This is a genomic window from Algoriphagus marinus (assembly GCF_001936475.1).
GTDB classification, from domain to species: domain Bacteria; phylum Bacteroidota; class Bacteroidia; order Cytophagales; family Cyclobacteriaceae; genus Algoriphagus; species Algoriphagus marinus.
Genome location: NZ_MSPQ01000007.1, coordinates 1 through 57,671 on the forward strand (window position 1 = coordinate 1; position 57,671 = coordinate 57,671).

46 protein-coding genes (1 of these 46 running past the window's edge) are annotated in these 57,671 nt (G+C 39.6%); 24 read left to right on the plus strand and 22 right to left on the minus strand.

Annotated features, from left to right (window positions below; all coding sequences use genetic code 11):
• The first annotated feature begins 170 nt into the window (after positions 1-170).
• The 10 genes from BVC88_RS12100 (at position 171) to BVC88_RS12145 (ending at position 11,117) form a co-directional block, all read left to right on the plus strand.
• Positions 171-602: an RrF2 family transcriptional regulator gene (locus BVC88_RS12100; RefSeq protein ID WP_075350965.1), complete on the plus strand. Its 432-nt coding sequence runs from the start codon at positions 171-173 to the stop codon at positions 600-602.
• 11 nt (positions 603-613) lie between these two features.
• Positions 614-1,330 (plus strand): iron-sulfur cluster repair di-iron protein, encoded by a 717-nt coding sequence (ric, locus tag BVC88_RS12105; protein ID WP_075350966.1) that lies wholly within the window; start codon positions 614-616, stop codon positions 1,328-1,330.
• Between the two features lie 8 nt (positions 1,331-1,338).
• Complete coding sequence (locus BVC88_RS12110; RefSeq protein WP_075350967.1) at positions 1,339-3,117, plus strand: c-type cytochrome; 1,779 nt, start codon at positions 1,339-1,341, stop codon at positions 3,115-3,117.
• 12 nt (positions 3,118-3,129) lie between these two features.
• Positions 3,130-5,088 carry a Sec-dependent nitrous-oxide reductase gene (nosZ, locus tag BVC88_RS12115; RefSeq protein WP_075350968.1) on the plus strand — a complete coding sequence of 653 codons (1,959 nt, stop codon included), beginning with the start codon at positions 3,130-3,132 and terminating at the stop codon, positions 5,086-5,088.
• Between the two features lie 56 nt (positions 5,089-5,144).
• Positions 5,145-5,735 (plus strand): hypothetical protein, encoded by a 591-nt coding sequence (locus tag BVC88_RS12120; protein WP_075350969.1) that lies wholly within the window; start codon positions 5,145-5,147, stop codon positions 5,733-5,735.
• Positions 5,736-5,746: 11 nt separating this feature from the next.
• Positions 5,747-6,187, plus strand: coding sequence for a nitrous oxide reductase accessory protein NosL (locus BVC88_RS12125; protein ID WP_089153084.1), 441 nt, complete (start codon positions 5,747-5,749; stop codon positions 6,185-6,187).
• 75 nt (positions 6,188-6,262) lie between these two features.
• The gene (locus tag BVC88_RS12130; RefSeq protein ID WP_075350970.1) at positions 6,263-7,513 is read left to right on the plus strand and encodes a nitrous oxide reductase family maturation protein NosD; all 1,251 of its coding nucleotides are present in this window, start codon (positions 6,263-6,265) and stop codon (positions 7,511-7,513) included.
• Entirely contained in the window at positions 7,488-8,231 is a 744-nt protein-coding gene (locus BVC88_RS12135; protein WP_075350971.1) for an ABC transporter ATP-binding protein, read from the plus strand. Before BVC88_RS12130 ends, BVC88_RS12135 begins: the two co-directional genes overlap by 26 nt.
• A complete protein-coding gene (locus BVC88_RS12140; protein ID WP_075350972.1) occupies positions 8,224-8,991 on the plus strand; it encodes an ABC transporter permease subunit in 768 nt (255 codons plus the stop codon). The genes BVC88_RS12135 and BVC88_RS12140 overlap by 8 nt, the downstream gene beginning before the upstream one ends.
• A gap of 524 nt (positions 8,992-9,515) precedes the next feature.
• Positions 9,516-11,117 (plus strand): amidohydrolase family protein, encoded by a 1,602-nt coding sequence (locus tag BVC88_RS12145; protein WP_139316566.1) that lies wholly within the window; start codon positions 9,516-9,518, stop codon positions 11,115-11,117.
• A 19-nt stretch (positions 11,118-11,136) separates the two neighbouring features.
• Here BVC88_RS12145 and BVC88_RS12150 read toward each other — a convergent pair whose 3' ends face one another.
• Entirely contained in the window at positions 11,137-12,096 is a 960-nt protein-coding gene (locus BVC88_RS12150; RefSeq protein ID WP_075350974.1) for a tryptophan 2,3-dioxygenase family protein, read from the minus strand.
• 119 nt (positions 12,097-12,215) lie between these two features.
• On the opposite strand from BVC88_RS12150, the gene BVC88_RS12155 reads away from it, so the two are divergent.
• Positions 12,216-13,421: an acyl-CoA dehydrogenase family protein gene (locus BVC88_RS12155; RefSeq protein ID WP_075350975.1), complete on the plus strand. Its 1,206-nt coding sequence runs from the start codon at positions 12,216-12,218 to the stop codon at positions 13,419-13,421.
• Between the two features lie 69 nt (positions 13,422-13,490).
• Here BVC88_RS12155 and BVC88_RS12160 read toward each other — a convergent pair whose 3' ends face one another.
• Both BVC88_RS12160 and BVC88_RS12165 read right to left on the minus strand, forming a co-directional pair.
• Positions 13,491-18,902 (minus strand): T9SS type A sorting domain-containing protein, encoded by a 5,412-nt coding sequence (locus BVC88_RS12160; RefSeq protein ID WP_075350976.1) that lies wholly within the window; start codon positions 18,900-18,902, stop codon positions 13,491-13,493.
• Positions 18,903-18,948: 46 nt separating this feature from the next.
• Positions 18,949-20,040, minus strand: coding sequence for a DUF1573 domain-containing protein (locus BVC88_RS12165; protein WP_075350977.1), 1,092 nt, complete (start codon positions 20,038-20,040; stop codon positions 18,949-18,951).
• A gap of 70 nt (positions 20,041-20,110) precedes the next feature.
• Here BVC88_RS12165 and trpS point away from each other — a divergent pair, with 70 nt between their 5' ends.
• Positions 20,111-21,085 carry a tryptophan--tRNA ligase gene (gene trpS / locus BVC88_RS12170; protein WP_075350978.1) on the plus strand — a complete coding sequence of 325 codons (975 nt, stop codon included), beginning with the start codon at positions 20,111-20,113 and terminating at the stop codon, positions 21,083-21,085.
• Positions 21,086-21,214: 129 nt separating this feature from the next.
• Here trpS and BVC88_RS12175 read toward each other — a convergent pair whose 3' ends face one another.
• Entirely contained in the window at positions 21,215-21,637 is a 423-nt protein-coding gene (locus BVC88_RS12175) for a hypothetical protein (protein ID WP_075350979.1), read from the minus strand.
• A gap of 141 nt (positions 21,638-21,778) precedes the next feature.
• Positions 21,779-22,747: a zinc-dependent alcohol dehydrogenase family protein gene (locus BVC88_RS12180; protein ID WP_075350980.1), complete on the minus strand. Its 969-nt coding sequence runs from the start codon at positions 22,745-22,747 to the stop codon at positions 21,779-21,781.
• 213 nt (positions 22,748-22,960) lie between these two features.
• Between BVC88_RS12180 and BVC88_RS12185 the strand changes: the two genes are divergently transcribed.
• From BVC88_RS12185 to BVC88_RS12200, 4 genes are read left to right on the plus strand one after another with little or no spacing between them, the layout of a single operon-like run.
• The gene (locus tag BVC88_RS12185; RefSeq protein WP_075350981.1) at positions 22,961-23,728 is read left to right on the plus strand and encodes an SDR family NAD(P)-dependent oxidoreductase; all 768 of its coding nucleotides are present in this window, start codon (positions 22,961-22,963) and stop codon (positions 23,726-23,728) included.
• 4 nt (positions 23,729-23,732) lie between these two features.
• Complete coding sequence (locus BVC88_RS12190) at positions 23,733-24,944, plus strand: acyl-CoA dehydrogenase family protein (protein ID WP_075350982.1); 1,212 nt, start codon at positions 23,733-23,735, stop codon at positions 24,942-24,944.
• A gap of 2 nt (positions 24,945-24,946) precedes the next feature.
• Positions 24,947-25,975: a phosphotransferase family protein gene (locus BVC88_RS12195; protein ID WP_075350983.1), complete on the plus strand. Its 1,029-nt coding sequence runs from the start codon at positions 24,947-24,949 to the stop codon at positions 25,973-25,975.
• 1 nt (position 25,976) lies between these two features.
• Positions 25,977-26,855, plus strand: a complete 879-nt coding sequence (locus BVC88_RS12200) for a 3-hydroxyacyl-CoA dehydrogenase (RefSeq protein WP_075350984.1) — start codon at positions 25,977-25,979, stop codon at positions 26,853-26,855.
• Positions 26,856-26,901: 46 nt separating this feature from the next.
• Here BVC88_RS12200 and BVC88_RS12205 read toward each other — a convergent pair whose 3' ends face one another.
• Complete coding sequence (locus BVC88_RS12205; RefSeq protein WP_075350985.1) at positions 26,902-28,023, minus strand: carboxypeptidase-like regulatory domain-containing protein; 1,122 nt, start codon at positions 28,021-28,023, stop codon at positions 26,902-26,904.
• Positions 28,024-28,043: 20 nt separating this feature from the next.
• Complete coding sequence (gene topA / locus BVC88_RS12210) at positions 28,044-30,368, minus strand: type I DNA topoisomerase (protein ID WP_075350986.1); 2,325 nt, start codon at positions 30,366-30,368, stop codon at positions 28,044-28,046.
• A gap of 154 nt (positions 30,369-30,522) precedes the next feature.
• Between topA and BVC88_RS12215 the strand changes: the two genes are divergently transcribed.
• Positions 30,523-30,990 carry a SixA phosphatase family protein gene (locus BVC88_RS12215; RefSeq protein ID WP_075350987.1) on the plus strand — a complete coding sequence of 156 codons (468 nt, stop codon included), beginning with the start codon at positions 30,523-30,525 and terminating at the stop codon, positions 30,988-30,990.
• Positions 30,991-31,012: 22 nt separating this feature from the next.
• Here the strand turns inward: BVC88_RS12215 and BVC88_RS12220 are convergent, their stop codons facing one another.
• On the minus strand, positions 31,013-31,786 hold the full coding sequence (locus BVC88_RS12220; protein ID WP_075350988.1) for a 3-keto-disaccharide hydrolase: 774 nt from the start codon (positions 31,784-31,786) through the stop codon (positions 31,013-31,015).
• A gap of 98 nt (positions 31,787-31,884) precedes the next feature.
• Here BVC88_RS12220 and ypfJ point away from each other — a divergent pair, with 98 nt between their 5' ends.
• Entirely contained in the window at positions 31,885-32,784 is a 900-nt protein-coding gene (gene ypfJ / locus BVC88_RS12225) for a KPN_02809 family neutral zinc metallopeptidase (protein WP_075350989.1), read from the plus strand.
• Here ypfJ and BVC88_RS12230 read toward each other — a convergent pair.
• Complete coding sequence (locus BVC88_RS12230) at positions 32,781-34,145, minus strand: exonuclease domain-containing protein (RefSeq protein WP_075350990.1); 1,365 nt, start codon at positions 34,143-34,145, stop codon at positions 32,781-32,783. The two genes, ypfJ and BVC88_RS12230, sit on opposite strands and share 4 nt — an antisense overlap.
• A 218-nt stretch (positions 34,146-34,363) precedes the next feature.
• Between BVC88_RS12230 and BVC88_RS12235 the strand changes: the two genes are divergently transcribed.
• Entirely contained in the window at positions 34,364-36,670 is a 2,307-nt protein-coding gene (locus BVC88_RS12235; RefSeq protein ID WP_083639089.1) for a TonB-dependent receptor, read from the plus strand.
• Positions 36,671-36,700: 30 nt separating this feature from the next.
• The gene (locus tag BVC88_RS12240; protein ID WP_075350992.1) at positions 36,701-37,303 is read left to right on the plus strand and encodes a hypothetical protein; all 603 of its coding nucleotides are present in this window, start codon (positions 36,701-36,703) and stop codon (positions 37,301-37,303) included.
• A gap of 67 nt (positions 37,304-37,370) precedes the next feature.
• Here BVC88_RS12240 and BVC88_RS12245 read toward each other — a convergent pair whose 3' ends face one another.
• A complete protein-coding gene (locus tag BVC88_RS12245) occupies positions 37,371-37,883 on the minus strand; it encodes a hypothetical protein (protein ID WP_075350993.1) in 513 nt (170 codons plus the stop codon).
• Between the two features lie 128 nt (positions 37,884-38,011).
• Between BVC88_RS12245 and BVC88_RS12250 the strand changes: the two genes are divergently transcribed.
• Together BVC88_RS12250 and BVC88_RS12255 are read left to right on the plus strand one after the other, a co-directional pair.
• Complete coding sequence (locus BVC88_RS12250; protein ID WP_075350994.1) at positions 38,012-39,607, plus strand: ATP-dependent DNA ligase; 1,596 nt, start codon at positions 38,012-38,014, stop codon at positions 39,605-39,607.
• On the plus strand, positions 39,594-42,053 hold the full coding sequence (locus BVC88_RS12255) for a ligase-associated DNA damage response DEXH box helicase (RefSeq protein ID WP_075350995.1): 2,460 nt from the start codon (positions 39,594-39,596) through the stop codon (positions 42,051-42,053). The genes BVC88_RS12250 and BVC88_RS12255 overlap by 14 nt, the downstream gene beginning before the upstream one ends.
• Positions 42,054-42,061: 8 nt before the next feature.
• Here the strand turns inward: BVC88_RS12255 and BVC88_RS12260 are convergent, their stop codons facing one another.
• The 5 genes from BVC88_RS12260 to BVC88_RS12280 all read right to left on the minus strand — a co-directional run bounded on the left by BVC88_RS12260 (position 42,062) and on the right by BVC88_RS12280 (position 48,856).
• Positions 42,062-43,537 carry a sulfatase family protein gene (locus BVC88_RS12260; protein ID WP_075350996.1) on the minus strand — a complete coding sequence of 492 codons (1,476 nt, stop codon included), beginning with the start codon at positions 43,535-43,537 and terminating at the stop codon, positions 42,062-42,064.
• Between the two features lie 111 nt (positions 43,538-43,648).
• Positions 43,649-45,097, minus strand: coding sequence for a TrkH family potassium uptake protein (locus tag BVC88_RS12265; protein ID WP_075350997.1), 1,449 nt, complete (start codon positions 45,095-45,097; stop codon positions 43,649-43,651).
• 3 nt (positions 45,098-45,100) lie between these two features.
• Positions 45,101-46,447, minus strand: a complete 1,347-nt coding sequence (gene trkA / locus BVC88_RS12270) for a Trk system potassium transporter TrkA (RefSeq protein ID WP_075350998.1) — start codon at positions 46,445-46,447, stop codon at positions 45,101-45,103.
• A 155-nt stretch (positions 46,448-46,602) separates the two neighbouring features.
• Positions 46,603-47,847: a DNA recombination protein RmuC gene (locus tag BVC88_RS12275; RefSeq protein WP_075350999.1), complete on the minus strand. Its 1,245-nt coding sequence runs from the start codon at positions 47,845-47,847 to the stop codon at positions 46,603-46,605.
• On the minus strand, positions 47,837-48,856 hold the full coding sequence (locus BVC88_RS12280) for an alpha/beta fold hydrolase (protein WP_075351000.1): 1,020 nt from the start codon (positions 48,854-48,856) through the stop codon (positions 47,837-47,839). Before BVC88_RS12280 ends, BVC88_RS12275 begins: the two co-directional genes overlap by 11 nt.
• A gap of 91 nt (positions 48,857-48,947) precedes the next feature.
• On the opposite strand from BVC88_RS12280, the gene BVC88_RS12285 reads away from it, so the two are divergent.
• Positions 48,948-50,168: an Nramp family divalent metal transporter gene (locus BVC88_RS12285; RefSeq protein WP_075351001.1), complete on the plus strand. Its 1,221-nt coding sequence runs from the start codon at positions 48,948-48,950 to the stop codon at positions 50,166-50,168.
• Here BVC88_RS12285 and BVC88_RS12290 read toward each other — a convergent pair.
• Together BVC88_RS12290 and BVC88_RS12295 are read right to left on the minus strand one after the other, a co-directional pair.
• Positions 50,165-50,725 (minus strand): GNAT family N-acetyltransferase, encoded by a 561-nt coding sequence (locus BVC88_RS12290; protein WP_075351002.1) that lies wholly within the window; start codon positions 50,723-50,725, stop codon positions 50,165-50,167. The genes BVC88_RS12285 and BVC88_RS12290 overlap by 4 nt on opposite strands.
• A complete protein-coding gene (locus BVC88_RS12295) occupies positions 50,725-51,849 on the minus strand; it encodes a pyridoxal phosphate-dependent aminotransferase (protein WP_075351003.1) in 1,125 nt (374 codons plus the stop codon). Before BVC88_RS12295 ends, BVC88_RS12290 begins: the two co-directional genes overlap by 1 nt.
• A 200-nt stretch (positions 51,850-52,049) precedes the next feature.
• Here BVC88_RS12295 and BVC88_RS12300 point away from each other — a divergent pair, with 200 nt between their 5' ends.
• The gene (locus BVC88_RS12300) at positions 52,050-52,841 is read left to right on the plus strand and encodes a hypothetical protein (protein WP_075351004.1); all 792 of its coding nucleotides are present in this window, start codon (positions 52,050-52,052) and stop codon (positions 52,839-52,841) included.
• A gap of 51 nt (positions 52,842-52,892) precedes the next feature.
• On the opposite strand, the gene BVC88_RS12305 is transcribed toward BVC88_RS12300, so the two are convergent.
• The 5 genes in view from BVC88_RS12305 to BVC88_RS12325 are tightly spaced (at most 37 nt apart) and all read right to left on the minus strand, a layout consistent with a single transcriptional unit that may run on beyond the window.
• A complete protein-coding gene (locus BVC88_RS12305) occupies positions 52,893-53,234 on the minus strand; it encodes a zinc ribbon domain-containing protein YjdM (RefSeq protein ID WP_075351005.1) in 342 nt (113 codons plus the stop codon).
• Between the two features lie 37 nt (positions 53,235-53,271).
• Positions 53,272-54,468: an MFS transporter gene (locus tag BVC88_RS12310; protein WP_089153085.1), complete on the minus strand. Its 1,197-nt coding sequence runs from the start codon at positions 54,466-54,468 to the stop codon at positions 53,272-53,274.
• On the minus strand, positions 54,465-55,484 hold the full coding sequence (gene mgrA, locus BVC88_RS12315; RefSeq protein ID WP_075351006.1) for an L-glyceraldehyde 3-phosphate reductase: 1,020 nt from the start codon (positions 55,482-55,484) through the stop codon (positions 54,465-54,467). The genes BVC88_RS12310 and mgrA overlap by 4 nt, the downstream gene beginning before the upstream one ends.
• Before the next feature lie 16 nt (positions 55,485-55,500).
• On the minus strand, positions 55,501-56,835 hold the full coding sequence (locus tag BVC88_RS12320) for a YfcC family protein (protein WP_075351007.1): 1,335 nt from the start codon (positions 56,833-56,835) through the stop codon (positions 55,501-55,503).
• Positions 56,836-56,845: 10 nt separating this feature from the next.
• Positions 56,846-57,671 carry the 3' portion of a serine hydrolase domain-containing protein gene (locus tag BVC88_RS12325; RefSeq protein ID WP_075351008.1) on the minus strand. Its footprint extends 281 nt past the window's final position, so the window shows 826 of its 1,107 coding nt (coding positions 282-1,107); the start codon falls outside the window, past its right edge; it ends in the stop codon at positions 56,846-56,848.

The window sequence follows — 57,671 nt, forward strand, 5'->3', positions numbered from 1 at the left end:
TTATTTTTTTTTATTCGAGGTAGTTTGCCACTTCCTCTTCAATATTATCCCCACTCCTGATTCTAATATTGAGAAATTTTGCTTTGAATCATTTATAAAAAAATATTAAAGGATATTTTTGTCTTTTATTATTTTTTATTTTTATGTTTACATAATAAATCGAAAAACAGATGTTTTCTAAAGCCTGCAAACACGCTATAAATGCTATGATCTACCTGGCCACATTACCGGAAGAAAAGGCAAGCGTAAGTATGAAAGCAATTGCATCAGCTACCGCTAGCCCTGAGCCATTTACAGCAAAGATTCTTCAGGAGTTAGTCAAACGGAATTTATTGAAATCCACAAAAGGTCCTAATGGAGGGTTTTCAATTAGGAAGCCATCTAATGAAGTATTTGTCGGAGAAATAATTACAGCAATTGATGGAGAAATAATTTTCACTGGCTGTGCACTTGGAATGGAGGAATGTACTGAAAGCCATCCTTGCGGACTTCATTTCAAATTTAAAGCAATACGAGACCATTTATACGGAATGCTATGGTCCACTAGTCTCAATGATTTAGCTGGAAGCATACAGTCAGGAAAATCTTTTCTAAAACTATAATCAAACATATCATGTGTGAATTAATAGATAAAAAAGTAGGTCAGGTGGTTGCAGAAAATTTCCAAACTGCTGCTGTTTTTTCAAAGTACGGTATTGATTTCTGTTGTGGAGGTGGGCTTACCATTGAAAAAGCATGTGAAAACAAGGAAATAGATTCAAAAAAATTACTTGAAGAACTCCTAGAGGCGAATCAGCACCAAGATCCTTTGATAGAGCAGCATTTGAGTCTTACTCAAATCATTGATCACATCGTAAGCACACACCACTCTTATGTAGATCGAACTTTAGGGCCGTTAAAAGCCTATTTACAGAAAATTGAATCAGTACATGGTGACCGACACCCCGAATTACATCAAGTAAAACAGATGTTTTTCGAAGCATCCGATGCTTTGACTTCTCATATGAAAAAGGAAGAATTCATTCTTTTCCCCTATGTAAAAGCAATGGAAATGGCTAAGCAAAAACATTTTCCACTATCCGCACCTCACTTTGGTGATATCGAAAACCCGATCCACATGATGGAGGAAGAGCACGAAAAAGAAGGAGACCGGTTCAATGAACTTGCTAAAATCACAAACAATTACACTCCTCCTGAAGATGGTTGCCAAACCTATCAAGTAGCCTATGCAATGCTCAGGGAATTTGTTGAGGACCTACACACCCATATTCATCTAGAGAATAATGTCCTTTTTCCAAGAGCTACTACGCTTTACCACGAATTGAACTAATCAATAATATGTCTATCAGCCCGCCTTTCCTTAAAAAGGATAATTCTGGATCCAGCCTTTTCCAAATATGGTTAGGCTGGAGTTTGGGATTCTTTTTAGTTGCTGCACTTTTCGGGCTGGCGATGAGATATTTTACGGTCGGTGAACTGCCTGCTTACATCGATTACAAAAATTTGCTGCACACTCATTCACATGTGGCTCTTTTAGGGTGGGGTTATTTAACTACTTCAGCGGCACTTGTTTATTTCTTTGTTCCCGATCAACAGAAACAAAAAAGTTATTATCCACTAGTTGTATTGGCCATCCTAGCCAATATTGGAATGGTACTCTCCTTTCCAGTCCAAGGCTATGGCACCTATAGTATTGCAGCCTCAACCCTGCACTTGTTTGTGAGCTTTGCTTTTGCCTTCAAGTTTTGGAAAGACATCCGCAAAGAGCCAAGTTCCGATGCCATACAATTAGCTGCATGTAGCGTGCTATGGATGGTTGTTTCCAGCTTGGGTTTATTGGCAATCGGACCGGTAGGATCATTGATGGGAAGGTTGCATCCAATGTTTTTCATCTCCATCCAATGGTTTCTTCATTTCCAGTTGAATGGTTGGTTTGTTTATGCAATCTTCAGCATTTTAGCTTTTCGTTTGGCTCAAAAAGGAAAATTGCTCAGCCTGAGCAATTGGTACTGGGCTATTCTTCATGGAAGTTTATTTTTAAGCTTTAGTCTTGCAGTTTCTTGGAGCACTCCAATACCCGGCCTATTATATATCAATGCTTTAGCCGTAGTCCTACAATTACTAGCCTACCTCAGGATTCTTCGGCCAGTTTGGAAGGATCTCCTATCTGAAAAGAATAAAACTTGGATAGAAGGACTTTTACTCCTTGGGATCATTTTCCTCTTTGCTAAAGCCCTGATCCAATCAGTATTGATCTTTACTCCTGTGGCAGTGATCGCCTACACGATTAGAATGTACGTGATTGGGTTCATTCACCTCATCATGTTGGGAGCAATGACATTCACCATAAGCTCAGCTCTACTTCAAAAAGGATTGTTTTCAAATTCATTCCTTGCCAAGATTGGCTGGATGGTCCTTTTAGCAGGCTTTTTTTTAACAGAACTTCTCCTTTTCGGACAAGGCACTTTGCTTTGGTTGAAAGCTGGATTTATCCCTAGTTTTTACCCCCTGCTCTTTCTAGCCTCCACATTATTACCAATTGGTCTTTCATTGATTACGATCGCCCAAATTTTCAACATTCAATCAACCTTTAAAATCAATTCAATACTTAAATCAAACCAGACAATGAAAAAGTCCCTAACTCTGGCTGTAGGAGCAACTTTGCTACTATTTGCCTCTTGTGGGGGCGGTGATGGATCCTCCAGCACTACAGCCCCAAGTTCAACTGAAGCCGCAGCTCCTAAGGCCGCAGATCCTAAAGGAATCGGAGAAATAAAAGACGTTGCTATTTCAGAAGGAATCGACGACGGAATGGCAGAAAAAGGCAAAGCAATTATGGATATGAAATGTACTGCTTGCCATCAATTTAATGACAAAAGACTCGTAGGGCCTGGCTTTCAAGGTGTAACCAACAGAAGGAAGCCTGAATGGATCATGAATATGATCACAAACGTGGAGGTGATGCTTGATGAGGATCCAGTTGCACAAGCACTATTAGAGGAATGTCTTACCCGGATGCCGAATCAAAATATTTCTGTTGGTGATGCACGCGACATTTTGGAGTTTTTGAGAAAAAATGACCTAGAAAAATCCGGTGAAAAAGACGGTTCCTTATAAAACAATTTAGATATGAAAAAACAATTTATTTTGGTTGTCGGAGCTGTAGCAGCTCTAGCCCTAAATCCAGGCTGTAAGCCTAAGACAGCAGAAAGTGCCATCGCCGGTGACGCTGCCAGCAAAGTTTATGTGGCTCCGGGTGAGCATGATGAGTTTTACAACATCGTCTCAGGTGGATTTAATGGACAAATGTCCGTAGTGGGATTACCTTCAGGAAGGGTATTGAAAATTCTTCCAGTATTCTCTGTGAATCCTGAAAATGGCTATGGTTTCTCTGAAGAGTCAAAACCAATGTTGAATACCTCTAATGGATTTGTGCCTTGGGACGATCTTCACCACATCGCAATTTCTCAAACAAAGGCTGAACATGATGCTAGATGGGCATTTGGAAACGGAAACAATACTCCCCGAATTGCAAGAGTTGACTTGACCAGCTTCAAAACTGTGGAGATTATCGAGATCCCTAATTCTGCAGGAAACCACTCCTCCCCTTTCATTACGGAGAATACGGAGTATGTAGTAGCAGGAACCCGATTCTCTGTTCCAACTGGAAGTGACGCAAAACGTGATGTTCCAATTGCCAGTTATAAGGAAAATTTCAAAGGCTTCATCAGTTTCATCGGTGTAAATCAAGAAACTGGTGATATGAATCTAAGTTTCCAGATTGAGGCACCACCTTTCAATTTTGACTTAGCTCGTGCAGGTAAGAACAAATCTCATGGCTGGTTCTTCTTTTCTACTTACAACACAGAAATGGCTCACACCCTTTTGGAAGTAAACGCCTCCCAAAAAGATAAGGACTTCATCATGGCCGTAAATTGGAAGAAAGCTGAAGAATATGTTAAAGCTGGAGAGGGCGAAAAACGCCCAGCAAGATATGCCCATAACAAATGGAACGAATCAACTCACATGGCTGAGTCCAAAATATTAGAAGAAGTATTGGTATTGGATCCAAAGATCTTAAAGGATATCGTCTATTTCATCCCTTGTCCAAAGTCACCACACGGCACTGATACAGATCCAACAGGTGAGTACATCATCGGTAGTGGTAAGCTTGCAGCAATTATTCCGGTATTCTCCTTTACCAAAATGCTAGCTGCAATCCAAAAGCAGGATTTTGAAGGAAATATCGATGGCATGCCTATTTTGAAATATGAGTCTGTTCTCCATGGTGAAGTTCAAAAGCCAGGATTAGGACCATTGCACACAGAGTTTGATGGAAAAGGAAATGCTTATACTTCCATGTTCGTTTCTTCTGAAATTGTTAAATGGAATATTGAAACACTTCAGGTTTTGGATAGAGTTCCTACTTTCTATTCTGTAGGTCACTTAAGCATTCCTGGCGGCCCTACTGGCAAGCCTCATGGCAAATATATGGTTGCTTATAACAAGATCACCAAAGATCGCTATCTACCAACTGGCCCTGAACTAGCGCACTCCGCTCAGCTTTATGATATCACAGGAGATAAAATGCAGCTTTTGCTTGATTTCCCGACCATAGGGGAACCGCACTATGCAGAATCATTCCCTGCAAGTTTGATAAAAGATCGTCAGGTGAAATTCTATCCTTTGGAAGAAAATAATCACCCAGCAGCCTTGAAAGGTATCGCTGATGCGAGAGTGGAAAAGAAAGGAAATGAAATTCACATTTACCTTACTTCCATCCGATCCAACTTCCGACCTGATAATATTGAAGGTGTAGAAGTAGGCAATGAGGTATTCTTCCACATGACAAACTTGGAGCAGGATTGGGACGTACCGCATGGCTTGGCTATCAAAAATGCTAATACAGCCGAACTTCTTGTGATGCCAGGAGAAACAGCAACATTAAAGTGGATACCAAACAGACCTGGAATTTTCCCATTCTATTGTACTGACTTCTGCTCTGCACTTCACCAAGAGATGCAAGGTTATGTCCGAGTATCTCCTAAAGGAAGTAACCTCCCACTCACTTTTACCACAGGAGAATAAACTCCTATCCCGCCGACAAAAATTGTCGGCGGGTATTTTCTACAAAATCAATGATTATGAAAACTATTTCAAAAGGAAATCGAATATTGGTTTTTTTAGCTGCGGCTTTGATGATTTCCGCCTATTTCACTCCACTATGGCAAATCAGTCTTTGGGCACCACAATACCCAGAAGGGCTCAATATGAAAATCTGGATTGATCAACTTTCAGGAGATGTCAATATTATCAATGGTGTCAATCATTACATTGGAATGAAGCATATAGGAGAAGAAATGTTCCCGGAGTTTAGTTACCTGATATATGTTTTTGGTTTTATTATAGCTGTAGGATTTATAGCAGCTTTGACTGGGAAAAAATTCCTTCTTCATGGTTATTTTCTATTGATTACTTTTTTAGGAATTGGGGTCATAATAGACATGCACCTGTGGGGATATGATTATGGTCACAACTTGAATTCAACTGCAGCCATTAAAGTCCCAGGTATGGCTTACCAACCTCCCTTAATCGGATATAAAGAACTTCTTAATTTCCTAGCTTATTCCGGTCCAGATGTAGGAGGATGGATTCTTATGGGCTCAGCTTTATTAACCATTCTTGCAATTTTCTTTGATTGGCGATCTAATCGAAAAAAAACTGCACTCACTTAAATTCCAAAATCATGAAAATCAAAACCCTTTTCACTTTCTTATTTCTCCTTACTATTCTAGCTTCTTGTTCCACTGATCCTAGACCAATAGCATTTGGTGAAGATCTTTGTCATCACTGTAAAATGATGCTTGTAGACCCTAAATTTGGCGCTGAAGTAGTCACTGAAAAAGGGAAAATTTTTGTTTTTGATGATACCAACTGCCTTATTTCATTTCTCGAAAATACTGAGACTGAATTAGCGGATTTAAAACATATTTTGGTAGTCGATTATCAAAACTCCGGAAGTCTCCTTGAGGCTACTACATCCTTTTACCTTAAGTCTGAAGAGTTTCGCACCCCAATGAATAGCCAAGTCATCGCTTTCAGTCACTATGACAGCTTAAAGAGTTTCAAAAAAACCTCAGGAGGCGTCTATTTAGCATGGGGAGAATTGGTCACTCAATTCAAATAATGTTCAAAATGACAGTCAATTCCTTATTTAAAAGAAAATTTTAATCAATTGCCTGTCACAAAAAAATCAGTCAACATGAAACTCTTTAACCCTTATCTTCTTCTCTTTTTTTGGATGATTGTATCATTTACCTCCTTTGGTAAATCCATCCGTGTCAAAGCAGGCGGCTCGATCCCTAATGCAGTGGAGCAGGCAAATGCAGGAGATACTGTAATTGTAAGCAAAGGAGACTATACGGTCAATGAATTAATCATAAGGAAGTCAATTACCCTTATTGGAGAAGGAATGCCTACTCTTGACGGGCAGGATAAAGGAAATATTATTCTGATTGCAGGGAAGAATATTACTGTAAATGGATTCCGATTTATCAATACTGGTAGATCTAACACAGATGATTCTGCTGCCATTAAATTCTTTGATTCCAGCTATTGTACAATTGAGGGAAATGAACTCTTAGATACCTTTTTTGGACTGCACTTTTCTAACTCATCGCATCTCACTATCCGTAATAATCGGCTTATCTCAACTGCTGATCGGGAATTCGAAACAGGCAACGGCATTCATCTATGGAAGTGCAAAGAAAATCTCATCGAAAACAACTATGTTAAGGGTCATCGAGATGGTATTTACCTTGAATTTACCACTGACACGGAGGTGATAAATAATACTATTGAAAACAACATGAGGTATGGCCTGCACTTTATGTTTGCCCACGACAATTCATATATAAAGAATAGGTTTAAAGCAAATGGGGCTGGTGTAGCAGTAATGTACACCAAAAACGTGCTGATGAAGGAAAATATCTTTGAGCAAAGTGAAGGTTCTAGTTCCTACGGAATCCTTCTAAAAGACATCTCAGACTCCCAAATAATCGGCAATAAGTTCCAAGACAATACAATCGGGATATACATGGAAGGCTGTAGCCGATCTGAGTTTACCGGTAATCTTTTTACCCAAAATGGATGGGCACTAAAACTCATGGCCAGCTGTGATCAGAACACATTTGAAAACAACAATTTCATCAACAATACTTTTGATATCAGTACCAATGGATCTGTCGTCTTAAATGAATTAATAGGAAACTATTGGGATAAATATGAAGGCTATGACCTCAATAAAGATCGTATCGGGGATGTTCCTTACAGACCAATTAGCTTATTCAGTGTCATAGTTGAAAAAATCCCTACTGCTGTAATCCTCTGGAGAAGTTTTATGGTCACTCTCCTTGATAGGATGGAGAAGGTAATGCCTTCTATCACACCTGAAAATATGATTGATAATTCACCAAAAATGAAACCAAATGATCTCAATACAACACATCCATAAAAATTTCGGAAAACTCAAAGTTTTAGAGGACTTCAATCTGGAATTTAAATCTGGAAAAAGTTATGCCCTAATGGGTCCAAATGGCAGTGGGAAGACAACTCTGATAAAAATAATTCTTGGGATGGTCATTCCTACCCAAGGAGAGGTTTGGGTCAAGGACAAACCAATCAGTCAATCAGAATCCTATCGATCGCTAATTGGGTATATGCCCCAGATAGGTCGATATCCAGAAAACATCAAAATGAAGCAACTCTTTGCCATGATGAAGGATATGAGACCTACCCAGAAGGATTATGACGAGGAATTGATTGAAGCTTTTGGCTTGAATATGATTATGGATAAAGCAATGCATACCCTAAGCGGAGGTACTAGACAAAAAGTAAGTGCTGCCTTGGCATTTCTTTTTAGACCTGAAATCCTGATCCTAGATGAACCCACAGCAGGTTTGGACCCTATTTCAGTGGAAATTCTAAAAACCAAGATCATGCAAACTCGAGAATCCGGAAAACTAGTAATCATTACCTCGCATATTCTGAGCGAACTCGAAGAGCTCACTAATCATGCTATTTACATCCATGAAGGCAAAGTTGTTTTCAATGACAGCATTGCAGAACTTAAGGAGATTACTGGTAAAGAGCGATTTTCGGCTGCTATTGCAAGCCTGATGGAGTGGTCTTTAAAAAAAAATCCTGACTTAAAAATTCTTAATCATGCTTAAGCTCCTCAAATACGCGCTATACGACATTATTCAATCGCGATTTGCGATTCTATACACCTTGTTTATGCTCTTGGTAGCCATCGCTGTCTATCAAGTTTCAGAAGATATGAGTAAAGTATCACTCAGCCTCCTGAATATCATGCTTATGATCGTGCCTTTGATCTCAGCAATATTTGCGACTACCCATTTCTTCAACAACCTGGAGTTTACAGAGCTAATGCTCGCTCAGCCCGTCAAGCGTAGTCATGTCTTTCTTAGCCAAATTATTGCCGTAGTAGTTGTTTTGAGCCTAGCTTTAATTTTGGGATTCGGAGTTCCGATGTTGATATGGGGTTCCGATATGACTGTTTTGACTTTATTGGGGATCGGAATCAGCCTCAGTATTGTATTCGCTTCAATGGCATTTTTAGCTTCGGTTAGCACCCGTGACAAAGCCAAAGCAATAGGAATAAGCCTTTCAATTTGGATCTATTTTTCCTTGATTTACGACGGTCTGGTATTATATATGATTTACAGTTTTGCAGACTATCCTTTAGAAAAAGTCACACTTGCCTTGACTTTTCTAAACCCAGTTGATCTAGGTAGAATTATCATGTTGATGCAGCTCGATATTTCTGCTTTGATGGGATATACAGGGGCTTTCTTTGCTGATTTTTTCGGCAACATTAAAGGAATTGTCATCTCTTCAGGCATTCTTATCCTTTGGATGGCAATTCCTGCCTATTTTTCAATGAGACGCTTTGCGAAAAAGGACTTCTAGAAAAATTAAATCAGATTTATGAAAACAGCCTCGATTAATATCGAGGCTGTTGTTTTTATCTACCTATATGACTTTGATTAATAATAAAAGGCGGATGACCAATGTATTCTTTAGCTTCTTAGAATAAACTTTTTAAAACGGTCTTTCGCTTAAAAAACCAAAACTTTCATGGATTATGGTTTGAAGAAAAACATATGATCATTCAATTTTAGCTCCACCCATTCTCTTTTGTTAGACATCTTTATACTGATTTTGAGTTTAATTTATTTCATAAAAAAAGCTATGCTCAAAATGCATGAGATTGATGGAATTTGCATTGCTTTTTTTTGAAAATTATGGTTTTATAAACGAAAACATAATTCTGGATTCTTTAAAAATTCATTTTTAGTCATTTGGTTTTCACTGATTTATTTTTCAAATTATTTTTTCTTAATCTTCATTTGCACAAAATCATGAATGATTTTGACTCAAGTTCAATATAACTTAAAGCGATTTTTCAAACTTACATTTTTACTCAATTCGTTATGGCCAGAAAATTTTCAGATCTCCATTGCCACAATCACATGCGAGCGCATTTTCACATGCAACAAAAACGAAAGAAGTTTGAAAGAAAAGGGGAATTCACACCTTGGACAGTCATTGCATCCAACCGAAAAGGATATCTCAAAGGAAAAATGGGAGCAGCTTACTCCCAGGCTGATTTAGTAAAAGCATGGAATGGAAATGTAAGACTGACTTTTAATTCACTTTACCCACTTGAGCGGCAGTTTGTCAGGGGTTTGGATAAATTGAATACCACAGACCTACTCCATATTTTAATTGGTACAACAACATCTCATCACCTTCCACTACGGGATTTAATTCAGGTTTTTTATATGCGGATTCCAAAAGTGGCAGTAGATCATTTTCAGTCTATTGATTATGACTATTGGGAGTCACTTCAGCATGAAAAAGATTTTGTGTTGATCGATTCTGGGGTGACCATCAAAAAAAATGAAATTCACACTTCAGGTGTGATTCGAAGGATTTTTGAAAATGAGTTCAAACGATCCAAAGCATTTAAAAAAGAATTAATCGCAGAGAGAGCAAGATATTTTATTCCAAAAACCAGAGATGAACTCATCAAGTCCTTAAAGGATGATAAAGAAATCACCATGATCCTGACCATTGAGGGAGCTCATTCTTTGGGTAGCGACAGAGCCACTGTTGCCGAGCTTTCCCGAAGGGTCAAGTACCTCAAAGAGGAATGGGAGGCACCGGTTTTCTTCATCACTTTTGCACATCACTTCAACAACAGGCTATGTGGACACGCACATTCGATTCCAGATAAAGGAAAAATACTTCTCAATCAATCCAGAAATCTCAATAAGGGATTCAATGAAAAAGGAAGAAGAATAGCTCGAGAATTATTGGGATTAAACAAAAATTTAGAGCGAGACCCTAAATTTGGATATAGAATCCTGTTAGATGTCAAGCACATGAGTGCGCAATCCAGGAAAGATTATTATGAAGAAATAGTTCTACCCTGCTTGATGAATGGCGATCAAATTCCTGTGATTGCTTCACATTGCGGCTATTCAGGAATTGAAAAGCTTCAAGATCTGATCAACAATTATGATTTGGAAAAGGACGATTACACTGATCCAAAGACTAATAAATTTAACGCATGGAATATAAATGTATGCGATGAAGACATTGAAGTAATACTAAAAACCGGTGGAATCTTTGGTCTCTCTTTCGATCAGCGAATCCTTGGGATCACAAAAAAGGACAAAGATTCGCCTAGAAATGGAATCCAGCTACTTTGGGAAAATATCGAAGGAATCGTCAAAGGTGTCTATTCCAATAAAAATCTCTCAGAGGATCAAAAATTCCAAATCTGGAAATCGATGACAATCGGAACTGACTTTGAGGGATTAATTGATCCTACTGATTTCTATCCAACAGCCTTGGAGTTTGAAATCTTCGCCAATAATTTGGTTTTTGAAATTGATCAGGCGCGCAAGAAATCAAACACCAAATATTTGGAGCATCTCCAAAGTCGAGAAGATTGCGAAAAACTGGTGGATGATTTTTGTTTTAATAATGCTGAAGCATTTGCAGTGAGAAATTTCCCAATACCCTAATAATATTCTTTAGAATAAATCAGTCTTCTCCGAAGATCTCTTTTACTACCCATCCTTTGCCCCACTCATCTTGCTCCTTTTCAGACCAAAGTTCTGGAAAGAAAATCACTTTTTGAAAACGTGGAGGAAGGTATTTCTGCCAGTTGGTACCTCCTGTCGCCGCAATATCTACAGGGTCTTTCTGGAGGTAACGTACGGCAGATTTGTAATGAGCCAAAGGCCAAAAGACATTTGCCTTCAGATCAAATTGCTTCATGAGTTCGGTCATCTCCTCAGAAGGCTTATCCAAATCAATGTATTTTTGCCAAAGGTTTTTTCGTCGGTAATTTTCAATAATCTCGATTAGTTTTTTACCGTACTTTATTTCGAAATTTTTAAGTGTGAGCGTCTTTTGACCGGAGGCCAATTCAATTGCTCCTTGCTGCCAGTACAAGTGTTCAAAAATATCATCCGCTGGAGAGTGATAGTCAAACTCCGATCTTTTGGATAAGGTGACCAAATGAAAAGCATCTGCCGCCATCAATTCGATCTCACGATATTGAGCACTCTGGAAGCCACTTGATGGAAGAAGAGACATTCTGAATTTCAGAAATTGCTCTCGCTCCATTCCTTTCCACATCATCGCAAAAGAGGAGATCAAATGATCAAAATACATTAAAATTCGCTCCATCCGCTGTTTGAAAAATTCCTCTGTAATCGGATCACTGTCTGATATCTGCTCCATTTCGGAGATAATCAGTTTGAAATACAACTCAGTAATCTGATGGTAGATGATGAAAATTTTCTCATCCTTAAAACTTGTTTTTGGCTGCTGTAGCGAAAGTAATACATCCAAATTAATGTATTCCCAGTAGGTCAGATAGTCGGCATAAAGCAATCCCTCCAGGTAAGAAAGCATATCCTGTCCTGAGGCTTTGAACTTCTCTTCAAGTTGGTGGATTTTATCAAGAATTTTGGGGTCAAACTGGGATTCATGCATGGGTTCTTTTTTAGGGAAAAAGGTAGTTTTTTAACCTTCGATCTATTTACTTCGAGTTATCAAAAGTGGCTTTTCTTCAATACAAAAGTCATTGATTCATTCTAATAAACCAAAATATCATGGAAGCAACTGCAATCCATAAATCTCAAAAGCAGGATACATTCGAAGGAGTGGATTTTCTGGATATAGACGATTTGCTAACCGAAGAGCATAAATTAATCAGAGGCTCAATTCGAGACTTTGTAAAAAGGGAGATTTCACCTTACATCGAAGATTGGGCACAGAAGGCATATTTCCCTTATGATATTGTAAAGAAATTTGGTGACGTTGGCGCATTCGGCCCACAAATTCCTGCCGAATACGGAGGTGGTGGATTGGACTACATTGCTTATGGCCTGATCATGCAGGAGATTGAGCGAGGTGATTCAGGTATGCGATCTACGGCTTCTGTTCAAGGATCTCTAGTAATGTATCCAATTTATAAATTTGGCTCAGAAGAGCAGCGAAAGAAATACTTACCGAAGCTTGCCTCAGGTGAGTTTTTAGGATGCTTTGGATTGACTGAGCCAGATCATGGTTCTAACCCAAGCGGAATGGTAACCAATTTCAAGGATATGGGCGACCATTACCTTCTTAACGGAGCCAAAATGTGGATTTCCAATTCTCCAAAAGCTGATATTGCAGTGGTATGGGCTAAGAATGAGGAAGGTAGAATCCATGGTTTAATTGTGGAGCGGGGTATGGAGGGTTTTTCTACTCCGGAGACCCATGGCAAGTGGTCCCTTCGGGCTTCCTGTACTGGTGAACTTGTTTTTGATAATGTGAAGGTTCCAAAAGAAAATCTTCTTCCAGGCAAATCAGGGTTAGGTGCGCCAATGATGTGTTTGGATTCTGCACGATTTGGAATCGCTTGGGGAGCAATCGGGGCAGCGATGGATTGCTATGAATCTGCGCGTAAATATGCCGCAGAGCGAATCCAGTTTGGAAAGCCCATTGCAGGCTTTCAGTTGACTCAAAAGAAGCTGGCAGAAATGTTAACTGAAATCACCAAAGCGCAACTTTTGGCCTGGAAGGTTGGTAAAATGATGAATGAAGGAACAGCTAAAACCGTCCACATTTCAATGGCCAAAAGAAACAATGTGGAAATGGCACTAAATATTGCTAGAGAAGCAAGACAAATCCATGGGGGTATGGGGATCACCGGCGAATATCCGCTAATGCGACATATGATGAATCTGGAATCTGTACTTACTTATGAAGGAACTCATGATATCCACTTATTAATTCTTGGTCAGGAGATAACCGGATTACAAGCTTTTAAATAAGCAGAAAACATAAATTCAAAAGCCTCAAAGAAAATTCTTTGAGGCTTTTTTGTTGCATAAAACCAGGTTTTACCTTTTTATAAATCTTCTGATAAATACTTTTCGATCCTCTCCCTCTAGCATCACCATATAGGTTCCTGCGGCTATACCAGAGATATCAAGTTGGAAATTCTTGTTGAGCGACTTTGATATCATGACGGTGCTTGTGACTTCTTTTCCTTCCATGCTGTAAATCTTAAGTGATTTCACATCTATAGATTGATCAGATTTAATTTCAAGTTCCACCTGATCATCGGCTGGATTAGGATAAATTTTCAGCTCTTCGGAAAGAATTGGATTTTGCCTTAAAATTCCAGCAATAGTGACTTCTACAGGCAAAAGTTTCGCTTTACACCCTGAAGAATTTGTCAACTCGACCGTATAAATACCCATTTCAAACAAGGTTAGAATCCGCCCTGTAGCTGATGGTATCGGAGCTTCATTCAGGTACCACTGGTAAGTGAAATCTCCTTCCGGCGCGACCAATTTGTTTCCATCTGGCTTGATTTCTCCTGTAGGAATTGGATTTACCTTGACCTCATATTTCGCAGTTTCAGCAAGGCAAGCTCCTTGATAGCGAATAACCGCATCGTAAATTCCACCAACTTCAATCGTCAATACTTTACCATTTTGCCCAACTATTTCGACCCCATTTCTTCGCCAACGAAGCACTTCAAAAGCTGCCGTAGAATTTAGCGTCAATTCAGATGCAGAACCAGCACAAAACTCCACTGGACCAGAAATAACAACCGGAGCTGAATTTTTAGCTTTAACAGTAAGTTGAGAAATCTTCTCCGTCACATTTCCTGAGTTATCAACTACTCTAACTTCAATTGGAATAACCTTTCCAAGGTCTTCACATGTAATAGACATTCGATTAATGCTGATCTCTTTAACTCCACAATTATCAATTAGGTCAGTATAAAAGAGTTGAGGATTCAATTCAAATTTCCCAATACTAATATCAAGCTCTAATTCAATTGATTTAGAATTGAAAACTGGAGGTAAATTATCTTTCACTATCACTAAAACATCCTTGGCATTGGTCTGATTTTTTGAATCAGTTAATGTGACTTTCACTGAATTTTCGCCAAGATTAACACAGGAGAAATCAGTTTTGGCTATAGATACAGTAATACTTGGATCGGACAATGGCCAAGTTTCAAAAAGATTTTCAGCCTTTAAAGTAGCATTGCCTTCTTGATTCAATTCGAGAATAACACTTGACTTAATTGGTGGAAAAACTGTCTGATTAAAGTCGTCTGCGGTAAACGTCACGCTACCCAACTTGGCTTTACAGCCGGCAGCATTAGTGATTTCCACAGTATACTCTCCCTCTTGTGTGACTTGATATGTTTTAGTAATGGCATCGGAGATTTTTTCTCCATTTCGATACCATTGATAGCTATTGGCGGTCGGAGCGGTTAAAAGTTTGTCTTCTCTACTGATTTCACCGGTAGGCAGTGCATTGATTTCAACAACAAAGGAATTGGTTTCGGACACACAAGCTCCTGAGTAACGAATGACTGCATCATAGCTTCCACCTACTTCGATTTCCAGCGTCTTCTCTTTTGCCCCGACAATTTCAAGCCCATTTCTTCGCCACTTGATAACTTCAAATTGAGCTTCAGAATTTAAAGTCAGGAGTCCTTTGCTTCCTTCGCAGAATTCGGAATCACCTGATATGCTTACTTTTTGGGTTTCAATTCTGTTTAAAGTAAGGATAGCCACAGCTTCCACCACATTTCCTGAGGCATCCAGCGCCTTGATCGAAATCGGAATCTCTTTTCCTAAATCGTCACATGTGGCAGTAGTTTTATCTATTGTAACTTCCTTTACACCACAATTGTCAGTCAATTCAGCTATAAAATCTTCAGGCTTAAGTACCAAACTTCCAACAGTGACATCAAAATCTGCATTGAAGGCTTTAGGAGTTAAAACTGGTTTAAGATTGTCCTGAACTTTGACAATCGTCTTTTCCTCCCAAGTTTGACCAGATAGATTTTTGATAGTGATCGTAATCTGTTTTTCTCCAATATCCGAGCAGGCAAATTCAGATTGACTTAGTTTGATATCCAGATTAGGATCAGCTGGAGGCCAGGATATAAATACATTTTCCGGCTTGAGAGAGGCTTTCCCAGATTCATCGAGCGGTAGCTCAACAAATTCTTTGACTTCCCCAAATGGGAGGTCAGAAAATGTAATCGTAACTTTTTCGGTTAAGACACTGCATCCACCATCAGGAATAATTTTCGCCCAATAGGTTCCTGGGTCGGTTACCAAAATAGCTTTCTCATTAGCTCCTTCGATCGGAACACCATCTTTAAGCCAGCTTTCCAAATTAAACCCAAATTCATCTCCTAATTTGATTTCAATAGGTTCTCCAATAAAACCTTGGAAATTACCGGAAGGATTGATTGAAATCTTTTGGGACTCAAAAGGAGTAACATTAATCGTAATCGATTCTGAAGTGATATTCCCGGAATTATCAGTCGCAGTTAAAATCAGTTCGATTGGTGAGTCATAATCTGAACAAGTAACGTTAGTCTTATTCAGATATAAATCAGATAGGCCACAATTGTCGGTGAGCGATTCAACAAAATCCTCAGGATTAAGCTCCAACTCTCCTTTTACCAAATCAAAAGATAGGCTTGGGATTTTAGTAGTTAAAACTGGAGGTAGCTCATCTTTCACAATCACTTTTATCCAATCTTCGAACCTCCCCGGATTGGTGGGGTCATCAATTAATTGACCTTGAGTAACTTTCACATCGTTGGAACCCAAATCTTCGCAGGTAAACTTGGATTGACTCAGGATTAGGTTACTTAGAATCTCTGGATTATCGCTAATCAAAACATCTTCCGGAGAAAGCTCCGCAACTCCGGATTCATCTAAATACAAAACAATATCCTGATTGTAATCCTCAGTAAGCTCTCCAAATACAAACTGCTCAGTGAAAACAGGGCAACCTGCAGAAAGCATTAATCTTGCTCTATAATATCCCGGTTCAGAAATAGTCGCTTCATTTCCTGATTGACTTACAATTTTGAAAACAGGCTCCCAACCTAACACAGTATAATCCAGCTCATCCCCCAATACTAAATTGGTTGTTCCACCCTCTTCCAAAGGCCCAGTGGAGGTAATTGAAACCTTCTTTGATTCTATTATATTTCCTATAGTAACATTAACCGTTTTGGAGGATGTATTTCCTGATTGATCAGTTGCGGTAATCTCAACAGGGAACTCCCAAACAGGTGCGTTTGGATCCTGATAAATATCAGCGCAAGTCACTTCATTCCTACTTAGATTGAAGCCCAAAACTTCAGAACAATTGTCTCTAAAATCCACTACATAAAAATCAATCAAATCAAAAGAAACTTTCCCCGCCACCGGATCAAAAAGGAGAGTTGCATTTCCAGCATCAAAATATGGAGGGATTTTATCAAACACCCAGACTTTTGTTGACTCGGTCCATTCCTCTCCTGTTTGAGTGTTTTTTGAAGTAATGATCACCTCATTTTCACCGATATTCGAGCAGCTAAAATCAAATCCGACTGAAGATGTGTAAGTAAATGGATCAACAGGCTGTTCTTCCAAAAAGTCTTCAGGAGTCAGAACAGCATTTCCCCCTTCATCTAAAAACAAGGAAACGGAATCCTTTACCACAGGCACAAATTCGGCTTGATTAAGAGCTACCAATAAGCTCGTTTCATCAGGATAAACCCTGCGTTCAACACGCTGGAGATTATAGTTTTGATCCAAAACCGGAAAAGCATAAACAGGTGTAAAGTCAATTCTTGCAAATGGTTTTCCATCCTGCATTACTTTTACAACATTCACTTCCAAGTGGCCATAGTGCTTTCCGCCATCAGTCAGAATCGGATTAGAGCCGGATGTATTCCATTGTTCTACGGAGTTTTGATCTGCAGTCCATTTCGAATAAGGATTGTAATCAAGCGTATTTAGAGGATTATTTTTCCAATCCCGTTTAACAGCTCGTATTCCATCACCCGCTACACCCACATCATAATACACCACCCCTTTTCCATCATTGTCTTGATCGACGAAACTTCGTTCAAAAATCTCATCATGGCCAGAGAACACTGCCACAACTTCATATTCCTCAAAAAGGGGATTTAATATCTGCATTGGCGTGCCAACTTGTCCCACACTCAATTCATGGTTTAAAGGAACTCCATGTTCTCCTGAGCTAAATGCGATATGATGGTATTGTATAAAAATCAGCTGTCCTGACTCTTTTGCATCCTTAAGATTTGCTTCCAGCCAAGCATATTGATCTGATCCAGGACCAAAACTGCTAAGGTCATTTCCTCCTCTAGCCTTATAAGTTGCCTCCGTATAATTCTCCTGAGTATCTGTCCCAGGTACGGTAAACTCTTTTCCCTTCAACTTTGTCACTCCATCAAAATCAGATGCCAATTGATCAGGAGTTCCATTGCTAGAGTCTACAGTCAAAATGGTGATTGGCCCATAGTCAGATCGATAATAACTCTGACCATGTTTTTGAAGAGGATCGCTGACTGGAGTTTTGAAGTAAGCTTGGTATCTATTTCTGGCTACAACCGGTGCAAATTGACCTCCAGGCATATCGCCATAGCCACCATTTATCGCACCAAAATTTTCCCAATTCCCAAAAGAAGGAATCACAGGATAGGTGCTAAATCCCTTATCAAACTCCCCGGCATTATGTCGGAAAAACTCATCCCAGCCTGGCTGATATCCTCCACCTTGAACTAAATCTCCTGGCATGACCATAAAGTCAATATCCCTGGAATTAATAATTTTCAGGTTTTCAGCATAGCCCTTTTGCTCGGTAAGCATGTAATTAGGAATCTCAAAGCCTTCAAGTGTAGTAAAACCAAACTTATCCTTCCACAGCTGAGGAATAGCAAATGGTCGAATTAGTGGCATACCTGGATACCACTCACGATTTGTAACCCTTCCTCTTGGTTCAGTTTCAGAATCTGCCAGAGCTACAAATCGGATCTTATCCCAGTCGGTTTTACTTTTAGGTGTCTTAAAAGATGACTCGAATACTGATCCCCCTAAAGAAACCCGATAGGACACGTTTATACCCGGGGGCAAAGTCATTTGCACTTGATAACGAAAAGCTTGATCTGACTGAAGCCAAGACCCTTTTTCTAAACCTGAAATAGTTTGATTCTTCTCCGCATCGGTATAAAAAATCTCCGGAACTTCTTCTCCGTTGACATTTTTCGAAAAAATAACCTCACCTGATGGATTTTTAATAATAATCTCACTTGATGCTAAGGTGTTGCCAAACCAGGTTAATTGGATTTTCCCCTGATCATAGACTTGCAGATACGGATAGACTCTGTAAGGATTAACCTCAAAATAGCTAGCTCCACTAAAAAACAACCCAGCGGCTAAAAGAAGAGAGAGAAAAAGGAATCTTTTCATAAAATCAGATTTAGAGTCCTGTTTAATCAAATGTACAAAAATGAAGTTACTCTATTCTGCTTTTCAGTACTAACAATTGAACAGAATTTAATGGATCTGTACTGAAAATGTAGATATTCCGCTGATCAATCCCTTTTCTTCCTTTCGGGTCAAAAGTAATTTTTAAATCCACAGACTCTCCGGGATTGATACTTGTCTTGGATATTTCCAAAACTAAACAATTACAATTCCCTTGAATCTTGCGAATTTCAAGTACTTCCCTCCCTTTGTTGGTCAAAGTCACTGATTTATTTTGAATGGAATTTGCACTGATTTCTTTCAAATCAATTTCAGTTGGAGAAATGGAAAGCTGTGGAACTTGATTCAATTGATCCTTTGAAAGTGGTGGAAAATACTCAAACACATTAGCAATAACGTCCAAACGGGCAGCTTTTTCTCCTGCCCAGGTAAGAAGCACTTGATCTTCCGAGAATCCCAATTCTTTCTTAATCACAGCATCATAGACCACGTCCAATAAGCCACGCTGATTGGGATAGATCATCTCTTCTTGTTGAAAAACCTTTATGTACTCGGGACCATTATAGATTAAATCCTTCCGCTGTATTGGTTCTGAACCAAAATTATAAACCTCCACTTGCTTCACTTTTGGGATATTTGTCAAAACCTCACCTAGGTTTACTTTAGGTAATCGGAACCCCAGAGTTCCTTCTTTACGGGGGTAGGTAAGAGCCGGGTTTTCTGGGAAAGGAATCGAGGTCCCCTCAATATATAAAGTATCTTGACTTCCTATAAGATTGCCTTTTACTACTATCATTCGGGAGAAAAATCCAGCAGTGGAACTTGGATCAAAAGAAACTAGAAGTTTCCCAGTTCCGCCTACATCCAGCGTATCTTTAGAATAATCTACAGTTGTACAACCACAATCAGTGATCACTTCGTCGATGTAAAAAAGAGAATCTTGAGTATGTGTAAATTCAAACTCAGCAATCTTGGCGCCTTCTTCTTCCAGGACACTTCCTAGGTCTACTTTGTTGACTTTCCAGATCAATCTGGGGATTACAGTTTCCTGAGCGTGAATAATTTGCGCAGAAAAGGAAAATAAAAGAAATAGAAAGATTGCTTTTTGAATTCTGAACATGCTCGCAATTAACACATAATTTCAACCGTTTTGTAGCCTGATTTACTTATTTTGCGCCAAAATTAGACCAATGGCAAGAGTACTTACAGGCATTCAAAGTAGCGGGAGACCTCACTTGGGAAATATCCTAGGAGCGATCGTCCCGGCAATTGAATTGATCAAGCAAAACAACGAGGAGTCTTTCATCTTTATTGCCGATTTCCATTCCTTGACGAGTTCCAAAGATGGAGCGCTTCGAAAGCAAAATACCTTGGCAGTTGCCGCCGCATGGTTGGCTTTTGGTTTGGATATCGAAAAGACGGTTTTTTACCGCCAATCCAGAAGACCTGAAGTCGCGGAATTGACTTGGTATTTGAGTTGCTTCACTCCTTTTCCCATGCTTGCCAATGCGCACAGTTTCAAGGACAAATCAGAACGACTCTCAGATGTCAATGCCGGTTTATTCACCTACCCGGTATTGATGTCAGCGGATATTTTGCTGTATTCGGCCGATTTGGTACCTGTCGGAAAAGATCAATTGCAGCACTTGGAAATGTGCCGAGACATAGCATCTGCATTCAATCATCAAATAGGCGAAGAAATCCTAACCCTACCCGAACCCCGAATTTCTGAAGATGTAAAAACCATTCCTGGTACAGATGGGCAAAAGATGAGTAAGTCTTACAATAACTACATCGATATTTTCCTTCCGGAAAAAGCCCTTAAGAAAAATGTAAACAGTATTATCACTGACAGCAAAGAATTAGAGGAACCCAAAGATCCAGATACTTGCAATGTATTCAAACTTTATAGCCTAATCGCCTCCTCAGATCAAACTGCACAAATGCGCAAGAATTACGAAGGAGGTAACTATGGATACGGACATGCTAAAAAGGAATTTATGGAACTGATTCTTGAAAAGTATGCTGAAGAGCGAAAAGCATTTGATTTCTTTATGAATAATCCAGAAGAAATAGAACGAAAACTTGCTGCAGGTGAAGAGAAAGCAAAAGCAACTGGAATGGTATTGCTACAAAAAGTAAGAGAAAAATTGGGATTCGCATAAATATGATATTATTCATCGTTTGATTTATGCTTCGCCCTTTGCCTGTCTCTCACAGAAGTCTTCAAATCTGAAACTCCACAAAAAAACCCAGCTATTCACTGGGTTTTTTTATTGATTATGGGCTAGTTCTTATCTACTTCTCCAAAGATCTTTTAACTGTCTGCCATTAATAAGCATCACAAATCGTGCGGGATTTGGAATCAATACAATTCGTACATCCTGCTTATCAAACTGCTCCGACTCTATAGGTACACCTTGATGTCCGCTAACTTCATAACTCACGATTCCGTTTGCATCTGGTAGCAATGGCTTGTAGACGTTGGCAACATAAGCAGTAGGAAGCAACACATCCGTATCAGACTTCAATTTTTCCTGAATTTTCTCCAACTGATCCTCAAGAACATCCTCATATTTTTCATTGAAATCATCTTCCAAATCATGAATTTCCTCTTCTAAATCATCATAGCTTTCATGGCTATAATCCATGGCCGCCAGTTGGTTTCTTTTTTCTACAATCTCTGTGAGGGCTTTGTCAAGCGTATTCCAGTCCATTCGTATTTTTTTTAATTCGGATTGCAAAGATGGGCAATCCCTCTGTTTTCAAAGAATAATTTTAGATAAATCTGGTCTTCAATGTAAATTCTTTGTTTGAAAACTGGCTTTTGAAACCATTAAATCGGATAGGCAAAACGATCAACTTACTAGTAAAATCTTTCCGTTTCTTCCTTGAGTTTCGTAAGCTACTATTGCTTCTTTAAATTTCTCCAGCGGAAAGGTCTCTCCTACATCCACCTTAGAATCAGATGCTAGTAAAAATCCAAAAACAGATTTAAAAGCTGTTTTCCGTTCGGAATCTGACATGCTTTCCATCCACGTAGATAGCCAAAACCCTTCTACAGTAATATTTTTAAAAATCAAAAGACCACTATTTAAAGGGATATTTTCCAGACTGAGCAATCCAAAAACCATCATTCTACCTCCAGCTTTCAAGGATGCTAAAGCTTTGGCTCCCAAAACACCTCCAACCGCATCAAAAACCACAGAAACACCTTCTCCAGTATGCTCAGCAATCAATTTTTGGAGTTTCTCTTTTTCAGTATTAATGACCAGATCAGCTCCCAATTCCTTTAAGTAATCCTTTTGAGAATCATGACGTACAGTACATGCAACCATAATTCCTTTTGCCTTAGCCATTTGAATTGCAAATTTTCCAAAAGCTGAAGCTCCAGCTGTGATTAAAAGCCAATCACCTGATTTCAGTCCACTTTTCTCAATCATTCCAAAAGCTGTCATGGGATTGACAAAAGCCTGACATGCAATTTCATCAGACATACCTTGAGGGACCGGAATCACCAAGCTTGCAGGAATACAAAGATATTCCCGCCAGGTTCCGATAGCAGTAAACATCACTCGAGTCCCTACGGGGACTTTGCCTGCTTCATCAGATTTAGTGACCACACCACTCGCCTCAAAACCAGCACTGCTTGGTAACTTAGGTGTGATGCCATACATCCCTCGAACAAACATAATATCAGAAGGATTGATATTTCTTGCGACTACTTTGATTTGAACCTCATGTGCTTTTGGTTCAGGGATTTCGCTTTCGACTAGTTTCAATACTTCCAGTGGCATTCCACATGTTTCAAAAATTACCTCTTTCATACGATTATAATTTGATTTTTAAAGGTCATATGGAATCTCGCTTCCAGCATAATCACCCTAGTGTGTGACTTTTGAGTCATGCTCGATTTCATGGGTTTATATAGTTTTAGTTTTTTCAGATTAAATTCTTGTTAAAACTATCGATATATTCTGTTTTGCCCTGTCTCTTTTCTATTTTTTTATATCTTGAGTACTTAATAAAACCTTCGAATTATGGATTTATCTTCAGTTTTTTCTCTGGATGGAAAAGTAGCACTGATTACCGGTGCCAGTAAAGGAATCGGATTTAGCATTGCAGAGATATTTGCTGCTGCTGGCGCAAAAGTGGTTCTGAGTAGTCGCAAGCAAGATACGCTTGATGAAATGGCAAATCAACTGAAATCAAAAGGCTATGAAGCTACTGGAATCGCATGTAATGTGGGAAATATGGAAGAACTTCCACTTTTGGTAGAAAAAACCATTGCAACCTACGGTCAGTTGGATATTTTAGTCAATAATGCCGCCTCTAATCCTGTATTTGGACCTATCCATGAGACAAGTCTAGAGGCTTTTGATAAAATCATGGACGTCAATCTAAAAGCTCCATTTGAACTTTGCAGACTTTGTTTTCCGCATTTAAGGAAGTCCTCCTCGGCCTCAGTCATCAATATCAGCTCCATTGGTGGAATCTCACCGGAGCAGGGTCTTGGAATCTACTCAGTTAGTAAGGCTGCATTAATCTCTTTAACAAAAGTATTTGCAAAGGAATGGGGAGAATCAAAAATCAGGGTTAATGTTATTTGTCCAGGATTGATTGAAACCAAATTCTCGGAAGCCCTATGGTCTAATGAAAAAATCATGTCCATGTTAATGAAGCAATTATCTATCAAGCGATCTGGCACGAGTGAAGAAATCGGCGCCATGGCACTTTTTCTAGCCTCTACGGCATCATCTTATTCTACTGGGGCGGTGTTCACTGCCGACGGAGGATTTACAATCTAATAACATGCAAACCCAAAATAATTTCACCGGAGATCTATCAGTTTTGCTAGATCGCTATAGGGATTTTGTCAAAACTTATTTATTCCCAAAGGATCTTGCAATAGTCCAAGGGCCATTTCGGGAATATTTACCCTATCTGAATGAGCTACGTGAAAAAGCCAAATCAAAGGGACTTTTCGCTCCTCACCTTTCGCCTGAAGAAGGTGGATTAGGTTTGAATTTGGTTCAATTTGCTCAAGTCTCAGAAATTTTAGGTCATAGTCCACTTGGACATTACGTATTCAATTGCAACGCTCCCGACATCGGAAACATGGAATTGTTGCATCTTTTTGGTTCAAATCTTCAAAAGGAAAAATTTCTAAAGCCACTTCAACAAGGAAAAATCAGGAGCTGCTTTGCGATGACAGAACCTTCATTTGCAGGGAGTAATCCGGTAAACATGGGAACCACCGCCGTCCGGGAAGGCAATCATTATCGTATCAATGGTCATAAATGGTTTACCACCGCAGCAGATGGTGCAGCATTTACAATCGTCATGGCGGTTACTAATCCAGAGGCAGAGTCAAAATATCAGCGCGCCAGTATGATAATCGTTCCTCTTGATTCTCCAGGGTATCGCTTTGTAAGAAATATCCCTATCATGGGGGAAGCCGGTGAAGATTACCTATCTCATGCAGAAGTCAAATTTGAAGATTGCATTGTGCCAATTGAGAATTTGATTGGGGAGGAAGGACAGGGTTTTGCTTTGGCACAGGAGCGATTGGGACCAGGAAGGATCCACCACTGTATGAGATGGATTGGAATCTGTGAGCGCGCATTTGATATGATGTGTAAAAGAGCTTTATCTCGTGAATTGGATCTAGGAAAGCCACTTGCTGAAAAACAGACCATCCAAAATTGGATTGCTGAAAGCCGAGCTGAAATCAAAGCCAGTCGTTTGATGGTGATGGACACTGCGCAACAAATGCAGTTGAAAGGCGCTAAAGCAGTAAGAGAAGATATTTCTACAATCAAATTTTTCGTAGCTGACGTCCTGATGAAAGTCATTGATCGGGCCATTCAGGTGCACGGAGCACTTGGGATCACGGATGACACCTTGCTTTCATTTTGGTATCGGCATGAGCGTGGTGCAAGAATCTATGATGGACCAGATGAGGTTCATAAGGCTTCACTAGCTCGAAGCATCTTGAAGTCTTATTTACCCCACAAAAAGTAATTATGTCTGGATCATTAGATTTCAAAAACTTAGTAAACTACCTGAATCAAAAATTGGATGTTAAGGGAGATGTTTCCGGAATCACACAATTCAAAGGAGGTTACTCTAATCTTACATTTAAATTTCAGACTCCTGAAAAAACCTTTGTCATTCGTAGAGCCCCATTTGGAGAAAAAATAAGCAAAGCTCATGATATGGGCAGAGAGGTCAGTGTTCTACAAGCTCTTCAGAAAGCAGGATACCCAAAAGCTCCAAAACCAGTATTGTTTTGTGAAGATTCGGATATTTTTGAAGCGCCATTTTTTGTCATGGAACATGTCGATGGATTCATCCTAAGAAATAAGATTCCTCAAGGCATATCCATATCACCGGAGGAATTTCATTCTCTTTCTCAATCAGCTATCGATTGTCTCCTTGAATTGCATCAACTTGAACTAGTAAATTCAGGTCTAATCAACTTGGGAAAACCTGCTGGCTATGTGCAAAGACAAGTCGATGGTTGGAGTGAACGGTATTTCCGGGCGAAGACCGATGAACTTCCTGAACTGGAGCGGGCGATCGAGTGGCTCCAGTCAGAAATCCCAATAAATAAAAATACCGGATTCATTCACAATGATTTCAAATACGATAACCTCGTCCTCAATCCAGAAAACATCAAAGAGATAAAGGCTGTTTTGGATTGGGAAATGGCTACTGTGGGAGATCCTCTAATGGACTTGGGAACTACCTTAGCCTATTGGTGTGAGTCATCAGATCCTGAAGCCCTGAAACTCTTTAACATCTCTCATCTTCCTGGAAATATGACTCGGTCAGAAGTGATTCAATATTACGGCCAAAATAGCAAGCTAGATATGAGTGAAATGCTATTTTATTACATTTTCGGAATCGTGAAAGTAGCCGTGATTGCACAGCAGATTTATAAAAGATTCAAGCAAGGCAATGCAAGCGACCCCCGATTTGGAGGATTGATACATGTGGTTGAGGCATCAGGGAAAAAGGCAATTAAAAGTTTAGAAACTCAAAAAATTTAAAATGAACATTAATAAAATTTGCATCCTTGGAGCTGGAACGCTTGGATCAAGAGTTGCCTTACAATCAGCTATTTCCGGCTATCAGGTATCTGTGTATGACATTCATCAGAAGAGTCTGGATTTTTCACTTAAAACAATGGAAAAGATTCTCCGTCAACTGGAAAAAGCCGGGGAGCTTTCTGAGGAAGAAGGGAAAATGGCACTTAAGCGAATCACATTTACAATGAATCCATTAGAGGCAGTTGAAGATGCGGATTTCATAAATGAAAGTGTGACTGAGAACCCTGAGCTTAAGAAAAAAGTATGGAAACAATTTGGGGAAATCGCTCCTGAAAGGACCATTTTCACTACCAACACCTCCTACTTGCTCCCATCCATGTTTGCCAAAGATTCAGGAAGACCAGCTAAATTCTGTGCTTTTCACTTTCATGATGTGTTTTATTCCAGAATAGTCGATATCATGCCCCATCCAGGCACAGATCCGGATCTGATTCCTTTGCTGGAAGTCCTGGGAAGAAAACTGAATCAAGTTCCGGTTTTGGTAAAAAAAGAAAATCCCGGATATATTTTCAACACCATGTTAATGGCTTTAATTGGTGCAGCTGGCAAGCTGAAGACTCGCGATGTCGCAGAAATTGAAGACATAGATAAATCCTGGATGGTGAATTTCCATATGCCTATGGGACCATTTGGGATTTTAGATTCCATTGGACTCGAAACAGCCTGGCATGTCACTCACAATATGCCTGATGCTGCATCTCAGGCTTTTGCCAAACTTTTAAAAACTTACATCGACCAAGGGAAATTAGGTGAAAAAACAGGTGAAGGATTCTATAAGTATCCTAATCCCAGTTATCGAGACCCAAACTTTGCCAAATAAAAAACCTAGTAATCTATTAAAATAAATGGAAAAAGCGAGAGGAAGTCTAAGGCTTCTGACCGCTTTTTTCTTTATAGTCCAATGGTAAAAGATCGGCCACACGCTCCCAAGCCATGTAGCCCTCCACCATGATACCAAAAGGATTGGCATAGCCCCCATTTTCATAGAGCTCAAGCGAATCCACTTCAAGCTTCATGATTGAAGTTTGGTTGATTGCTTTTTTTCCATTCATAATCCCGGCATATTCACTGGATTCCTTTTCCAGTTTGTAAAGAATATGCAAATGGAAATCGTAACTGATAGTCACTTTTCCATCCTCTCCCCGAGTCAACAAAGATTCTTCATCTAATCGTTGGCTTGTTAACTGATCAAGGAAACCTCCATCCTTGGGAATCCGATCTAGTCTACGAATCTCAAATCCTTCCTCGGCTACCTTCCCTCTATAAAGCGCACGGATAAAATGCTGCAAACTTCCCCGATATGCTTCTTCCCTGTTATTTTCTATGTTTTTTAGCTTTCCCTTTTGGGCCGAGGTATCCTGAATAAATAGTGGATTACCACCATAAAAAATATATCCTCTTCTTCGGTCAAAACTAAAATCGGTCAAAACATATTCAAGTTGATAGCCAAGATTTGGATTTTTGATTTTCAAGACATCGGCAGCTTTCACATTCAGTACACCTGGTTGGGATTGATCATCCAATCGAAGGTCTTTTTCATTCTGAATAATAGATTTTTTTGCGTTTTTGGAGGAGCCAAGAAAATACATTTTGAAAATTTCAAGATTCCTATACCAAGCAGGGTCTCGTTCTTCCTCTACTTCAATCAAATCCAATTCATCCTCAAGTGGCAGAAGCATCACTTTGTAGCCTTGAGGTTTTAACTCAGCAGAATTCAAAGCAAAAGTCAAAGATTCAAATCCAAGCATTCTAACGATCACATCATAATTGCCTTTGGGGATTTCCATAGAAAATTTCCCCTCCTCGTCGGCTGTGATTCCAAAGGTCGTATTGGTCAAAAAGATGGTTGCGTAAGGAATTGGTTCATTTCGAGATGCATCGACCACAGACCCTTTAAAAACGTGCTGCCCAAAAACTGAACTTCCTAAAAAAAGAAAAGACAAGAAAAAAACAGTCTTGATTAATGTCTGAATTTGTCTTGTCTTCACAGGAATAGTATTAAATCAAATTAGCTCTTCTTTTTAGCAAATCTTCCTTTTTTCTTCACTTCAGGCTGATTTTCAATAATTTCGATAGTTTCAGCATAGGTTAAGCTTTCTGCTTCTTTTCCTTTTGGGATCTTGAAATTGTCCTTACCTTTTTTGATATAAGGGCCCCATCTACCATTCAAAATCTGTATTTCAGGATCCTCATCAAAGGACTTGATATGCTTTTTGGCATCTGCTTCTCTTTTGTCTTTAATGAGTTGTATCGCCTCCTCTTCAGTGATACTCAAAGGATCAAGCTCTTTACCCAAAGAAACAAAAGCTCCATCGTGTCTAATATATGGGCCAAATCTTCCTATGGCAGCAACAATCTTTTTATCCTCAAAATGACCTACATCGCGAGGAAGTTTGAATAATTCCAAGGCATCTTCAAGCGTGATATTCTCGATGAATTGACCTTTTTTCAAGCTTGCAAATTGCTTCTCTTCATCCTCACTGTCTCCTATTTGAACCAAAGGCCCAAACTTTCCCAATCTAGCAATGATTGGCTTTCCACTTACAGGATGAATTCCAATTTCTCGGCTTGAATTAATATCCTGTCTGGAAACCTGCTCCGTATCAGAAACACTTTGATGAAATTTCCCATAGAAAGATTCCAACATATCCTGCCAAACCTGACCACCTGATGCAATGTCATCAAACTCTTTTTCAACTCTTGCAGTAAAGCTAAAATCGATCACATTCGGGAAGTGCTCTACAAGAAAGTCATTCACTACCATTGCAATATTCGTAGGGAAAAGTTTTTGTTTCTCCGCTCCAGTGGTTTCCGTTTTAGTAGCATCAGAGAATTTACCATCAGAAATAAGCATTTCTACATATTTTCTAGGTACTCCATCTCTGGATTCTTTGATCACATATTCTCTTCGCTGAATAGTAGAAATAGTAGGTGCATAAGTTGATGGTCTACCAATTCCTAATTCTTCCAGTTTTTTCACCAAAGAGGCTTCTGTATATCTTGGTGCAGGTCTTGTAAATGACTCACGCCCTTTCATTTCTTGCAAATGAAGAGATTGACCGATGGTCAAAGAAGGAAGTAGAGCCTTTCCGTTTGCCTCGTCTTCCTCTGGTTCGTCATCAGTATCTTCGAGATAAACTTTTAGAAAACCATCAAACTTGATAACCTCACCAGTTGCGACTAATTTTTGATCTGCATTGGAGATCTTTATGGTTATGGTTGTTTTCTCCAAAGCAGCATCTGCCATTTGAGAAGCGATAGCTCGTTTCCAAATCAACTCGTACAATCGCTGCTCGTTTCGCTCTCCTGTAACTTCAAAACTTGAAAAGTCAGTTGGTCGGATGGCTTCGTGAGCTTCCTGAGCTCCTTCTGACTTGGTAGTAAATTTTCTTGACTTATGATATTGCTCTCCAAAAGAATTGACGATGGCATTTTTTGCAGAACTCATCGCATCATCGGATAAGTTTACACTATCCGTTCTCATGTAGGTTATTTTTCCCGCTTCATAAAGCTTTTGAGCTACAGACATCGTTTGTGCCACTGAGAAATATAGCTTTCTACTAGCCTCTTGCTGTAGGGTTGAGGTCGTGAAAGGTGCCGCTGGAGTCTTTTTTGTTGGTTTTTTCTCCAGGTTTTCTACCGAAAACTCAGCAGCTAAACAGTTTTTCAGAAATTCTTCTGCCTCAGCCTTAGTTTCGAATTTTTTAGGCAATTCAGCCTGAAAGGTTTTTCCTTCTACCTCGAAAATTGCGGTGATTCGAAAGCTTGACTTTGATTTATGTTGCTCGATTTCTCGTTCTCTTTCCACGATCAAGCGCACTGCTACAGACTGCACTCGTCCCGCGGATAAACCTGTCTTGATTTTTTTCCAGAGTATAGGGGAAAGCTCAAAACCAACCAATCGGTCTAAAATTCTTCGCGCTTGTTGCGCGTTTACCAAATCATAATCGATCGATCTCGGATTTTCAATTGCTTTGGTTATGGCATTTTTGGTAATCTCCCTGAATACAATCCGTTTGGTATTTTCATCTTTCAGCTTTAATACCTCTTTCAAGTGCCAGGAAATGGCTTCTCCCTCACGGTCGTCATCACTCGCCAGATAGATTGTCTCTGCATCTTTGACTAAATTTTTGAGATTTTTGATTACCTCTTTTTTGTCCGCAGTGACTTCATATGTCGGATTAAACCTGTTTTTAATATCAATAGCTTTATCTCCTTTTGGAAGATCACGCACATGACCGTAGCTGGAAGCTACTTTATAATCTTTGCCAAGGTACCCTTCAATAGTTTTTGCTTTTGCAGGTGACTCGACGATAACAAGGTTTTTTGACATAAAACTGGATTTTTTAGAGGGTTCACACCCTTATTCGATGTGCTAAAAATAGAGGGCATTGTTTTCTCGTCCAAATTAATCCTTTTTATCTCCCTTTATTTGGAAGGATTTTTGAGCTTTAAATCAAGATTTTTCATTAATAAAAACACAAGAAATGAAACAGTTATTCTTATTGAGGCACGGCGAAGCAAGTTTTTCTCAAGGTTTGGATTTCGAAAGACAACTCACATCAAGAGGAAGAGAAAAAGTTTTTAGATTAGGACAAACCCTAAAATCTTCAGGAATATCTCTGGATTTCATGTTTTGCTCCGAAGCTCAACGAACTCAGGAGACTGCTGAATTAATTGAAAAATCAATTGAAATCAAGAACTCGCAGATCACAAAAAAAATCTATCAAGGGGATTTAAATACACTGATTACATTATTGGAAAAAACTCCAAAAGATGCTGACACTTGTCTTTTGGTTGGTCATAATCCAACGATCAGTCTTTTACTTTCCAATATTACCGGCTCTGCTTATTTTGGATTGCAACCTGGAATGATGGCAATAATTGAATTAAATGTCCCAGAGTGGAACATGATTGGACATGCAACAGGGTCTCTCCGGGAAATATTAGAATGATTTCCCGGAGCGGCCTTATTTTTTAAAAATCTGTATCAGGACTTGCTAAATCAAGCTTTTTGATCCAAATATTCCGAAAACGCACATCATGTCCTTCCGCCTGAAGTTTGAGTCCGCCCGGTCTATCCGTAATTCCTTTTCCTCCATCATTACCCCCATCAAGTCCAGAATTCGGTCCTCCCCAAACTTGAGAAATCTCCTTGTCCTCATGGATCTTTACACCATTGAAATAGACTGTTGCGCGAGGTTTTTCAACTAATTTCCCATCTTCAAACCGTGCAGCTCTAAAAACAATGTCATAAGCATTCCATTTGCCCACACCATTGTACTCCTCCGATGTTGGCAAATGCTCATTTATTAAAGCCGCCATCCCATGCAAACCATAATCTCCATCTAGAATTTGCACTTCATATCTGTTTTGAAGATAGACGCCGCTATTTCCTCCTTCTGCCATAACCAGAAACTCGACATGGGCTCGAAAATCTTTAAATTCATCTTTAGTCACTATGTCAGCTGCGCCGTATTTTCCACCGGCACCCGCAGGATCAATGCTCGAGATGGCTTTTCCACCATCTACCGGATCAGTAACTTCTGGCCATTTGATAGGCATCTCTGCCGAGAATCTTGGACCTTCCCAGTAAATCCAGTTTTTTTCAAGAGATTTTTTAGATCCATCCAGATATACTTTGGCCCCTTTCTCGGGCTTTTGACCTACTCCGGTCTGAGCTTGTAGACTAGAGAGAGTAAGAAATGAGATCGATGCTAGGATCAACAAAGAAGAAAATTTGGCTTTCATAGGTATTGGGTTTTGGTTTTATTTGTTGAATTTCAACTTAGGTAGAAATATCAGATTTCAATTTGGTTAATTTTAAATGAAATAAAATCAATTTTTACATGAAATGGGAAGGTAAAAAACAAAGCTCAAATGTAGAGGACCGTAGGGGTAAATCTTCAGGAGGAATGGGAGGTGGCGGATTAAATCCAATGATGCTTGGATATCTTGTCAAGCTTTTATTTTCCAAGACTGGATTAATCATCGTCGGAATCATTGCCATTTTTTCTTTCGCCACAGGTACGAATCCTCTGACCTTTATAGGAAATATTTTAGGTGGTGGAGCTCAAGGTTTCACCACGGAAACCAATTATACTCCAACAGCTGAAGAAGATGAACTGGCAGAATTTAGTGCCACGATTTTGGGTGATACTGAGGTAATCTGGAATCAATTGATTGATAATTATAGAGAACCAACCTTGGTATTATTTACAGGATCTGTCTCCTCTGCCTGTGGAAATGCATCCGCAGCAACAGGACCTTTTTACTGTCCAGGGGATGAAAAGCTTTACATCGATTTGAGCTTTTTCGAAGAAATGGAACAAAGTTTAAATGCTCCTGGAGATTTTGCACAGGCCTATGTAATCGCCCATGAAGTAGGACATCATATCCAAAAAATCTTGGGGATCACCGAAGAAATGGATCGACTTCGAGGGCAAGTGAGTCAAAAAGAATACAATCAATATTCAGTTAAATTAGAACTTCAGGCAGATTTTCTGGCTGGCGTCTGGGCTCATCACAGCCAGCAACTAAGTGGCTGGCTCGAACGAGGAGACCTCGAAGAAGCTTTGAATGCCGCTAATGCGATCGGAGACGACCGACTTCAAAAACAATCAACTGGTAGAGTTGTGCCCGATTCTTTTACCCATGGCACTTCTGCTCAGCGCATGAAGTGGTTTAGAAAGGGTTTTGACACAGGAGATCTGAAACAAGGAGATACATTTAGTGCTGTAGATCTTTAGGTTGTTTCCAGGATTTGGATTTGGTCAGCATGAAATTTTGGGAAAAATTGCCGTAGGATATAATATGTCTCTGGAATTTTTGGGACACTCTCAAGCCTGGAAATCAAATCCTCCTTTTCATCCAGATCTTTTACAAAACCAAATCGAGTCAATATGCCACGATCAAATACGCAGTAAGCCTTTTCTGATTCCTCCCTGCATTCAAATTCCAATAAAATTTCTTTTTGGCTGACTTTGATCTGATCTAGAAAAGATCTGACTTTCTGATTGTAGGACAAATGATCTTCTTCACTTTTACAAGCACCACTGCATTGCTGCTCACTTTCTTGGCTGCAGTTGACTTTTCTTAAACCGCTAAGCTTGGGACAAAGCTGAAAATTCACCATCGCTTCTTTGAGAAAATTGGTCGCTTCCTCCAAGGAAAAAAAAGATTCTACAGGCTGAAGATGTCTGGTCACTTTCGAGATCTGGAACCGACCATACCCACTTCCATCTTCATAGTGGAAAAGCCCCCACATCGTTTTCGGAAGTTTCAAAGCGGAATTATATTCAGGCCATAACCTTTTTATTTCCAGCACTTCCATAAGCAAAGCCAAAAACTCAGTACCACTTAGTTTCCATTGTAAATCAACCACTTCAGCCTTTAATTTTTGTTTCAGGTGAGGCAATACATTTCCGGAAAAATGATTTTTGAACCGTTCTCTGATGTTTACTGCTTTACCCACATAAATCACTTTCCCCTTTTCATTTAGCATGTAATAAATTCCACATTGATCAGGGATTTCATAGAATTTGGACTTTGGAAAATTTGGAGGAAGAAATGCCTCTCCAGAATTTTTTTTCAAGGATTGTAATACAATTTCAGGAGCCTGCTTGATCATACGATCAAAAAGAATAGCGGTAGCCATTGCATCCCCCATAGCGCGATGCCTGGCAGTGATTGGAATCTTTTGATTTTCACAAATCCTACCCAAACTGTAAGATTTCAAGCCTGGAAACACTTTTCGACTTAACCTCACCGTGCAAAGTTTTGGAGATTTGAGATCTTTTCCCTCCTTTAAAAATGCCTCTCGGATAAAACCAAAGTCAAAATTTACTGAATGAGCAATAAAGACCCGATCCTTTAGCAATTCCCATAATTCGTCCTGAATATCCTGAAACTTTGGCTCGTGCCGAACCATGAAATTATCGATTCCAGTCAATCCGGTAATATAGGTGGGTATCGCCATCTCTGGGTTCAAAAGGGTTTGATATTCCTGAATGATTTTTTCACCATCATGAACTACCACCGCAATTTCTGTAATCCCCCCTCCTTTTGGATTTCCTCCAGCAGTCTCTATATCGACAATCGCATATTCCATGGTTCAAATTAAGCGATTCATATGATTATTTATTTTTAATTGTCATCGAATGTCGGAACAAGAATAGACTAAGCTTAAAGGGAGAAGTCTTATGAATTACCCCGTTTATTTCTACAGGAATTTTATTTTCCAATTCAAATTTTAAACCGCTTATCCCTTTTTGCAACTTTGTTTCATTTTTATTGGTTTAAAGAAATATTGAATCCTATTTTTGCTTCGTGAACTTCATTAAATACGCATTTACCCTTTTTATTCTTATCCTATCCATTTCAAACGGAATGGCTCAGGACTGTAATCTTGTGATTCGCGGGAAGGTAATTCATTTGGAAAATAATGAACCTATAGAATCTGCCTACATCTGGATCAATGAAGTGGAGCGCGGAGAAATCACAGATCAGGATGGAAACTTCGTTATTAGAAATTTATGTCCGGGTAGCTACACTATAAAAATTCAATTCCTTGGTCACAAAGAAATTTTAGACACCATATCACTCAATACTAATTCATTCAACAAAACCTATAGAATGGAAGAAGAATCCCTTGATCTGGTTGGTGTAGAGATTCATGGACATCGAGATGCTGTTCAAACTACCACTGCACTGACTGCATTATATGGAGATGAACTTCTTGCCGCACGAGGTGAAAATCTGGGTGAAAGTCTAAAGCGAATTGCTGGGGTGACAACTTTTTCTACAGGAAATACGATTTCTAAGCCTGTTATCCATGGAATGCACAGCAACCGGATCATGATTTTAAATAATGGAATCAGACTGGAAGGGCAACAATGGGGAGCTGAGCATGCACCGGAAATTGATCCCTTTCTTGCAGATGAAATCACTGTTGTGAAGGGGGCAGAAACAGTAAGATATGGCCCTGAGGCAATGGGTGGCGTAATTCTAGTAAATCCCGCCCCATTGGCTACCAAGAAATCCCGAAAAACAGAATTGAATCTCCTTGGAGGTACAAATAGTAGAATGGGGAATATTTCGGTCACTCACAGCGGAGGGTCTGGAAAAATAAATGGTTTAGGTTATCGTGTTCAAGCCTCCGCCAAACGTGCAGGAAATGTGAAATCCCCCGATTATTATCAGGATAATACAGGGATGAGCGAACTTAATTTCTCCGGGGCTTTGGGATATTCCAGTTCAAAATTGGGAATTGAAACTTATTACAGCTTTTTCAATACTTCAATAGGTATTCTAAGAGATGCGCACACTGGAAACCTAAGTGACCTTGAACAAATCATTCAAAATGGGAGGCCTTTTACCAATGCTGATTTCACTTATGAGATTAACAATCCCAAACAGGTTGTTTCCCATCATTTGGCAAAGGTAAAATCTCATTATCACCTTTCAGAAAACTGGAAATTGAACGCGCAATATGGTTTTCAACTGAATCTCAGAGAAGAATACGATCGAAGAAGAGGTGATCTGAACGATAGACCAAGTCTGGACCTAAAGCTCTACACCAACACGTTTGATCTATTTGTTGACCATACCCACAGAAATGAATTCAGTGGGACTTGGGGTGTGAACTTGATTCAGCAAGCCAATTCAAATGTCCCTGGAACTGGGGTAACCCCATTGATTCCAAACTACGACATGGTGAATGTGGGATTCTATTTGATGGAGAAATATTCAAAAGGACCCCTTGAATTAGAAGCAGGACTTAGATATGACCTCAGGAATGTTCAGACAGCTCGATTTATTCAAAATGAGCTTCAGGAAGCTGACCTCGATTATCAAAATTTCTCTGCATTCATAGGTGGCCTTTTCCAAATTAATCCAAGATTATCGTTCAGTTCTAACCTAGGGTCAGCGTGGAGACCTCCAAATGTGAACGAATTATTCAGTCAGGGTCTACATCATGGTGCTGCCGCAGTTGAAATAGGAGATTCGGAATTGAATTCCGAAAAGTCATTCAAATGGGTGAATGAATTGGAATACGACCATAACAACCTCCATTTGGAAGTTACTGGATACGCCAATCAAATCAACAACTACATCTATCTTAATCCTACAGGTGAAACTGTGGTCAGTCTAAGGGGGACATTCAATGTATATGAATACCTACAGGCTAATGCGTTTTTCTACGGGTTTGATTTTGCGGGAAGTTATGAGTTTACAGAGAAAATTAGTGCCTATGCAAAAGGCTCCATAATCAGAGCAAAGAATACTGATGAGAATAATTATTTCCCATTTATTCCTTCAGATCGAATGGATTGGGGATTTGCTTATGATTTTGACTCCGGAAATGGGAAAACGAATAAGGTGACCTTAAGCAATATTTTGGTAGCTCAACAAACACGAGAACCAGACTTTGACATTGCACCCGCTCCTCCAGGATACGCACTGTTTAATTTGGCCTATCAAAAACAACTTCAGGTTCATTCGAACAAGCTCAATCTTGGAATTCAAGTCCAAAATATATTCAATACATCGTACAAAGAATACATGAACCGGTTTAGATACTTCACAGATGATATGGGAAGAAATATTCTATTAAAAATCAACTATCAATTCTAATTAAAACCAATTAATTTAAATTATCCAACTATGTTCAATTCAAAAAAAAATCTGGTCTACGTAATGGCTTTTTTCGCTCTGTCTTTTTTTACTGCATGCGAAAGTGATGATCCTGTAATTGAAAACGACGCAGAAGTAATTACTGATGTGATTCTGAACTTCCAAGAACTAGATGCCACAGGAAATCTTGTAGGAGCTGTGACCACTTTCAGTGCATCGGATCCACAAGGAATAGAAGTCGGCGCTACTCCAACTATTGATAATGTAACCTTGACTAAAGGAAAAACTTATCAACTCAACATAGAAGTTAGAAATTCAATTGAGAATGAAGATATAACTGAAGAAATCTTAGAGGAAGGCGATGAGCACCAATTCTTCTTCCTAGGTACAGCTTTTGTAGGTTCCCCTGTTTTAACTTACCAATACGATGACCTTTCCGGTGAATTAATTGGAGTACAAGGTATTGTGACTGTAGCTGCTAGTCCAGGATTCAATAATGCCAATATGAGAATTATTCTCAGACATGATTTGGACAAAAACTTCCCAGGTGCAACCAATCCTAGCTTTGAGAATTTTGTACAAGCGGGAGGAGAAAGTGACCTCGATATTACTTTCCCATTAATTTTGAATTAATTGACAACTCAAATCCATAAAAAAGGCAACCCATTGGTTGCCTTTTATTTTTTAAATCTATTCTGTTTTAGAAAGAATTTCCACAAACAGCAATTTTAGAACGGTCGAAACCTTCTGCATTTGTTTGATTCATCCCTACATTTCCTGATGCTAATATCACCTGATATTCAGGACCATCAGCTGCTAAATGGATTTTAACATGACCGTCAAAGGTTTTCATTTTTTCAAAATCTAACTTAGTCCCGTCTGATAATTCGCTCAAAACAGTTTTGCTACTGAGTGTCGCTGAGTTTACAGGTTGAAGAACGGCTGCTATGACTGCTTCAGGTTGCTCGTAATTTCCAAAATGCAAGTGTGTAGGGAAACTGGTAGCTTCATTGCCCGCAGCGCCCACCAATTTTATATTAAATTCCAATCCACCATTAACCATTTCAACTATTTCCAATGTCCCGGAATAATTGAAGTCACTGGATTGAAATAGCTGATATTCAATTTTATTGTTAGTGAGCTCTTCTGGGTCGGATTCGGAACAAGCCGAAAATCCGAGTAGAATCACAAATCCAAAGATTAACTTTCTCATATTTCTACAGTTTAATTTCTAAACGGACAAAAATCACTTTCTGTTCCTTTAGGTTTAATAAATATAAATCTTTTCAATTAATCCCCTCGCGATCCTTTCTAATTCGGGAACTTGGAGTTTGAAAATCTATGAAACACTTCTCGCAGCTAATCACCGAACTTGACCAAAGCAACAAAACCAATGATAAGTTGGCCGCATTGGAAACTTTTTTTTCAAATGCGAGTGATGAGGATAAAGTTTGGGCAATTGCACTGTTTACACATAGAAGGCCTAAGCGCCAAGTGACTACCCGTCAGTTGCGTGAATGGTGTATTGAACTATCTGAAATCCCCGAATGGCTTTTTGAGGAATCCTATCATACAGTAGGCGACCTAGCAGAAACAATAGCTCTTCTTCTACCCCACCAAAAATCGAATGAAGAGATCAGCTTAGCCGATTGGATAAATAAACTGATTGAACTCAAGGGACTTTCAGACGAAGAGAAAAAGTGGATGATTCAGGATTCATGGAATAGACTCACCAAAGAAGAATGTTTTATTTTCAATAAAATTCTCACAGGAGGATTTCGAATTGGAGTCAGTCAAAACCTGATTTCCAAAGCCCTTGCGGTCCACTTGAAGAAAGAAAAATCATTTATAGCCCATGCCTTGATGGGAAATTGGGATCCGATAGAAACCAGCTTTGAAAAGCTATTTGATTCAGATTCGGCAATAGAGGATTTATCAAAACCATATCCTTTCTTTTTGGCACATAGTCTGGAAAAAGGAATCGAAGCACTTGATGAGCCTAACAAATGGCAGGTAGAATGGAAATGGGATGGAATTCGGGGACAATTGATTCGAAGAAAAGGGGAAACATTTATCTGGAGCCGTGGAGAAGAATTAGTGACGGAGAAATTCCCAGAGTTGGCTAATCTCGGTAATAGTCTGCCAGACGGGACGGTTTTGGATGGTGAGATCTTATGCTTCACAAATGGAAGTCCCCTGCCCTTCAATCTACTTCAAACACGAATCGGTAGAAAAAATGTCAGTAAAAAAATTCTTACAGAAGCCCCTGTAAGCCTTTTAGCATACGATTTATTGGAGTTTGAAGGAAAGGATATTCGTGATCAACCGCTAGCAGAGCGGAGATTAAAATTAGAATACCTGTTTAAATCCATTGATCATACAAATTTCGAATTGTCGACCCCCATCGAAGCTAATAGTTGGACGGAGTACTCTATGCTCAGAGAAGAGTCCAGAAATTATTTTGCAGAAGGGTTCATGCTCAAGCGAAAGGATTCCTATTATGAAACAGGAAGAAAAAGAGGAAGTTGGTGGAAATGGAAAATAGATCCATTGACAATAGACGGAGTCATGCTTTATGCTCAAAAAGGCCACGGAAGCCGGGCCGATCTTTACAGTGATTATACATTCGCTGTTTGGGATGGTGATCTACTGGTTCCATTTGCAAAAGCCTACTCTGGGTTGACTGATGCGGAAATGAAAGAAGTCGATTCATTTGTCAAGAAAAACACCAAGGAACGATTTGGACCGGTTCGAACAGTAAATCCGGAATTGGTATTTGAAATTGCTTTTGAGGGAATCCAAGACAGTCCTCGTCACAAAAGTGGGATCGCATTAAGATTTCCCCGAATTTCACGTTGGAGAAAGGACAAACCCAAAGAAGAGGCCAATTCTTTAGCTGATTTGAAAGACCTTTTGAAACTGTATGGAGGGAAATAGACTTGAAATTGGTCTTACTTATTTTGAAGAAAAAGGCTGGAAACCCTTTCCTTTTCAAATTCAGACCTGGAATGATTTTCTGGATGGTAAATCTGGGCTGCTCAATGCACCAACGGGTTCTGGAAAAACCTTTGCCCTTTGGTTTCCGGTCATTTTAGAATACATTCAAAACAACCCAGAGACATGGAAGAAGCCACAAAACAATGGAATTCAACTCATCTGGGTGACTCCTCTCAGAGCTTTGGCTCAGGATATACAACTTGCGATGCAGGAGGTTTGTACATCAATTGGTTTGCCATGGACCGTTGCAGTGAGAAATGGTGACACTGATGCAAAGACCAGAGCTGCACTCAAAAGAAGACCTCCTGAGTGCCTGATCACTACTCCTGAGACTCTTCATATTCTAATTTCTCAAAAGGATCATCTCAAACTTTTTTCCAACATCCAAACCATCGTCGTAGATGAGTGGCACGAACTCGTAGGTAACAAACGTGGAGTACAGGTCCAATTAGCTTTGGAATATATTCAATCCATCTGTCCGACTAATTTCAGAAGATGGGCAGTTTCTGCAACCTTGGGAAACATAGAAGAAGCGGCAAAAACGCTTCTCGGTAATGATCTTCCTGTTCATATTGTCAAAGCCGAAATTGAAAAAGAGATTATACTCCATTCAGTTTTTCCGGAGGAAATCGAAAAATATCCCTGGGCTGGCCATCTCGGAATTCGAATGCTGGAAAAAGTCATCCCAATCATTGAATCAGGAAAAACGGTACTTCTTTTTACCAATACCCGTTCGCAGACAGAGATTTGGTATCAAAAAATCCTTGAGGCAAGACCTGACTGGGCGGGCTGGATTGCCATGCATCATGGATCGCTCGATATGTCTGTGCGATCTTGGGTTGAGCAATCGCTGCATGAAGGCCGATTGAAATTGGTGGTTTGTACCTCAAGTTTGGATTTGGGAGTCGATTTTAGACCTGTTGATCGAGTCGTTCAGATCGGGAGCCCAAAGGGCGTTTCAAGATTTATTCAGCGTGCCGGAAGGGCTGGGCATCAACCTGGATTACCTTCTGAGATTTTCTTTGTGCCTACCAATGCACTTGAGCTAATTGAAGCTGCTGCTCTTCGCGATGCAATTGAAAAAGGAGAAATGGAATCCCAATTCCCCCCAGTTTTAACTTACGATGTGTTAATTCAATTTTTGGTGACACTCGCTGTGGGAGAAGGTTTTGATGCAAATCACGCTTTTGAAGTTGCCAAAAGAACTCGGACTTTTTCAAAATTGACTGCAGAAGAAATGAATTGGATGCTTGATTTCATCACCAAGGGAGGAAATTCCCTGGGAAGTTATGAGGATTTTCTAAAAGTGAACTTAGCCGAGGATGGTAAATACAGGGTAACCAATAAACGGATTGCGATGAAGCATAGGCTTTCGATGGGGACTATCGTTTCGGATGCCATGCTTAAAATCCGATTCAAAAACGGAGCTTTCCTAGGGACGGTGGAAGAGTATTTTATCTCGAAAATGAAACTGGGGGACCGGTTCTTTTTTGCAGGGCGAAGTTTGGAATTGCTTCAGGTAAAAGATATGAATGCCTATGTGAAAGTATCCGAGAAAAAAACCAGTAATGTGGTCAGTTGGATGGGTGCTCGGATGTCTTTATCCTCCAAGCTTGCGGAAAAGATCCGGGAACTCTTGGAAGATTATAATCAGGGGATCTGCGATTCAGAAGAAATCAGAAGGGTTTTACCGATTTTAGATTTACAAAAGCGACTCTCGATTGTTCCAAACCGAGATACTTTTTTAATCGAGTCACACAGGTCTTCACAAGGTTACCACCTCTTTTTTTATCCTTTTGAGGGATTGATGATACATGAGCTGATGAGTGCGCTGATTGCCTATCGTATCAGTGTCAGTTACCCTGTTTCTTTGAATATGGCGATGAATGATTATGGATTCGAGATTTTGTCAGACAGCCCTATTCCTATTGATGAGTTGCTGGAGGAAGATCTCTTTTCGATGAAAAATATAAGAGAAGATTTGCTGCACTGCGTGAATGAAAGTGAGATGACCCGAAGAAAATTCAGAGAGATTGCGAGTATTTCCGGCCTGGTTTTTCAGGGCTATCCGGGGAAACCCACCACTTTTAAGCATATCCAAGCCAACTCTAGTCTGTTATTTCAGGTATTTGAAACCTATGATCCGGACAACCTTTTGCTAAAACAAGCGCATCAAGAGGCATTAAACAGCCAAGTGGAACAGGATAAATTTATTCAGGCGATGGAAAAGCTAAATCAACAAAAAATTGATGTGCGCTATCCGGTACAGTTCACGCCTTTTTCATTTCCAATAATGGTGGATCGATTAAATCGTACTTCTATTTCTTCCGAAAGCATCGAAGATCGGGTAGCAAAGATTCAGGCGCAGTTTGCGATTCAGGATTAAAAAGGGACCTAACGATTAATCTCCAAATAATTAGCCGGACGAATACTATCCGTTCGGTCATACAAGTAATTCCACTGGGTCATGTATTCATCAGCCGGAAGAAATTCATCATTCCTTTCGGCTAGTTTTTTCATTAGGATAGTTTCCATTGAACTTTCCAGCGTGTTAAAATCTGTCCTTCCGATTAAGTTATCCATCTGATATGGATCCTTCTCATTGTCGTACAGAAGCCAAGGTCCTTTCAAATCTTTGACATAGGTATAGCGACGGGTTCGAATTCCCCTAAACTCCCTTCCCCCATTTTTGAATTGCCACTCATGAAATGGAACTGGAAGCATGATAAGAGCGGCTTCACTTACAATTTCTTTTCCGGAAATCAGGCTGTTTGAAAAATCTTTTCCTTCAACTGTTTCTGGTATTGCAATTCCGCTTAAACCCAAAAGTGTTGGAAGCAAATCAGGTGTATTAATTGGATTGGAAATATTCCTAGAAGACTTTCCGAATTTAGAAGGAAAACGAATTAACATTGGAACCTTAATCGATTCATCATAAGGACGTTGTTTTTTCAAAACCCCTTTGGAAAGTAACATATCTCCATGTTCTGAGGTGAAAACAAAGATGGTATTTTCGGCTAAGCCTGCATTATCAATTTCATCCAACAATCTTCCTAAAGCAGAATCCAACGCCGTGATATGAGCATAATAATTTGCGATGACCCGCTTGGCACTATCTTGCAACGCAAGTGGTACATTGGGTCGAAGTTTGATTTTTCTCCAGTCATATCGATCCTTAAATTCCTGTGGAGCCGTGGGATAAGGATCGTGTGGCGGTCCCCAGGACATCACCAACACAAATGGATTTTCCTTATTTCGCTGAATGTAGCTGATGGCGCTATCGGTTTGTGCAAAAGCATCATACCCGGTCCAAAATTGCTTTTGATCATTCTCATCGAAATAAAATGAATTGTTGTAATCGTGAGTTACCTCTCGGACTTTCCAATAATCAAAGCCTTGCCTCCTTTCTTTCGGTACAGGTTGATTTCTGCCACTAAATGGATCCTCTCCCCTTTGATGCCCATTTAAATGCCATTTGCCAATGTAACCTGTTTGATAGCCTGCTTCCTTATAAATTTTTCCGAGGGTAATCGCTTCAGAATCCAGTGGTTTGTCATTGTAAAAGATTCCATGCGTTAGCGGATATTGCCCGGTAAGGAAACTAGCTCTCCAAGGCGCACAGACCGCCATCACCGTGACTGCATTTTCAAAAATCAGGCTTTCAGATGCCAGTCTATCCAAATTAGGAGTGATCACATCAGGATTACCTGCATATCCCGTTGCCTCAGCTCTCCACTGATCTGCCAGAATAAAAACCAGGTTTGGTTTTGTAGGATACTCAGCTTCCAATCCAATTGGGGAGCTTGGCTTTTGAGAACAAGCGGAAAAAGCAGCGAGAAGGACAAGAATGATTAAGGAGTGATTTTTCATTTTCAAACAGATATAAACCCTATTTCTATGAAAATCAGAAAATAATCATCATGCTCCATCCTGAAATCAGCATGCCATCAATAAAGACCAGAGCAAAATATTAAAGGGAATTTAATTTGCTCTCCAGAAAAACGGCGTAAAAAGAATCAGAATCGTAAATAATTCAAGTCTTCCCAAAAGCATAATTAAGGAAAGGAAAATCTTAGCTCCTGGCGAAAAGAAGGCGAAATTATCAACGGGCCCGACTTTACCAATTCCAGGACCTACATTCCCCAAGCTGGTTGCTACTGCTCCAAAAGATGTCATCAGATCGTAACCCATGATGGAAAGAACCAAGGATCCCATCACAAAAGTCAGAAGGTAAATCAAAAGGAAATTCATGATATGGGTAATGATTCTTCCTGTTACCCTATCACCGTTAATCATTAAAGGAACAATTGCTCTGGGGTGGACTAATCGCTTGAATTCCAGCCATGAATTTTTAATAAAAGTCAGGTGTCTCACAAACTTTATTCCCCCTGCTGTAGAACCAGCTGAACCACCGATAAACAAAAGCATAAAGCAAATGAAAGTGACTCCCTCACCATATTGAGTGTAATCATCAGTAACAAATCCGGTAGTAGTAATAATGGAAACCACCTGAAATAATGACTTCCTAAACGCTAATTCATTAGAAACTCCACCACTAGCCATAATTGGATAATAAAGCACTAAGGCTATTGCTAATAAGGAAAATGCATAGGTTTTGAATTCATCACTCTGAAGGACTCTTTTAAATTTACCAACTAGCCCAAAGTAAATAACGGTAAAGTTTGTACCTGCAAGAAACATGAAAAAGATAGCAGTGTATTGGATAAAAGCAGAGTCATAAAAGGCCAAACTATTGTTTTTGGTGGAGAATCCTCCTGTTGCAAGTGTAGTCAGTGCATGATTAATTGCATCAAAGAAGGTCATTCCCCCAGCCCAATAAAGGAGCATTGCAGCGAGAGTCAGGCCCACATACACATACCATAAGCGCTTCGCTGTCTCGGAAATTCTCGGGTGAACTTTATCCGAAGTAGGTCCTGGAGATTCTGCAACAAAAAGCTCAATACCACCAATTCCCAATAGTGGGAAAATAGCAACGGTAAGCACAATAATACCCAAACCACCTATCCATTGAGTCATACTACGCCAAAAAAGCAAGCCCTTCGGCATGGCCTCAATATCCGTTAAAATTGATGCTCCCGTTGTAGTGAGTCCGGACATTGTTTCAAATAAAGCATCTGCAAAACCGGTAATCTCTTTGCTCAAAATATAAGGAAGCATACCAAAACCAGCCATAAAAAGCCAGCTAATCGCTACGATAAGGTATCCTTCTCTCTTACGGATATTTTGATCTTGTTTGGAAAATGAAAGAAACAATACAACACCGATAATCATGGCAATGACTGAGGAAGTCAAAACTGGCCAAGGATCTTCACCAAAATGGAGGGAAAACCCAATCCCTGGTAGCATCAAAAGTGCTATGAGCACCAAGAGTGCTCCCATGATTTTACCGATAGCTTTAAAATGGATCATGCCTTAATGAAAGATTTTTTCCAATGCAGTCTTGGCGTCTGGAAGTGCAAAAACAATTGCTTTGTCATTTAAGGCCAACTGGAAGTCTCCATCTGGAATTAATACTTCCTCTCCACGTATTACTCCCGCAATTATCGCAGAATCCGGAAAATGAAGATCCCGAAGTGGGTTTTTGATCACTCTGTTATTCTTACAAATCGAATATTGGATGAACTCAGCATCAACGCCATAGATACCAGAGACCGCATCAACTGAGCCTTTTTTGAGATATCTTGAAATCTCATTAGCCGCTACCAGTTTTTTATTGATTAATGAATCGACTCCAATACTATGTGAAATATGAATGTATTCCCTTGTATCTACGTGGGCGATGGTTTTATAAACCCCGTGATTTTTAGCAGAAAGACTGGTGATAATGTTAGTCTCCGAAGATTCAGTCAATGCTAAAAAAGCATCCATTTGCTCCAATCCCTCTTCAATTAGCAATTCAATATTTTTATAGTCACCATTGATTACTAAGCTGCTTTTAAGATTTTCTGCAAGCCACTTACATCTTTCTTTGTCTTTGTTAACCAGAGTAACTCGGTATTTTCCTTCCAGTCTCAATGCAGTAGTCAGCGCCATATCATCTCCACCAATAATCATGATGTTCTTGACTTCTACTTTCTTTTGCCCAAGGATCTCAAGGATGTTTTCGGTATTTTTTTTGTTTGACACAAAGAATACGTGATCCATATTTCGGATAATCGTACTTCCTCTTGGAATAATTGTCTTTTGATCGCGAAGTATCGCAATGATCCGAATATCTTCAAAAATAGGATTGGACTTTGTATCCATAATCCGCTGATTTACAAGCGGATTAGTTTGATCAAGTGTAACCCCTACTATATTCAATTTCCCACCACCAAAATCAAAAATCTCCGTAAAACTTGAGTTTTCGATCATGTTATAAATCTCCCTGCTACAAAGCATGGTGGGAGATATCAAATTATCAATTCCAAGATTATTAAAGTAGGCAAGATTGTCAGTCTCCAGATAGGAGTGATTCCTAACTCTCGCCATTACACGTTTTGCTCCTAGTTGCTTGGCAAGTAGAGCGGTAACGATATTAGTCTTTTCGGAAGTGGTAACCGCCAAAACCATACTTGCATTTTCAACATTGGCGCGTTGAAGAACTTCAAAGGAAGTTGCATCTCCTTGCACAGTTAAAACATCAAGTTTGGAGGAAACATAATCCAGGACTTCGCGATCTGTATCGATCAAAATGATATCCTTATTATCGTAACTTAATTGTGTCGCCAGATGGTACCCCATATCTCCAGCTCCAGCAATCACTATATTCATCCCCATAGAGGTAGTTCAGGTGATTTTAGATGGTGCAAAAATAATATCTTTCGCGTTGGGAATCAGAATTCAAGCAAATTCTTTTGCACAGATTCACCTATTCAATCAAAATTCTCCTTTTCTAGCTCCTTTTATCATGAAAATTTAGAGAGTTTTAGTTTTTATTCATCCAAAAGTGTTGAAGATGCCTTTTCAGGTAATTCCTGGATATCTTTTAATTTTCGTTGAATCGCCCTTGTTCTAGCTCCTACTAGCTTATCCAATTCTGAATTTGCTTCTCCAAGTTTCTTCTGGGTTCTCTCAATCAATTCGCCAAATTTCCCGAATTCTGTCTTTACGGCGCCAAGCACCTGCCATACTTCAGAACTTCGCTTTTGAATTGCCAGTGTTCTGAATCCCATTTGGAGGCTATTCAAAATCGCAGATAATGTGGTGGGCCCAGTAACTATGATCTTGTAGGTTGTCTGAATCTCCTGTGCAAGACCAGGCTCACGCAGAATTTCGGCATATAAACTTTCCACTGGAAGGAAAAGAATCGCAAAATCTGTGGTATAGGGTGGATGAATATATTTGGATTGGATATCAGCTGCGGCTTTTCGAACTGCTTTGAATAACTCCGCACGGCTGGTATCAATGGTAGTTTTGGAGGCTATTTCATACGCATCAACCAGTCTGAGGTAAGATTCTTGAGGAAACTTGGCATCAATTGGTAGCAATACTGATTCTTCTTGACCGGGCATTTTGACTGCAAACTCTACCCGCTCCCGACTACCATTCCCTACAGAGGCATTGACAATGAATTGATCTGGGCTAAGTAAGTTCTCCAAAATTGCCTGAAGCTGATATTCTCCCAAAACACCTCGACTCTTCACATTGGTGAGTACTCGTTTTAGATCACCCACTCCGTTGGCAAGACTCTGCATCTCTCCCAGTCCTTTTTGAACGGCCTGCAGCTGGTTGCTTACCATCTCAAATGATTGTCCTAATCGTGTTTCTAATGTCTTTTGAAGCTTTTCATCTACAGTTTCCCTGATTTTCTCCAATCTCAGTTCTGTACTTTTCATCAATTCCTCCTGGCGACGGTTGAGCTCAGAAAATTTTTCTCGCTGAAGATTATTGAAATCCTGAACATTCTGCCTAAAAACCTCACCAAATGATTTTAAAGCTTCATTTTGATCTTTTGAGCTCGCACGAAGAAAATTAAAAACAAGCTGAAATTGGTTGGTAAGATTTTCATTTGACTCTTTTCTGGCCTGTGCCAAAGCCGAATCCAGTTCTTTGGTCATTCGGGCTAATTCCTGTGTTAAGAGTTCTTTTTCATTCCCGTTTTTTCTCCTGAAAATTAAAAATAGAAGCAATCCAAGTTGTAAAACAATAACAAGGTAAAGGAGAATTTCAATCGGCATAAGTCACAAAATTTGGAGCCTCAAGATAGTCCTTGCGAATCTCCACACCTAAGAATGAAAGATATTCAGCGACAGACTCCGTCGGAATTTCCTCCATTGGAACATGACCTGCACCTGGGAAAATAATTAAATTGGATCCCGCAATAGCTTTTTCCAATACGTATCCTTGTCTTACTGGAATCCAAGAATCCTTTTCTCCCCAAAGAATTAGCGTCGGCATAGTCAATCTGGAAAAATCAACATCAGAATCCCGAGGTCCAGTCAATCGATCCAGCGTCGCTTTTCGATTTCCCTCTCGAAGCATAAGCTCATAATATCGATCCAAGGTCAGCTCATTAATCTTAGATTCATCTCCATAAACCTGCTTCATGTTCATTGCAAAAAGGAATTTTGGAGTACACTTCAAGAGCAGTTTTGAAAAAATAGGATTTCTTGCAACCCGAAAAATCAAAGCCCCACCATTTGAGTTTGATTTGACAGTAGAATCAGGTAACTCTCTCACAGGAATTGTTGGAGCTCCAGAAGCGTCAATAAGATTTAAACTGATCACTCGGTCCGGACGCGTAGATGCAATTTGTAAAGCAACAGCCCCTCCCATCGAATTACCAGCCAGATGGTATTTTTCCAGATTTAATTTCTCCATCAATCGAATTACGAGTTGGCTATAATCTCGAATACTGTAGCGTTTTTCGGGATCTGGGCCAGTAAGTCCATGACCGGGAAAATCAAGCGAAATAGTCATAAAATAAGGGCTGAGATCCTCCTGCCAAGCTTCCCAAGTATGGAGCGAAGCAAAACTTCCATGAAGCAAAACTATTGGAACCCCCTCTCCCATGAATCGAACGTGTACATTAATACCATCTACCTCTACAAAGTGAGATTGGGGAGTCTGGTATTTTTTCTCGATTTCATCAATTGGAATATCACTCCGATAGATCAGCATGAGAAAGAAAATGCAAGACAGTATGATCACTGCAATGGTTTTGAAGATTCGTTTGATCCAATTCATATAAAGTAAATAGCGGAGAAAAAGCTTTAATCTGATATCAAAAACTACAAAAAATCTGCCCTAAATACCTATTTTGGCAAAAAAGAAACCCTTGAAGCTAAAATCTTTTCTTAAGAACCTTGGACCTGGTCCAATCATCGCTGCTGCATTTATAGGACCGGGAACTGTTACTGTATGTACACTAGCTGGGGTAAACTTTGGTTTCACATTGATTTGGGCACTTTTACTATCTGTAGTCGCTACGGTAGTTTTGCAAGAAATCTCAGGAAGAATTGGAATCGTAACCCGACAAGACCTTGGGCAGCTAATTCAAAGTCAAAAACAGCATCCTCTTTTAAAGTTTCTAAGCATAGGATTGGTTCTTTTAGCCATTGGATTAGGAAACGCTGCCTACGAATCTGGAAATATTTCCGGAAGCAATCTTGGATTACAGATATTTTGGGAATCACCAGTATTTCAGATTGGAGATGTAAGCTTACAATCCGGGAATTTTTTATTGGGAATTTTTGCATTGGCTCTTTTATGGTTGGGTACCTACAAAACCTTAGAAAGAGTTTTGGTGGGTCTGGTTATCTTCATGTCTTTCGCATTTATCATCACTGCTTTCCTTACCAAACCAGACTGGAGCTTGGTTTTCAAAGGCTTTGTTCCCTCGATCAATCCAGCGGAACTGACTACCATTGTGGCATTGATTGGTACGACTGTAGTCCCCTACAATCTATTTTTATATGCTAGTCTTGCAAAAAATCGATGGGAGGATCCAAGACAGTTAGCTTGGATGAGGAAGGACATTGGAATCTCAATTATTTTGGGAGGATTAGTTTCTATGGCAATCCTGATGGTTGGTGCAGCCAATATCAGTGGAGAAATCAGCAATGCGATTGATGTTTCAAAAGGATTGGAACCGGTTTTTGGAAGTTATGCTAAATACCTGATGGGATTTGGGCTTTTGGCAGCAGGGCTAACTTCCTCAATTACAGCTCCACTCGCCGGTGCTTTGGTGATTTGCGGAGTTTTGAATTGGAGTCAGGAAATCAAGTCCGGACCAATGCGCATCGCAATGAGTTTGATCGTTGGATTGGGAATTATTTTTTCCTCTCTGGGAATCAAACCGATCGAATTAATCACTTTAGCCCAATTGGCAAATGGGATTTTGCTGCCTCTAATCAGCGGCTGGATAATCTATATCGCAGCTCAGCGATCAATTTTAGGGGATTTTAAAAACAACCTTTTTCAAACTTTGACAGCTGTTTTAATATGGCTTATTACGCTTCTTCTCGGTTTAAAAAGTATCTGGACTGTTTTGGGTTAACCTTCATGTTTTTTTAGAAAGTCATCGTATTCGGTATCCAAAAGACTGTAATAAATAGTATCTCTTCTTCTGTTATGGGTCATTTGAGTATGTGACCTAAGAACTCCCTCTTCTACAAATCCCATTTTGATCAAAGCTTTTCTGGCAGGAAGATTCAAAACATCTGTTTTTACTTCCACCCTTTTGAGATTTAATACCTCAAAGCAATATCGAACCATCAGCAGTTTCATTTGAAGATTGATCCCCGAGCCATGAAATGCTCTTCCAAGCCAAGTCCAGCCTATTTCAATTCTTTGGTCTGCCGAGGAATAATTCCCAAAAGCTGTACTTCCAACTATCTGGTTACGCTCCTTTTCGATTACCACAAACTGTAATCGTTGAGCTTGCATCGCTGGATCCACCCATTTTAAAAAATCTGATTCAACACTCAAATCCTGAGTGAAATATATCCATAAACTTGGATCATCTGCCAGAGCTTGTAGCAAAGAAAAATCCTGCTCAGATATAGGTCTGAGCAGGATGTAATCATTCTCCAAAATTAAATTGGGATTTAGCATCAACCAAGTACTTCTTGAATGGCTTTATTATACAGCGCTACTTCCTCAAGCGTTCCTGTGGAAATCCTGCACCAGTCATTCAGTGGCTCAAATGGTCTCCCAATGATAAAGCCTTTGTCATACATGGTTTTATTCAATTCCTTGATATCCCTTCCAGATTGGAAAAAGATAAAATTGGCATGAGAATCTAAGTATGGTAATTTCAAATCATCCAAAGTTTTGGTAATCATTGCTTTGGCTTCCTTGGTTTTCTGAAGTGAAAAATTATAAAAATCCTTGTCCATTAAAGCCGCTTTACTTGCTTCAATAGCCATGATATTCGTATTGGCAACGACACGATCAGAAAGCATTTTGGCCAATTCAGGCTTCGCTACCAAATACCCCATTCGGATACCTGCCAATCCATAAACCTTGGAAAAGGTTCTGGAAACTACCACATCATATCCCTGCTTTACAAGCTCGACCATAGATGGGTAATTAGCCTCCGTGATGTAATCGTAATATGCTTCATCCGAAAAGACAACGGCATTTTTGCTAACAGTTTTGCAAAAATCAACCACTTGGTTTGCCGGAAGTAATTTACCTGTCGGGTTATTCGGGTTACATAGAAAAACCATCTTCGTTTTATAAGAAACCCGCTTTTCTATCTCCTCCAGATCAAAATCAAGATCTTTATTCAAGGGAACCCAATTGATTTCTGTACCCCAAAGTTCAGCATAGGACATCATCGAAAGAAAGGTCGGTGAACAAGAGATGATCTCTCCGCCCCCACCGAATGTAATCCCAGCGATTTTCAAGCCTTCAGTAGATCCTGCTACCAACACGATATGATCTTCTGGAACTCCTTCTTTTTCAGCAATCATTTTTACCAGATCCCCATTGTACCCCCATGGATATCTACATCCATTATCAAATCCCTTGGTCATAGCAGCACGCATTGATTCTGAAGGTCCATAAGGATTTTCATTCGATCCCAATCGGATTGGGCCGTCCAAAGGTCTTGGATTATACTTCTTAATTTCTTCTGCTGTGAGTGAAGTCACTACACCAGTCGTTCCCAACATCGCTAATCCACTTCCTAGTGAAGCTTTTTTTAGCCATGATCTTCTTGATAGTCCGTTCATAGTTTGATCAATTTGGTTGTTAAAATACTAATGTTTGCTCAAGTATTTTAAAAAAATTACATTTTCGGTACAACATTTTTAAATTTTGTAAAATTCTGATTTTAACATATAAAATAAAATTATCTTTTCTATTTAACATTAATAACAAAATAATTTTTTAAATTAATCGAAAGCACGAATAATTCTAAACCCAATTTTCTATGAAAAAGTTAATTATTTTATTGGTTTGTGGAGTGTTTTGGGCGAATATCCTTTTAGCTCAACAAACTCAGTTTACAGTGTTTGAATTCATTAAAGTTGAAAATGATCAAATCTTCGACTACATCGAATTCAAAGATTTAATGGAAAAAGTATACAGGCAGGCGCTCAACGACAAAAAAATCACCGGATGGGATTTTTGGTCCCTTCAATCAGGAGGAGACCGAGCTGATTTTCAATACATAATGGTGACGCATTACGATGATCCCGTGAAAATGATGGATGGTTTAAACGAGGAATCCATGATTGAATACACTAAAATCGCCTATCCTCATTTGAATGAAAGTCAGGTAAGAAAGATCTTTGAGGAATCTTTAGCAATGCGAGATATGCCTATGCGACTTTATATGCGGGAAATTGCCGAGACAAATGATAATTTTCAAATCAAGCCGGGTGTATTGGCATCATTTGACTTAATGAAGGCAAATGAAGGCAAATTTGACGCTTACGAAAAAGCTGAATCTGAGGTATTTAAACCTATACATCAGAAGCGAATCGAACAAGGTTTAATGGGGCATTGGAGTTTTATGAGAACCGCTCTACCGCTCGGATCTGAAGCAAAATCAACCCACTTGACGGTGAATATGTATAAGGACTACATGCAGTTTTTCAATTCACAGGCTTATGAGGACATGAACCAAACAGAAGCACAACGAAAAGCTGTTAATGAGGGATTAAACAGTAGGGACCAAAAATGGGTTTACTTAGCAACATTAGAAAACGTAGTTAGGTAGTTCGGTAAATTAGGCTACGAGTTAGGAGGCTAGAGACAGTAGCCTCCTTTTTTATGCCTTTTTTACAAACTCAGACTTCAAAGCCATGGATCCAAACCCATCGATCTTGCAATCAATGTTATGATCACCTTCCACCAGTCTGATGCTTTTTACCTTTGTTCCGGCCTTGATAGGTTTCGGAGCTCCTTTTACCGGTAGATCTTTTACGATAACTACTGCGTCACCATCAGATAGAATCGTACCATTGGAATCTTTTACCACAAATCCCTCCTCTTGAATTTCTTCAGTTGATGCTGATTCCCACTCAAATCCGCATTCAGGACAGACTAATTTCCCATCCATTTCATAGGTATAGGGAGATTTACAAGCTGGGCAAGGTTCTAAATTTTCCATGAGGCAATTTACCTAGAATAAAAACAACAAGCCAAACTCAATATGTTTTTGGGGAAGCTTTAGCTTTCAGGTAAAAAAGCCGAAACAAACTCAATCCCAAAATTGGTCCGATCACCAAAAAAGATAACACTTCTACTATTGAAAACCAGTTCAATAAAACCTGTGCAAATTGAATGCTGACCACTGAAATAAAAAAGCCCAACGAGTTGACCAAAGTCAAAGCAGTACCTCTGTATTCAGGAATAACACTTTGAGCCACTAAAGTCGAAAACTGAGGGGAATCAGCAGTGATCAAAATTCCCCACAAAATTAACAATGAAATCCAAACTTCAGGAGTCGTTTCCTGTACCAAAATCAAAGTCAAGCAACATATACCAGAGCCTATTAACGCTGTGGTTGCTACTGCTCGACTTCCAAATCTATTAGAAAGCAGTCCTCCGACTGCACAGGAAATCGCGCCTGCCGCAATCACAAAAAATGTCAGCAAACTCTCATACGAACCGGAGACTTCTGAACCTTTCAAATGAACAATCACTAATGGAAGGAAGGCCCAAAACGTGTACATCTCCCACATGTGTCCAAAATAACCTGAGGCAGCACTTTTTAGACCTTTTATTTTAGAGAGTTTTGGGATCAATCCTATATCGAACGCCAAATTAGATTTTCGATAGGGTCCGCTGGGAACAAAAAAACTAATAATAAGACCTCCTAGGAGGGTCAATAAAGAAGTCACATAAAAGGTAATCTTCCAATCGAAACTCAAATTCAAGCCTTTGATTAAATAAGGGAAAGCTGTGCCTAGTGCTAATGCCCCAACCAAAAACCCTAATGCCGCACCAAGCCCTTTTTCGAAATAATCAGCTGCTATTTTCATCCCAACTGGATAGATCCCTGCCAAGAAAAAGCCCACCAAAAACCTACAGGTCAATATGATCGCCAGATTGAGAGGTAATATCGTGATCAAAATATTAAAAAATGAGGCAAGAATTGCGGAATAAAGAAAGACTTTGGCAGGAGGAAAACGATCAGGAATACTCAGAAATGCAAAAACTAAGGTCCCTGCTATAAAGCCCAACTGCACTGCAGAGGTAATCCAAGAAATAATCCCAGGCTTGCCAAGTAATATCCCAAGTTCGGGTGCAACTGCATTCCCCGCAAACCAAAGCGAAGTGCCTAGAAATTGAGCTATAACGATCAAAATCAGGGCACTCCGTGAATTTAAGCCAGGTTTCAAATACCTAATATTTTTTTGATTTGACTTATCTCAGCTTCTGTAAATTTGGTATTCTTCACAGCTTCGACATTATCATCCAATTGCTCCGGCTTGGATACCCCTACCAACACTGAAGTGATTCGTGGGTCTTTAAGCAACCAAGCAATAGCCATTTGAGCAAGACTCTGCCCTCTGGTTTTAGCAACTTCATTGAGCGATCTGATCATCTCCAACTTTTCACCACCAATCTGATCAGCCTTTAAATAACGACCATCTTTCGCAGCACGAGAATCTTCTGGAATTCCCTTCAGGTATTTATCAGTAAGCATCCCTTGCTCCAAAGGTGAAAATGCGATACTCCCTACCCCATTATTTCCCAAGACATCCATCAATCCATTTTCCACCCAGCGATCAATCATCGAGTAGCGTGGTTGATGAATCAATAATGGAGTACCCATTTGATTCAAGATATCATATGCTTTCTGCGTATCCTCCGCTGAATATTGTGAGATACCCACATATAGCGCTTTTCCCTGTCTTACCAGCAAATCCAAAGCTGCCATAGTTTCCTCTAGTGGAGTATCAGGATCCGGTCGGTGATGATAAAAAATATCTACATAATCGAGTCCCATTCGCTTGAGACTTTGATCGCAACTTGCTACCAAATATTTCTTTGACCCATAATTCCCATAAGGCCCCGGCCACATATCCCAACCTGCTTTCGAGGAAATCAATAATTCATCTCGTAAGCCTGAAAAATCCTTTTTTAGGATTCTACCAAAATTCTCCTCAGCAGATCCGAAAGGAGGACCGTAATTATTAGCCAAATCGAAATGACAAATTCCTAAGTCGAATGCTCTTCTTAGAATTTTTCTAGCTAGGGTGAAATCCGAATTATGACCGAAATTGTGCCAAAGGCCAAGTGAAATTTCAGGTAATTGAAGTCCGCTATGCCCGCAACGACGATAGTTCATCTGATGATAGCGATCGGCTGCTGGTTGATAAGGCAATAGTGGGTTATGATCGTTGATATCCATTTTTTCTATTTTAGGTTTAAGAAATCGAAAATAAAGCGATTATTACTGCCAACAAACCAATCCCCATAATTAGCAGCCAAGATTTCCAGATATAAGCCACCCAATCATTGAATTTTATATTGGCGGCGGCTAAGATCGCCAGAATTGTTCCGTTAGTCGGAGTCATCATATCCATTAGGGTGCCGGGATATTGATAGGTCAGAACAGCTATTTCCCGAGACATTCCCAATAGATCAGTCAATGGAGTCACCAAAGGCATGGTCAACACCGCTTGTCCTGAAGTGCTCGGCACTGGAATATGTATGAGCGCTTGGGAAACATATAACCCAACCGCAGCGATTTGATTTGGAAGAGTCTCCAGAGGTTGGAGCAATGCATAAATAATCGGATCAATCGCTTTTCCTTGGTCCAGTATCAGGTAAATCGCTTGTGCTAATCCAATTACAACTCCCGCAAAAATCATTTCTGAAAAGCCTGCTGAGAAAGTTCGAGCCGTTCCGTTCAAGCCCAATCCGCCAATCAATCCACAGATAAAACCAATCACAAAGAACATCACTCCCATTTGATTGTAATCCCAACCTTGGATCGCGACTCCCCAAACCATCAGGCCAATTCCCGCAAGGGTCAAGCTCAAAATAATCCGGTGTTGAATAGAAATCACTACTTTTTTGATTTCTATCGCAGATTCATTCGCAACTTTTAATTTGCCAAACTTTGCATGATAAGTGATCCAGACTCCTACCGCAATGACAAAAAAGATCATTCGATATACTACTTCCGCCGAGGGATCTACTTGAGCAATTTTCATGGCAAGCATAGATCCAAATGGATTAAAGGGCGAAAATGCAGCTCCAATAGCCGCAGAGCCTACTCCAATCGAAAGAATAGCTCGCAAATCGTACTGTGTCTTCCTTGCCAGTAAGATGAAGATGGGAATTAATCCGATAAACTCTTCCGACATGTAAAAGACCCCACCACAGATCGAACATATAAAACCCAGAAGGTAAAAAAGCCAATACGGATGATTTCTAAATTGATAAATCAAGGATTCGATCCCCACTTGAAGTGCTCCCGTTTTCTCAATTACAAAAAATGCTCCTCCAAGTAAAAGAATCAATACCACCACATCTGCTCGCTCTATAATACCTGCAGGAATGGAAACCAATATATCTCCCAAGCCTACATTCACATCTTCGATTTCCTTAAAACTACCAGGAACTACCACTTCTCTACCTGTCGCCTCATCCAAAACCCGATCAAAACTTCCGGATTGAATGAAATAGGTGGAAATCCCAGCAATAGAAATAAAAATTAACAGAATGATAATCGGATGTGGAAAGGATAGCTTCATAGGCCTAAATTCATTTTTGCAAAAGTTGGGTCAATAGTTTCTTTGAAAGTTCAAGTCGATACTCCTCAGGGTCTTTCAGATTGAAAAATAAGAAGATTCCTGTATTCTCATTTTTTGAAAGAAAGAAAAAGGAACTGTAGCCAGCCTGCCCACCAAAATGTCCAATCCAGTCTGAATCCAACATTCTGATTTTTTGAAAGCCCAATAGTTTCGCATTTTCAGGATCATCTAGCCAGGCGAGCTCTTCCTCAAAATTCCCCATATCACCCCGAAGCAAATGAATCAATGCCAGGCTCATATCCTGTGTACTTGTCAGAAGCCCTGTTGACGGAGAGGGATAAACCTGGAGTTTCAACTGTTTTTCTGCCAATCTTTTCCAAAGAAAAGTACCCTGATATCCTGTGATGGCTACAGAATCCCAATCGTCAAATTTGACAAAACGGCTCTGATCCATTCCTGCGGGTTCAAATATTTGCGCTGAAACCTGCTCCTGAAATTCACCTTCCCTACTTTTCTCCAGCCAAAAGCCCAATAAATCATAATTCAAATCTGAATAGACCATGGGCTGATCGCCTCTTTGGGTAAATTCCATTTTTTCAAGGAATTCAATACCCCACTCATTTAAGCTGGGATTTCGCTTTCCCAATAAAAGCGAAGCAAAAGATCTATTTGCTTCAAGACCCGATTTATGCTCCAGAAGTTGATGAAAACTAAGTGGCGGAAATTTTTTAAAAAGTGAATCCTGAAGGAAATCTGATGTCTTTTTTTCTATGGAAAGGGCGGTATTTGCAAGCGTCAGCGCTGTGAAAATTTTGGATACAGAGGCTACAGGAATA

Coding starts and splice junctions, on each gene's coding strand:
- trkA (WP_075350998.1), bottom strand. CDS start 46,447: ATGGGGATGAATATAGTGATTGCTGGAGCTGGAGATATGGGGTACCAT.
- BVC88_RS12320 (WP_075351007.1), bottom strand. CDS start 56,835: ATGAAGCTATCCTTTCCACATCCGATTATCATTCTGTTAATTTTTATT.
- nosZ (WP_075350968.1), top strand. CDS start 3,130: ATGAAAAAACAATTTATTTTGGTTGTCGGAGCTGTAGCAGCTCTAGCC.
- mgrA (WP_075351006.1), bottom strand. CDS start 55,484: ATGGATATCAACGATCATAACCCACTATTGCCTTATCAACCAGCAGCC.
- BVC88_RS12120 (WP_075350969.1), top strand. CDS start 5,145: ATGAAAACTATTTCAAAAGGAAATCGAATATTGGTTTTTTTAGCTGCG.
- ypfJ (WP_075350989.1), top strand. CDS start 31,885: ATGAAATGGGAAGGTAAAAAACAAAGCTCAAATGTAGAGGACCGTAGG.
- BVC88_RS12255 (WP_075350995.1), top strand. CDS start 39,594: ATGGAGGGAAATAGACTTGAAATTGGTCTTACTTATTTTGAAGAAAAA.
- BVC88_RS12280 (WP_075351000.1), bottom strand. CDS start 48,856: ATGAATTGGATCAAACGAATCTTCAAAACCATTGCAGTGATCATACTG.
- BVC88_RS12305 (WP_075351005.1), bottom strand. CDS start 53,234: ATGGAAAATTTAGAACCTTGCCCAGCTTGTAAATCTCCCTATACCTAT.
- BVC88_RS12265 (WP_075350997.1), bottom strand. CDS start 45,097: ATGATCCATTTTAAAGCTATCGGTAAAATCATGGGAGCACTCTTGGTG.
- BVC88_RS12110 (WP_075350967.1), top strand. CDS start 1,339: ATGTCTATCAGCCCGCCTTTCCTTAAAAAGGATAATTCTGGATCCAGC.
- BVC88_RS12165 (WP_075350977.1), bottom strand. CDS start 20,040: ATGTTCAGAATTCAAAAAGCAATCTTTCTATTTCTTTTATTTTCCTTT.
- BVC88_RS12250 (WP_075350994.1), top strand. CDS start 38,012: ATGAAACACTTCTCGCAGCTAATCACCGAACTTGACCAAAGCAACAAA.
- BVC88_RS12130 (WP_075350970.1), top strand. CDS start 6,263: ATGAAACTCTTTAACCCTTATCTTCTTCTCTTTTTTTGGATGATTGTA.
- BVC88_RS12145 (WP_139316566.1), top strand. CDS start 9,516: ATGGCCAGAAAATTTTCAGATCTCCATTGCCACAATCACATGCGAGCG.
- BVC88_RS12180 (WP_075350980.1), bottom strand. CDS start 22,747: ATGAAAGAGGTAATTTTTGAAACATGTGGAATGCCACTGGAAGTATTG.
- BVC88_RS12135 (WP_075350971.1), top strand. CDS start 7,488: ATGATCTCAATACAACACATCCATAAAAATTTCGGAAAACTCAAAGTT.
- BVC88_RS12160 (WP_075350976.1), bottom strand. CDS start 18,902: ATGAAAAGATTCCTTTTTCTCTCTCTTCTTTTAGCCGCTGGGTTGTTT.
- BVC88_RS12245 (WP_075350993.1), bottom strand. CDS start 37,883: ATGAGAAAGTTAATCTTTGGATTTGTGATTCTACTCGGATTTTCGGCT.
- BVC88_RS12215 (WP_075350987.1), top strand. CDS start 30,523: ATGAAACAGTTATTCTTATTGAGGCACGGCGAAGCAAGTTTTTCTCAA.
- BVC88_RS12125 (WP_089153084.1), top strand. CDS start 5,747: ATGAAAATCAAAACCCTTTTCACTTTCTTATTTCTCCTTACTATTCTA.
- ric (WP_075350966.1), top strand. CDS start 614: ATGTGTGAATTAATAGATAAAAAAGTAGGTCAGGTGGTTGCAGAAAAT.
- BVC88_RS12290 (WP_075351002.1), bottom strand. CDS start 50,725: ATGCTAAATCCCAATTTAATTTTGGAGAATGATTACATCCTGCTCAGA.
- BVC88_RS12300 (WP_075351004.1), top strand. CDS start 52,050: ATGAAAAAGTTAATTATTTTATTGGTTTGTGGAGTGTTTTGGGCGAAT.
- BVC88_RS12240 (WP_075350992.1), top strand. CDS start 36,701: ATGTTCAATTCAAAAAAAAATCTGGTCTACGTAATGGCTTTTTTCGCT.
- BVC88_RS12295 (WP_075351003.1), bottom strand. CDS start 51,849: ATGAACGGACTATCAAGAAGATCATGGCTAAAAAAAGCTTCACTAGGA.
- BVC88_RS12275 (WP_075350999.1), bottom strand. CDS start 47,847: ATGCCGATTGAAATTCTCCTTTACCTTGTTATTGTTTTACAACTTGGA.
- BVC88_RS12260 (WP_075350996.1), bottom strand. CDS start 43,537: ATGAAAAATCACTCCTTAATCATTCTTGTCCTTCTCGCTGCTTTTTCC.
- trpS (WP_075350978.1), top strand. CDS start 20,111: ATGGCAAGAGTACTTACAGGCATTCAAAGTAGCGGGAGACCTCACTTG.
- BVC88_RS12175 (WP_075350979.1), bottom strand. CDS start 21,637: ATGGACTGGAATACGCTTGACAAAGCCCTCACAGAGATTGTAGAAAAA.
- BVC88_RS12100 (WP_075350965.1), top strand. CDS start 171: ATGTTTTCTAAAGCCTGCAAACACGCTATAAATGCTATGATCTACCTG.
- BVC88_RS12140 (WP_075350972.1), top strand. CDS start 8,224: ATGCTTAAGCTCCTCAAATACGCGCTATACGACATTATTCAATCGCGA.
- BVC88_RS12185 (WP_075350981.1), top strand. CDS start 22,961: ATGGATTTATCTTCAGTTTTTTCTCTGGATGGAAAAGTAGCACTGATT.
- BVC88_RS12150 (WP_075350974.1), bottom strand. CDS start 12,096: ATGCATGAATCCCAGTTTGACCCCAAAATTCTTGATAAAATCCACCAA.
- BVC88_RS12220 (WP_075350988.1), bottom strand. CDS start 31,786: ATGAAAGCCAAATTTTCTTCTTTGTTGATCCTAGCATCGATCTCATTT.
- BVC88_RS12155 (WP_075350975.1), top strand. CDS start 12,216: ATGGAAGCAACTGCAATCCATAAATCTCAAAAGCAGGATACATTCGAA.
- topA (WP_075350986.1), bottom strand. CDS start 30,368: ATGTCAAAAAACCTTGTTATCGTCGAGTCACCTGCAAAAGCAAAAACT.
- BVC88_RS12195 (WP_075350983.1), top strand. CDS start 24,947: ATGTCTGGATCATTAGATTTCAAAAACTTAGTAAACTACCTGAATCAA.
- BVC88_RS12230 (WP_075350990.1), bottom strand. CDS start 34,145: ATGGAATATGCGATTGTCGATATAGAGACTGCTGGAGGAAATCCAAAA.
- BVC88_RS12190 (WP_075350982.1), top strand. CDS start 23,733: ATGCAAACCCAAAATAATTTCACCGGAGATCTATCAGTTTTGCTAGAT.
- BVC88_RS12200 (WP_075350984.1), top strand. CDS start 25,977: ATGAACATTAATAAAATTTGCATCCTTGGAGCTGGAACGCTTGGATCA.